We start from the raw sequence: 48,669 nt of genomic DNA, 5'->3' as shown, positions 1-48,669 counted from the left end.
CCCATTCAAAAACCCGCGCGGGGGGGGGGCGCGGGGTGCGCGGGGCGACGCCCGCGCCCGCTCCGGGCGCGGGCGTCGTTTTTCCAGGCACCCGCCTGGCAGCAGGGTCCATCGAGGCGTATAAGCGGTACCTGTCGGCGGTCGCGAACAGGGATGGCGATGGATCTGCAGGCAAGTGCTGGCGAAGCATCAGCTTCGACCGCACGCATCAACTATGTGCTGATCGATTACGAGAACGTGCAGCCGGAATCGCTGGCGCGGCTGGAACGCCCGGAGTTCCGGGTGATCGTGTTCGTCGGCGCCAATCAGGGGAAGATTCCGTTCGAGATCGCCGCGGCGCTGCAGCGGATGGGGCGGCATGCCGAGTACGTGAAGATCGCCGGCAACGGCCCGAACGCGGCCGACTTCCATATCGCCTGGTACATGGGGCGCCTGGCGGAAGCCGATCCGCGGGGGTTCTTCCATGTCATCTCCGGCGACACCGGCTTCGATCCGCTGATCCGGCACCTCAAGGAGAACCGGATACTTGCATGCCGCTCCACCGCCATTACGCGGATGCCGTGCTTCGCGCCGGCCGCGCCACCGCCCGAGCAGGAAGCGCGGCTGCAGCTTGTCCTGCAGCGGCTTGCGGCCATGACCCGGCCGACGCGGGTGAAGACCCTGGAAAGCGCGATGGATTCCATGTTCGGCAAGAAGCTGCCGCGTGTCGAGGTCCAGCGGCTCATCGCCGGGCTGCGCGAGCGGGGCTATGTGAAGGTATCGGGCACCGCCGTTTCCTATGCACTGCCCGGGGCATGAGCACTGCCGCATGGTCGTGGCCGCCGTTCCAGCCACCACAGCAGCGCCGCCGCCAGCACGAAGCCCAGCAGCCACGGCCAGCGCGGGCCGGGTACCGGCAACGCGGATGCTGCGGTAATTCCGGCGCTGCCGCGCAAGGCTGAAGTGGCCTCGCGCATGGCCTGTGCATGCAGGGCGCGCGCGTCGGCCGGGTCGATCACCCGCACGCCGGCGCTGAAGTCGCCGGCGACGGCACGGTGCCAGCCGGCCTGCCGCGGCCACCAGCCGCTGCAGTTGCCCGCGTGCGGATCGGCCACCAGGGTGGTGGTGCCGCGATCTGGCGCTTCGATCCGCGTACCGGCAGGCAGGCCGCACAGCGCGGTGCGTTCGCCGGCCCAGGCCCAGGCAGGCAGCGCGGCGAGCGGCGATGCCGGCAGCGGCCGCGCCAGCGTCGCCAGTACGCGGTTCCACAGTTCGGCGTGGGCGTCGGCATGGCCGGCGAGCACCAGGGTGTAGCTGTCGGCGACCGGCAGTACGCCGATGCGCCCACGACCCACGGCCCGCCAGCCGCCGATCGCGGCGCCGTCGGCGGCGCGCAGCAGCGGCACCACGCCGGTGTCGGCGAACGCCAGATCGAAGCGCTCGACGTCCAGCGTCGCCGCCGCGCCGCCATCGCCGGTATCGGTATCGGTATCGCGCAGCTGCACCGTGGCGGTCTGCCCGCCGCCGCGCGCGTCCAGCCCCCATTCGCGCAGGGCGCGGCGGGCATCGCCGCCGAGTGTGCCGCCCATGCGCACCAGCACGCCGAGACCGTCGCGCATGGCCGCGGCGATGGCCGTGCGCTGCGCCGACGACAGCGCGGCCAGGCGGCGTTCGTCGAGCAGCAGCAGGTCGAGCCTGGCGAGGCCGGCCGCGTCGATGGCCTGCGGCGCGTCGCCAAGCTGCACGCCGCCGCCGACGCTGATGCCGGTCTGCTGGGTCGCGCCGGTATCGGCGGCCCAGCGCTGCAGGTATTTCAGTTCCGGCCCGGGCGCGCCGGCGAGCAGGCGCAGCGCGGGCGCCGCTACCGCCTGCACGCGCACCGGCACCGGCAGCTGGTCGAGCACCTTGCCCTCGGCGTCGAGCGCGCGCAGGGTGAATTCGACATCGCCGGCATCGCGCGCGCTGGCGGCAAGGCGCACGCGGCCATCCTCGCCGGGCGTGGCGATGGCGACGCGATGCCCGGCTGGGTCGAGCAGTTCCACCCGTGCCTGCGGCAGGCCCTGCACGCGCGTGCCGACCTCGAAACGCGCGCCCGCGGCGAGCGGCGGCGGCGCCTGCAGTTCCACCAGCCCGTGCGGCGCGGCGGCGGGCAGGAAGCGCAGCGGCGGCAGCGCGGCATCGCGGTCGCGCGCCGGCAGGCCCTGGCCGACGACGACGAGCGCGCGCGTGCCCGGATGCTGGCGCAGCGCGGTGGCCAGATCCGGTACCCGGTCCACGTCCGTCAGTGCCGGTGCTTCCGGCAGGCGCAGCCGCACGGCGGCCGGGATGGACGCCATGTCCGCCGCGGTCGTGCCGGCGGTGGCGATCAGCAGCGTATCGGCGGGCACGGCATGCCGCGGCGGGAACAGGGCCAGCCCGAGCAGCAGCGCCGCCGCCAGCTGCAGCGCCAGCAGCAGGCCCAGGCGCGCAAGCGGCGGGCGCGGCGCCAGGCACAGGCGCAGGCTGCCGAGCAGCACGGCCAGGGCAATGAGGGCGAGGGGCAGCCAGCTCATCGCGCGGTCTCCTGCGGTGCGGTCAAGGCGTCGAGGTAGCGGCGGCCCATGGTGTCGGCGGCGTCGCGCCGCGCCGGCGGTCCCGGCGCGCGCGGCAGCGCCGGCCACAGCTGGTCGCGCAGGCGCTGCCGGCAGGTGCGGCAATCAGGTTGCTGGCGCAGTTCATCGATGGCGGCGGCGATGTCGAGCGGATCGGGCACGGCCTGCGGATGCGCATCGAGCCAGCGCGACAGCGTGTCCAGATCGACCGCCGCGTCCGCCGTGGCCAGCGCCCGCCAGGCGTTCACCGGTATGGCGTCGCCACTTTCGCGCGGTGCCGGTTGCAGGCCGCGACTGCCAAGCCCGTCGCGCTTGCCGCCCATGCGCCGCGCCATGTCGATCGGCGGCAGCTCGGGGCCGACCCGCGCCAGGTAGACGCGCTCGGCCTGCTGCACCTGCTTGATGAAGCCCAGCGCCTTGTAGGCGTAGGGCAGCGCCTTGTCGGGGTGGCCCTGGCGCAGGTGGCCTTCGGATTGCCACATCTGGTCGAGCGCGGCCTTGAGGATGGCGCGGGTCTGCGGATCGAGCAGGGTCGCCGCCTCGGCATGGTCGTGGGTGTGGCCGTACTCGGACAGCACGTCGGTGGCGCTGCCGAAGGCCGCCGTGGCGTCGTCGCCGCCCGCGTGATCGTGGTCGTGGCCATCGTCGTGCGCATGGTCGCTGGCCGCTGCGTCGGCGGTGGGCGGGCCGTCTCCGGTCGGCGGCGGTTTCGCACCGCCTTCGGCTTCCTCGCCCAGGAACTGGCCATAGCGCAGGCGCAGGATGCGCTGGTCCACGCCGATGGCGTCCGCGCGCTTGATGAAGGTGTCGGCGTCGAGCGCGCTGCGCTGCTTCAACAATGCCTCCGCGTCGATGATGATCTGGCGCTGGCTGCGGAAATAGGCCGGCATCACCTTCTTGATCGCCCCTTCCAGGTCGCTGGTCTGCACGTCCTGCTCGCTGGGCAGGCGCAGGATCAGGCTGGGGCTGCGCGCCTCCTGCGGTTGCGGCGCGCGGTTGTCGCGTACGCTCAGGCGCGCCACCACTTCGTCGCCCGGCCCGACGCCCAGTGCGGCCAGATCGACGTCATGGGCGAAGCGGCGTGAAGTGGCCGGGCCGCTGCCGGCCAGTTCGACGCGGCGCTGCTGGAAATCGATGTTCTCGCCGCTGCCCTTGGCGGTGGTGAGCTCCAGCACCGCGCCGGCGGCGACGCCGAAGTCGTCGCTGGCCTCGAAGCGCAGCGTCCAGCGGCGCTGGTGCGGCGCGGCCTGGGTGAGCGTCTGCGCCGGTTCGATCACCTTCACCTGCGGCGGACGGTCCGGCACCACTTCCAGCCGCCATGCGCGGCCGGCGTCGGCCAGCGCGGGCTCGGTGACGATGCGGTACAGGCCGGAGCGCTGCAGGGGTTCCTCGGCCTGCCAGCGGTCGCCGACAGGCTGCAACGGCAGGCGGCGGCCATCGTGGAACTGCAGCCATGCCTGCCGCGGCTGCGGCGCGAACCGCAGCTGCCAGCGCAGATGGCTGCCCTGCAGGGCGCGCGCGTCGAGCTTCTCGCCGGCGCTCGGCGGTTGGCCGGTGTAGGCCGGCGGCGTCACTTCGAGACGGGTGCCGCGCAAGGCGGGCGGCGTCGTCACCGCGGAATGTACGGCGCCTCCATCGCGGACATCCGTGGCAGCCATTCCCGCATCGCGCGGCCACAGCACGGCGGCGGTGGCGACCAGCAACGCGATGCCGAAGCAGGCGAGCAGGCGCGGCCACGGCCAGCGCGGGCGCAGGTCGGGCGGTGTCGCGTGCAGGCGCTGGTCGATGCGCGCGCGCTGGCGCTGCTGCAGCGGGTTCAGCGATTCCGGCGCGGCGAACAGCAGGTCGGCGCTGTCCTCGAAACGCGGCTGTGCGTCCAGGCGCGCGACCAGCCAGCGCGCATCCAGCCGCCGCGCGCGCCAGGTGGCGAAGGCGGCGACGGCGAGCAGGGCGAGCGTGAGTGCCACGCTGCCCGCATCGAAGCCGGCAGCGCGCAGGGCAAGCAGGCCGGTCGCCAGCGCGAGCGGCACGCCGCCGGCCAATACGATCAGCAGTACCCGGCGTCGCGCGACGCGCAGCAATGCCTGCGGGTTCATGGCTGCCCCCGGCGCCGGCGCGCGCTGGCCAGCCAGCGCTCCAGCAGGAACAGCAGGGCGATGGCGGCGGCCAGCCACGGCACGGGTTCGTACGCCGGCTGCGGCCATGCGGCGGCGCCGGCGTCCGGCTGCATCGCCGTGGCCAGCGCGCGGGTGGGAGCCGGTGGCGCCTGCAGCAGTCCACGCAGGCGCTGCGGAAAGCCGGCATCCAGCAGGACAGGCATCGTCGCCGGCTGCAGTGGCGCGGCCCAGCGCAGCCAATGCGCGTGCGCGCCATCCACCTGTTCGATCACCGGTGCGCCACCGTCGTCGCGCCACAGCGGCAGGCGCTGCGCGGTATCGGGCAAGGGCGCGCGCGCATCGACCAGCAGCCGGCCGCCGTCGCGCGCCCACCCCTGCAAGGCATCGGGAACCGGTTTGGCCGAGAGCCAGACGCGCACGTCGCCATCATCGGCGAAGGCATGGTTGTCGTCGGCGATGTCCACCGGCGTGTTCCACGCCTGACCGACCGCACGCAACCATGGCAGCGCGGCGGCGCCGGTTTCGTCATGGCGAATGTGCAGGCGTGGCGCGGCTGGCAGGGTGGCAGTGGCTGCCGGCGATGCGGTTTCGATCACCTGCCAGCGCACCGTACGCGACAGCTGCGGCCGCTGCGCATCCAGCCCATCCAGCGCCGTTGGCACGACCACGGTGAGCGGTGCCTTGGGCGGCAGCGCGGCATCCAACTCACGCAGCAGGCTGGCGAGCGGTTGCGGGGGCAAGGGAGCGGCTGGTGCATCCAACGCCGGAAAGCCCGGTGCCAGCCACAGCCATCGCGACTTGTCCGCATCGACAATCGCGCGTACAGCGGCAAGGTCCACGCCGGGGGCGACAGCGATGCGCGGCGTGTCGTCCTCGACGCCTTCCAGCGCCGGCCGTGCCAGCAGCACCGCCAGCAGCGCGAGCAGCAGCAGCCGCACCAGCAGCAGCGGCCATTCGTCGAAGCGGATGCGCCGGCGCGGCCGTGGCCTGGCCGCCAGCCAGCGCAGCGCGGCGAAGTCGATCAGCCGCTGCTCGTCGCGCCGCGCCAGATGGATCAGCAACGGCAGCAGCAACGCGGCCAGCGCGGCCAGGCCTGCCGGGAACAGCCACACCAGGCTCATGCGCCGCGGCCCCCGTGGCGTGCGGACAGCCGCTGCAGCGGCGCGTCGATGGCTTCGTCGAGGAACCCGGTCTCGTGGCGGATGCCGGCGGCCTGCAGGCGCGCATCCAGCGTGCGTCGCGCCTCGGCGAAACGGGCCAGGTACCCGGCGCGTACCGTCGCGCCGTCGCTGAGCAGTTCCTCGCCGGTTTCCGGGTCGCGGAAGCGGTGGCCGTCCCGGAACGGGAAGTCGCGCTCCTCGGCGGTCAGCAGCTGCAGGTGCACGACATCGCGGCCGGCCTTGGCCAGGCGCTCGGCCAGGGCGATGGCGGCTTCGTCGAAGCCGTCGCCGATCATCACCACCAGGTCGTTGCCGGCGATGCGTTCCCACACCGGCGCCAGCCGCTCCTGTGCCGGCCACTGGCCCTGCGCGCGCAGGGCGTGCAGCTGCAGGTGCAGGCGGTCGCGCTGGCGCAGGCCATGGCCGGCGGGCACCAGTTGCACGCCGTCGCCGCCGATGGCAGCCAGGCCGAAGGCATCGCCCTGCTGCAGCGCCAGTTCGGCCACGCAGGCGGCCAGGGCGCTGGCCGCCTGCAGGCGGGTCCAGTCGCGCCGCGCCTGGTCGGCCTGGGCCATCGAGGCGGTGGTGTCGAGCAGCAGCCACACCGTGAGCGGGCTTTCGCGCTCGGACTCGCGCACGAAGAAGCGGTCCGAACGCGCGTAGAGCTTCCAGTCGATCTGGCGCAGTTCGTCGCCGGGCTCATAGGCGCGGTACTGCGCGAACTCGAGCCCGGCACCGCGGCTGCGGCTGGCGTGCATGCCGATGCCGCGGCTGCCGCTGGCCCGTTGCGGCAACAGCCGCAGGCCGCGCAGGCGGCTGCGCACGTCGGCGGGAATCAGCGGTGGCGCGGTGGCGGCCAAGGCGAATGCAGAGGACGGGTCAGGCCGGGTACGGCACCGCGCGCAGCAGCGCGGCGATCACGTCGTCGGCGCTCTTCTGCTCGGCCTCGGCGGCGAAGGACAGCAGCAGGCGATGGCGCATCACCGGCGCGGCCAGCGCCTGCACGTCCTCGCGGGTGGCGGCGAAGCGGCCGTGCAGCAGGGCGCGGGCCTTCGACGCCAGCACCAGCGACTGCCCGGCGCGCGGGCCGGCGCCCCATTTGATCCAGTTGTTCACCTCGGCCGGTGCTCCATCGCCCGGGCGGCTGGCGCGCACCAGCCGGGTGATCCAGGTCAGCAGGTCGGCGCCGATGTGCACGTCGCGTACCGCGGCCTGCAGCGCCTTCACCGCCTCGGCATCCATCACCTTCGGCACGGCGCCACCGCTGCTGCCGGTGGTCTGCGCGAGGATGTCGCGCTCTTCGGCCTCGCTGGGGTAGTCCACGCGCACGTGCAGCAGGAAGCGGTCCAGCTGCGCTTCCGGCAACGGGTAGGTGCCGGCCTGCTCGATCGGGTTCTGCGTGGCCAGCACGAAGAACGGGGAGGGCAAGGTGTAGGTGGTGCCGGCGTAGCTGACGGTGCGCTCCTGCATCGCTTCCAGCAGCGCGGCCTGGGTTTTCGGCGGCGTGCGGTTGAGTTCGTCGGCCAGCAGCAGGTTGGTGAAGACCGGGCCCTGCTGGAAGCGGAACGCGCGCTTGCCGGTGCCGTGGTCCTCTTCCAGCAGCTCGGTGCCGAGGATGTCGCTGGGCATCAGGTCGGGGGTGAACTGCACGCGCCGGAACTGCAGTTCCAGCGCCTGGCCGAGCGAGCGCACCAGCAGCGTCTTGCCCAGGCCGGGCGCGCCTTCGAGCAGGCAGTGGCCGCCGGCGAGCAGGCCGATCAGCAGTTGCTCGACCACGTCCTGCTGGCCGACCACCGCCTGGGCCAGCGCGCCGCGCAGTTCGCCCAGGCGGGGCAGCAGGGAATCGAGATCGTGGGCGGGGGCGTTCATGCGGTCACCAGTGGGGTCAATGCGTCAGTGCGTACATCACGATGTTCACGCCGAACTTCGTGTTGTCCTCGGCCAGGAAGCGTTTGTTGCGCCAGTCGTAGTCCCATTCGCAGCCGTAGTCCTTGTTGCTGTAGAGCACGCCCAGGCGGCCGTCGATCTCGATGCCCTTCAGGTAGTCGTGCACCAGGTCGTCGCCCCAGCCGTTCAGTTCGAACGCGGTCGCCGGCGGGCCTTCGGGGAATTTGAAGAAGCTGTTGTACAGCGCGTGGGTGTTGGGCAGCTTCTTCAGTGCGTTGGCACCGAAGATGCTGCGCATCTGCGCCTCGAACGAGGTGGCGAACAGGCCGTCGATGTCGTGGTTGCAGTCGTCCACCAGCACGAAGCCGCCGTTGCGCACGTAGCGCTCGAAGTTGCGGCGTTCGTCGGGATTGAACTCGACCAGCTTGTGTCCGGCCAGGTAGCAGAACGGCGCGCGCAGCATCTTGGGGTCGGACAGGGCGAGGACGTGTTCGGTCGGATCCACGCGCAGCGTGGTGTAGTCGATCAGCGAGGTGATCAGGTTGGACGGCATGCGCGCGTCCACGTCCCAGTCGCCGGAGTCGTACTTGAGGCGGGTGAACCAGAAGTCGTAGCGGCTGGCCTGGGCGCCCGCCCGCCCGGGCAATGCGGCCGCCACCGCGCCGCCGAGCAGCAGGTGGAGGAATTGCGCGCGCGTTAGCCGGGACTGGGACAAGACAGGAGCGGTCTCTGGGGCACGGAACCCCCCCTCCCGTGGGAGAGGGGTCGCGGAGAGGGCCGGGGCTGCGCCCGGACCCTCATCCGCCCTTCGGGTCCCTTCTTCCGGAGGGAGAAGGGAAAGGCAGGGTCACACCGCGTCGGACAGCGAGGTGAAGGTGAAATCGCGCAGCTTCATCGGCGGGATCATCATCACGTAGCTGGATTCGTCGCCGGCCACGCGCACCGGCTTGCCCAGCTCGTCGATGTTGTTGAGCATGATCACCGGCGATTCGTTGAAGCGGAAGTTCTTCACCGGGTGCTTGATCTGGCCGTTCTCGATGTAGAAGGTGCCGTCGCGGGTCAGGCCGGTCAGCAGCACGGTCTGCGGATCGACCATGCGGATGTACCAGGTGCGGGTGAGCAGGATGCCCTTCTGCGTGCCCTTCACCAGCTCGGCGATGGACTTGCTGCCGCCGCTCATCAGCAGGTTGCCGGGCCGCGCGTTGGCGGTCTTGCCCTGCTTCTGCGCCCAGTAGCGCGAGTAGTTAAGGTTCATCACCTTGCCGTTCTCGATGATGGCGATGCGCTCGCGCGGCGTGCCCTCGCCGTCCCACGGCAGCACCGGCGCGTCCGGGTGCCACGGGTCGGCGAACATGTTCACCTGCGGGTCGTAGACCTGCTCGCCGAGCTTGTTGCCGCCGCCCTTCTTGGACAGGAAGCTGCGGCCTTCGTCGGCGGAGCGGGCATCGAAGAAGTTCATCATGAAGCTGATCAGGCCGGCGGCGGCGGCCGGTTCCAGGATCACCGTGTACTTGCCCGGCTCCAGCGCCTTGGCTTCGGCCGATTCGATCGCCTTGCGCTTGGCGATCTCGATTTCCTGCTCGGCATGGAAGTCGGACGCGTCCTTCAGGTTGCGGCCGACCCAGCCCGAACCGCGGCCGTCTTCGGTGCGCACGGTGCAGGTGTAATCGAAGGAGGTGTTCTGCTGGTAGCCGAAGTTGCCCTTGCTGTTGGCGATGGCGACGAAGCCGCGGCTGTCCTCGAGGAAGCCGGCGGCGATCAGCCCGTGGCCGCGGCACGGCGTGATCGAGTCGGCGGCGACCTTGGCGCGGAACTCCGGATCGATGGCGGCGGTGGAGGCGCTGAAGGTCGGGCTCGGCTTGTATTCCTGCTTGCCGATGATCGGCATGAACTCCGGGTTCTCCGGCGCCAGCCGGGCCAGGTCCTCGGCGCGGCGCACCACGCGCTCCAGCGAGGCGTCGTCGAACTCGTTGATCGAGGCGGTGCCCACGCGCTTGCCGAAGGCGACCTGCACCGCCAGCTCGGCGTTGTTGACCATGCCGCTGGTGGAGACGTTGTTCAGCGCGAAGCGGATGTTGCCGTCGATGGAGCCGGCCAGCGTCGCGGTGCATTCGTCGGCCTTGGACAGCGCGATGACCTTGTCCAGGATGGCCTTGGCTTCCTGTTCGGTGAAGATGCTCATTGCTCAAGAACTCCTTGGACGGTCAGCCGAGGCTGCGTGCGGTATTGATGACGTTGATGCCGTCGAAACGGGCGGTGGAAGAGCCGTGCGACACCGCCGAGACCTGGCCCGGCTGGCCCTTGCCGTCGAAGAACGAGCCGCCCAGGCGGTAGTCGCGTTCGTCGGCCACGGCGCTGCAGGCGTTCCAGAATTCCGGCGTGCGGATCTGGTAGGCCACGTCCTCCAGCATGCGGGTGATCTTGCCGTCCTTGATCTCGTAGAACAGCTGGCCGCCGAACTGGGCGTTGTAGCGCTGCTGGTCGATCGAGAACGAGCCGTCGCCGATGATGTAGATGCCGTTCTCCACGTCCTTGATCAGGTCGGCCACGCTCAGCGGGGTCTTGCCCGGCGCCATCGAGACGTTGGCCATGCGCTGGAACTGCACGCTCGACCACGAATCGGCATAGCAGCAGCCATCGGACTCGGTCTTGCCGAGGATGTGGGCCTGGTCGCGGATGGCCTGGTAGTCGACCAGCTTGCCGTCGGTGATCAGCGGCCAGCGCTTGGTCTTGACGCCTTCGTCGTCGTAGCCGACCGCGCCGAGGCTGCCCGGCTGGACCTTGTCGGCGAAGATGTTGACCTTGTCGCTGCCGTACTGGAAATGCTCTTCGCGCTTGTCCAGGGTGGCGAAGCTGGTGCCGGCGTAGTTGGCCTCGTAGCCGAGCACGCGGTCCAGTTCCAGCGGGTGGCCGACCGATTCGTGGATCGTCAGCCAGGTGTGCGAGGGGTCCAGCACCAGGTCGTACTTGCCCGGCTTGACCGACGGCGCCTTGAGCTTTTCCTGCGCCTGCTTGGCCGCGGCGATGGCGTCCTCGCGCATGTCGTAGGACAGGCCGTAGTTGACCACGCCGTTGGGCGAGACGAATTTCTGGCCGGCGTCGCCGTCCAGGTACTCGAAGCCCATGCCCATCGGCGAGGACAAGCCGTCGCGGGTGCGGAACTTGCCGCTGGCCTTGTCGATGGCGGTCACCGACATCGGCGCCCAGATGCGGTGCACGTCCTGGTCGATGTAGGAACCGTCGGTGGAGGCGAAGTACTTCTGCTCGTTGACCAGGAACAGCATCGAGTTGACGAAGCTGGCGCCGGCGGACAGCGCGGCGGCGTTCACGCCCAGCAGCAGGTCGGCCTTGTCCTTGATCGGCACTTCCATCGCGTTCTTCTTGATCGGCGTGCGCCAGCTGACCTCGCCGAAGCCCGGCGCCTTGGCGAACTGGACCGGCGCGGTCTGCACCTTGGCGTTGGCCTTGGCGATGGCGGCGGCCTGCTGCGCGGCCTTGACCACGCCGGCCGGGCTCAGATCGTTGGTCGCGGCGAAGCCCCAGGCACCACCCGCGATCACGCGGATGCCGGCACCGGTGGATTCGGTGTTGACCACGTTCTGCACCTTGTCTTCGCGGGTGATCACGAACTGGCGCAGGTAGCGGCCGATGCGCACATCGCAGTACGTGGCGCCTGCCGCGCGCGCGGCATTCATCGCATCGTCGGCCAGGCGCTTCTTCAACGCCGGGTCGATCGCGCTGAGCAACTGTTCGGCGGCGATGGCCTTGCCGAAGAACGACGGCACCATCAGGCCGCCCGCGGTAAGCCCGGTCAGGGCGAGGAAGTCACGTCTATGCAAGGCTGCTCTCCAAGGGCACGGCCCGCGCGGCGGGCGTTACGGCAACGAACGACGATGGCTTCGCGGTGCTCTGCGAACCGTTCGATTCTTGCGGGGAGGCGTTTGCAGCGGTAGTGACTTTAGACATAGAAACCGCGGGAAGCGCCGGTTCTGCGTTGCGCCCGGGCGCACTGCCCGGCTACCGGACGGCTTCGCCCAGCACCTCCTGCAACCAGGCCACGAACACCTGCAGCCGCTGCGACGGGTGCCGCCGGTGCGGATACAGCAGGTGCATCGGCAGCGGATCGGCGCGATGGCCGGGCATCACTTCGACCAGGGTGCCGTCGGCCAGTTCGCGGCGTACGTCGTATGCCGGAATCTGGATCAGGCCCATCCCGGCGATGCAGCAGGCGATGTAGGCCTCGGCGCTGTTGACGGTGACGCGCCCGCGCAGCGGCTGTTCGTGCAGCACGCCGTCCTCGCGCCACTCCCAGGGTTCGACCCGGCCGTTGCCGGGCGAGGCGTAGCGCACGCCCCAATGGTCGGGCAGTTGTCGGGGATGGGCGGGGGTGCCGTGCGCGGCGAGGTATCCGGCGCTGGCCACGTTGACCAGCGGCAGCTGGCCGAGGCCGCGCGCCACCAGCCGCGAATCCTGCAGCGGGCCGACCCGCAGCGCGCAGTCCACGCCATCCTCGACCAGATCGACGGTGCGGTCGGTCATGCCCAGCTCGACGTCGATCCCCGGATGCGCGTCGAGGAAGCGCGGCAGCGCCGGCGCCAGGATCAGGCGGCCGATGCGGCCGGGTACGTCCACCCGCAGGCGGCCGCTCAGCGCATGCGGCGCCTGCCGGAACAGCTGCTCGGCCTCGTCCATGTCGGCGATCAGCTGCTGGCAGCGGGCGTGGAACAGCAGCCCGTCCTGGGTCGGGGTGACCTGGCGGGTGGTGCGGTGGAGCAGGCGCGTGCCCAGCCGCTGCTCCAGCGTGCGGACCGCCTCGGAAACAGTGGAGCGCGGCAGGTTCAGCTGGTCGGCGGCGCGGGTGAAGCCGGCGCAGTCCACCACGCGGACGAAGATGCGGCACAGCTCGATGCGGTCCATGGCGATTGTCCGGGATATCCGACAAGTGAAGTCAGGATGGCTGGCTTTATCCGGAATTCCAAGCCGATAGCCTCTGTGGGCATTCCAGCCACGGGAGTTCGCCATGACCGACCACCGCATCCACGGCAAGACCGCCCTCATCGCCGGCGGCGCCAAGAACCTGGGCGGCCTGCTCGCCCACGACCTCGCCGCGCACGGCGCCAGCGGCATCGCCATCCACTACAACAGCCTGGCCACCCGCGGCCAGGCCGAGGCGACCGCGGCCGCGGTGCGTGCCGCCGGCAGCAACGCGCACCTGTTCCAGGCCGACCTGACCCGCGCCGGGGCGGTCGAGAAACTGTTCGCCGACGCCCGCCAGGCGCTGGGCCGCATCGACATCGCGGTCAATACCGTCGGCAAGGTGCTGAAGAAGCCGATGGCCGAGATCGGCGAAGCCGAGTTCGACGAGATGGACGCGGTGAACAACAAGGCCGCGTTCTTCTTCCTGAAGGAAGCCGGCCGCCAGCTCGCCGACAACGGCAGGATCTGCACGCTGGTGACCTCGCTGCTGGGCGCGTTCACCCCGTTCTATTCCAGCTACGCCGGCACCAAGGCGCCGGTGGAGCACTACACGCGCGCGGCGGCCAAGGAGTTCGGCGGGCGCGGCATCTCGGTGACCGCGATCGGCCCGGGACCGATGGATACCCCGTTCTTCTACCCGGCCGAGGGCGCCGACGCGGTGGCCTACCACAAGACCGCGGCGGCGCTGTCGCCGTTCTCGCGCACCGGCCTGACCGACATCGAGGACATCGTGCCGTGGATACGCTTCCTGGTATCCGAGGGCTGGTGGATGACCGGGCAGACCATCCTGGTCAACGGCGGGTATACGACGCGCTGAGGCCGTTGCCCGTTTCCCCGGGAAGCCGGCCGGGCAGGCATGCCCGGCTGCGCGGGAGGCAAGCGGCTCCTGTGCGCTGCGGTGGCAGCGCGCACGGGGCGATGAAGGCTCTTCCCGCCCTTATCCCAGCGACCGCGCCGTATTGATGATGTTCACCCCGTCGAAGCGCGTGGTCGCCGAGCCGTGCGACACCGCCGAAACCTGGCCCGGCTGGCCCTTGCCGTCGAAGAACGAGCCGCCGAGGCGGAAATCGCGTTCGTCGCAGATGGCCGAGCAGGCGTTCCAGAATTCCGGGGTGCGGATCTGGTAGGCGGCATCCTCGACCATGCCGGTGATCTCGCCGTTTTTGATCTGGTAGCAGAGCTGGCCGCCGAACTGCGCGTTGTAGCGCTGCTGGTCGATGGAGTACGAGCCGCGGCCGTGGATGTAGATGCCGTTCTCCACGTCCTTGACCATCTGCGCCGGGGTCAGCGGCGCCTTGCCCGGTGCCAGCGACACGTTGGCCATGCGCTGGAACTGCACGCTCTTCCACGAATCGGCGTAACTGCAGCCGTGCGAGGCGCTCTCGCCGAGGATATGCACCTCGTCGCGGGTGGCCTGGTAGTTGACCAGGACGCCGTCCTTCACCAGGTCCCAGCGCCGGCACTTCACGCCCTCGTCGTCGTAGCCCACCGCGCCCAGGCTGTAGGGCTGGGTCTTGTCGGCGGTGAAGTTGACGATGTCGCTGCCCCAGCGGAAGCCGGCATCGCGCTTGTCCAGCGTGGCGAAGCTGGTGCCGGCGTAGTTGGCCTCGTAGCCGAGCACGCGGTCCAGCTCCAGCGGGTGGCCGACGTTCTCGTGGATGGTCAGGAACAGGTTGGACGGGTCCAGCACCAGGTCGTACTTGCCCGGCTTCACCGACGGCGCCCTGAGCTTCTCCTGCGCCTGCTTCGCCGCGGCGATGGCGTCTTCCACCGGGTCGTAGGAGTGGCCGTAGCCGATCACTCCGCCGGGCAGGTGGTACTTGCCGGCGGCGTCGCCATCGAGGAATTCCCAGCCCATGCCGGCCGGCGCCGACAGCCCGTTGCGGGTGCGGAACTTGCTGCTGGCGGTGTCGATGGCGGTGGCGGTGAACGGCAGCCAGATGCGGTGCACGTCCTGGTCGATCCACGAACCGTCGCTGGAAGCGAAGTATTTCTGCTCGTTGACCAGGAATAGCTGCGAGTTGATGAAGCTGGCGCCGGCATTGAGCGCAGCAGCGTTTATCGACAGCAGCAGGTCCACCTTGTCCTTGACCGGCACCGCCATCGCGTTGCGCCGGATCGGCGTCTGCCAGCGCACCTCGCCCACGCCGGGCGTGGGCGCCAGCTGCACCGGCCTGGTCTGGATCTTCGCGTTCGCGCGGGCGATGGCCAGCGCCTGCGCCACCGCGGCGGCCACGCCCTGGTCGGTGGACTGGTTGCTGGCGGCGAAGCCCCAGGCGCCGTCGACGATCACGCGGATGCCGACACCGGCCGATTCGCTGTTGGTGACGTTCTGGACCTTGTCCTCGCGGGTGACGATGGCCTGGTTGAGGTAACGGCCGATGCGCACGTCGCAGTAGCTGGCGCCGCCCTTCCTGGCCAGCGCCAGCACGGTATCGGCCAACGCTTTCCTGCGCGCCACGTCGGCCGGCGCCAGCAGCTCTTCGGCGGCGATCAGGCGGGCATTGGGCAGCATCATGCCGGCGAGGCCGAGGCCGGAAAGCGCGAGGAACTGGCGGCGTTGCATGCGGGACTCCATGGGCGTGGCGATGCGGGCATCGCGCGGGACCCCCGAATCTCGGCCGTGGCGCGGTGCGGGCACAAGTGACCATGGTCATGCGTGGCGCGGACCGGCCCTGCGGCACAATCCCACCGCTCACGAAAGAAGCCCGCCGCGATGACCGCCAAGCCCCACGCCGAATCCTGCGACCGCAACCGCGAACCGATCCTGGCGGTGCTGCGGCGCCACCTCGGCGCTGCGCGCAATGTGCTGGAGATCGGCAGCGGCACCGGCCAGCACGCGGTGCATTTCGCCGCGGCGATGCCGTGGCTGCGCTGGCAGGCCAGCGACCACCGCGACCACCTGCCCGGCATCGGCCGATGGCTGGACGAGGCCGCGCTGCCCAACACGCCGCCGGCGCTGGAACTGCAGGCGGTCGTGGGCGAAGGACTGCAGCCCGCGCCACCGCTGCCGGTCGTCGACGGCGTGGCCGGCTTCGATGCGGTGTTCACCGCCAACACCCTGCACATCATGGGCTGGGAGGAGGTGCAGGCGCTGTTCGCCGGGCTGCCGTCGCTGATGGCGCCGGGGGCGCTGTTCATCGCCTATGGGCCATTCAACTACGACGGCGACTTCAGCAGCGACAGCAACCGCATCTTCGATGGCTGGCTGAAGGCGCGCGATCCGCGCTCGGGCATCCGTGGTTTCGAGGCGGTGGACGCCCTGGCCCGCGCGCAAGAGCTGGAGCTGCGCGAGGACGTGGCGATGCCGGCCAACAACCGCACCTTGGTCTGGCGGCGGACGCCGGTGCGGACCGGCTAGGATGCGGAAACTTCAACGCGGGGCAGGTGGACGGATGCAGGGGCGCAACTGGTTGTTGGCAATGGTGCTGGGCATGGCGCCGCTGGCGTGCGCGCAGGCGCAGGACGGCGCCGCGCGGCAGGCGGCGATGCAGGTGCAGGCCCGCTATCCGGGCGTGATCGAACTGGAGGTGGATGCCAGCGACATCGAGCGCCGCATCCAGCGCGTGCGCGAACGCATCCCGGTGGCGCCAGGCCCATTGACCCTGTGGTATCCGCAGTGGATCCCCGGCAACCACGCGCCGACCGGGCCGATCAACCAGATGGCCGGGCTGCTGATACGCGGCAATGGCCAGCCCCTGCATTGGACCCGCGATGCCGGCGACATGTACGCCTTCAACCTGCAGGTGCCCGAAGGCGTGGACATGCTGGACATCGAGTTCCAGTACCTCTCGCCGACCGCCGCCGACCAGGGCCGGGTGGCGATGACGCCCAACCTGCTCGACCTGCAGTGGCACCGCGTGGTGCTGTATCCGGCCGGTTTCGATGCGCGCGGCATCCAGGTGAAGCCGGCGCTGCGCCTGCCCGAGGGCTGGCGCAGCGGCACGGCGCTGGACGTCGCCCAGCGCAGCGGTGCCACCGAACACTACGCACCAGTGTCGCTGATGACGCTGATCGACTCGCCGGTCTATGCCGGGCGCTGGTTCAAGCGCTTCGCCCTCGACGACAAGGCCGCGCAGCCGGTATGGCTGGACGTGGTGGCCGAGAACCCGCAGGCGCTGCAGGCCGACCCGAAGGTGCTGGACGCGCACCGCGCGCTGGTGCATGAGGCCGACAAGGTGTTCGGTCCGCGCCCCTACACGCGCTACGACTTCCTGCTGGCGGTGTCGGACGTGTTCAGCGGCATCGGCCTGGAGCACGCGCAGTCCAGCGAGAACGGCATGCACGACGGCTACCTGCGCGGCGAGCGTCCCTACGCCGACAACGACCTGCTGCCGCACGAGTACACCCATGCGTGGATCGGCAAGGCCTGGCGCCCGCGCCCGACCTGGGTGCCGCACTACAACGCGCCGATGCACAACGACGAGTTGTGGATGTACGAGGGCCAGACCCAGTACTGGGCGGTGGTGCTGGCCGCGCGCTCGGGCCTGTGGAACCACGATTACGCGATGGCGATGCTGGCGCAGCTGCAGGCCAACTACGCCACCCAGCCGGGGCGGCAGTGGCGCGACCTGCACGACACCGTCCACCAGGGCATCCTCGATTTCAATTCGAAACCGCAGGCCTGGGCCGACTGGCAGCGCGCCTTCGAGTTCTACAACGAGAGCACCCTGCTGTGGCTGGGCGTGGACGCGCGGCTGCGCAGCCTGTCGAAGGGCAAGGTGACGCTGGACGATTTCGCCAAGCGTTTCCACCAGGGTGGCAAGCAGGGCGAGATCCGCCTGTACGACCGCGCTGACGTTATGCAGGGACTGGAAGCGGTGCAACCCGGCGGCTGGGACGCGTTCATCGGCAAGCGCCTGGATGCGCGCGACGGCGGCGCGCCGGACGGCCTGGAAGCCGCGGGCTGGGAGCTGTACTACAGCGAGGCGCCGAACCTGGTGGTCGCCGACGGCGAGGCCGACGGCCTGACCGACCTGCAGTACTCGCTGGGCCTGAAGGCCGGCAGCGATGGCGTGCTGCAGTCGGTCGGCTGGGACAGTCCCGCGTTCAAGGCGGGACTGGCCAAGGACGTCACCGTGGTGGCGGTCAACGGCCTGGCTTACAGCGGCGCGCGCCTGAAGCAGGCGGTGACCGACGCCAAGGGCGGCACGCCGGTCGAACTGATCGTGCGCCAGGCCGACAGCTTCCGCACCGTGCGCATCGACTACCGCGACGGCCTGCGCTACCCGCACCTGCGCCGCATCGCCGGCCGCGCGGATCTGCTGACGAAGATTCTTGCGCCGCGGCGTTGAGGTTGCCGTGGCATGAAGCGCCCCGCAGTGCAGTGCGGGGCGCCTGTATGCCGTCAGCTGGCCTGGAACTTTGCCAGGCAGCGTTCGCAGGACAGCTGGATTTCGTGCAGCAACCGGTCGATTACCGGATGGACGATTCCTTCGTCCTGCAGTTGCCTGCGTACCTGCTGCGCCGCTTCGGGAAGCAGCAGGCACATGGCGGCAAGCGCATCCAATGCCCATACCGGTTCCAGCCGCAAGCGGGCGGCAGTCGCCTGCCAGTCTTCCGGGCGGATATCCCACCAGCGGTAGTGGTTGCCAACCTTCATCGCCATCTTGATCTTGCGTTTCTGCAGTTGCGGGTAGGGCAGGGCACTGGAAATGTCGTACAGCGGAGCAAGACGGACGTTGCCGCCGGCGCCGAACAGCAGCGAGTAGTTCTTGGCATGGGCATCCGTGCCGCCGATGAGGTAGTTGAAGGCCACTGCCTGGAACAAGGTCGCCACGTCGTTGCGCGGCTGCGATGAGTGATCCCACAGTACCTTTGCCAGATCGGCCGGCCCCGGCCCACCCTGGCTCTGGTATTTGATCTGGGGCATCACGCCCAGGGCCTGGCAGAAATCCTCCTGATGCACGCGCACCAGATTGCCGTTCATGCGGGCGCGGTCGTAGCGGCTGATGCAGATGGCGGTTTCCCCGTCGATCTCGATCTTCTCTGCCGTGGCGGCCGGCAGGCCGAGTGCCCGTGCCAGCCGTAGACAGAACATCTCGTTCTCGACGAAGCCGTCGTAGTCGCCGCCCGGTGGTTTCAGGATATGGGTGGTGGGGATACGCCCAGCGGGAATGGCCCAACTGCCGTCGTCCTGCTTCAACAGGGCAATCTTGGATTGCGCGCCCGCGAGACTGAATTGCCCGACGTCGTCCACATTGCGCGCCATGCCACCGTCCTGGCGAAGGCGCCGCAGCCGGCCTGCCAGTTCGGCGTTGCTCAGTGGTTCAATCCGGTCGCCGGCGCCTGCCAGGATGCTTTCAAGCCGTTCATCGCCTACGAACTGCACCGCGCCGGCGCAGTCTTCGCCGACGTGGGAGAGCAAGGCCATGGGATTGCGCGGGGAAACATGGAAATGCGAACCCCAGCGCTGCAGCAGGCTCTCGTTGTCGGGAAGCAATCCCCACAGGACGGCGGAGACCGTCTGCGGTGGGAAATCCCGTTGCGTCAGCGGCAGGCTGAGCGAGACGGGGTAGGCGCCGGCGGTGTCGAGCCAGGTATCGGCATAGCGCAGCCTCGGGTTGCCGTCGCCATCGGCTTCCAGCCGTCCGGCGACGCGCCCGGACAACAGGAGCGCCAGCGCCACTATTTCTTCCCCTTCCGGCCGCCGCTCGGCGGTGCCTTGGGGTCGGGTGGCAACCTCTGTTGTTCTTCAGGCGCGGAGTTGAGCCGTGCGCTGTACTTCTTTTGCTGCTTCTCCAATACGGAGAGAGCGGAGGCAGGCTTGCGCAGGGCTTGGAGCCATGAGCCAAATGCATTGTCCGGCCCGGTCCGGCTGTATTCGACGATATGGTCGACGTCTGCAAGGTCCAGCGTCGGGCCTCCGGAGGCTTTGGGGGCTTCGCGGGGGAGGGCATCGAGTTCGATGCCGAGAACATTGAGCGCCCTCAGTACCAGTTGCAGTTCCGCCCTGGGTTTGCCTTTCTCGATTTCGATGATCCATTGCCGGCTGACGCCGGCCTCATGGGCCAGGCGTGCCTGGTCCCAGCCCAGCGCCTTGCGGCGCTGCAGGATCACATTGCCCAGGTCGGCAGGAGTCTTGAGGGCGGCCATGCGGTCCAATGTAAGCGAGTGCTTACATTGAGGCAAATGTAAGCACTCGCTTACATTGGGCGTGCCCAACCCAGCTGAAGCAAGCGTTCGCTGACATTCATGAGTATGTCAGCGAACACATACATCAGGCCGCCTGCACGATATGCAGCGCCTTCGGGTTGCGCCACGTCGCCAGCAGCGCCGCTTCGCGGGCCTTGGCTTCGTGCAGGTGCGCTTCCTTGACGTGGCCGTAGCCGCGGATGTGCTCGGGGATGCTGGCGATGTCCACCGCCAGCGCCAGCCGGCCGGCATCGAGCGTGCCCAGCAGTTCCTGCAGGGTGCGCTCGTAGTCGGCGATCAGCTGGCGCTCGCCACGCCGCTCGGCGGTGTAGCCGAAGACGTCGAAGCGGCCGCCGCGCAGGCCCTTGAGCCTGGCCAGCAGGCCGAAGGCCTTGAACATCCACGGGCCGTATTCCTTCTTCTGCAACCGGCCCTGTTCGTCGCGCTTGGCGAACAACGGCGGCGCCAGGTGGAAACGCACCTGGTAGTCGCCCTCGAACTGCTGCGCCACGCGCTTGATGAAGTCGCCGCTGGTGTACAGGCGGGCCACCTCGTACTCGTCCTTGTAGGCCATCAGCTTGAAGAAATAGCGCGCCACCGCCTCGGTCAGCGCGGTGCTGTCCGGCGCCACGCGCTGCTCGGCCCTGCGCACCGCATCGACCAGCTGCCGGTAGCGGGTGGCGTAGGCGGCATCCTGGTAGTCGATGAGGAAGCCGCTGCGGCGGGCGATCAGTTCGTCCAGCGAACGCGACAGGCGCGCGTCGTCCAGGGTCGGGAAGGTGATGTCGCCCGGGCGCGGGTCGCTGGAGGGCAGGCCGCGCACTTCCGGTTCGTTGCCCGGATTGCGCGGCGCCGACGGCGCGCCGGCCTCGCTGCCTTCCCATTCGCCCGGCGGCAGCTCGCGCAGCGTGCCCGGGGTGCGCTCGGCCTCGGTGGGCGCGTTGCGCACCAGCCCGGCGGCCTGCTGCACCGCCTGCGGGTCGATCGCGGCCAGGCGGCCCCAGGCGAAAGCGCGCTGGTTCATCTCGATGGCGGCGCCGTTGAGTTCGACCGCGCGCATCAGCGCTTCCAGCGACAGCGGCACCAGCCCCTGCTGCCAGGCGAAGCCGAGGATGAACAGGTTCGCGGCGATCGCATCGCCCAGCAGCGCGGTGGCCAGCTGGGTGGCGTCGAGCAGGATCGGGTCGCGCCCGCCCAGCGCCACCTTGACCCCGGCGATGATGTCGGCGGCCGGGAACTGCATGTCCGGGTGCGTGGTGAAGGTGCCCGGCATCGCTTCGTAGGTGTTGAGCACCACCTGCGAACGCTCGCCGCGCACCTTGGACAGAGCCCAGTAGTCGTTGACCACCACCATGTCGCAGCCCAGCACCAGGTCGGCCTCGCCGGCGGCGATGCGCACGGCATGGATGTCGGCCGGGGTGTTGGCGATGCGGATGTGGGTGGTGACCGCGCCGCCCTTCTGCGCCAGACCGGTCTGGTCGAGCACGGTCGCGCCCTTGCCCTCCAGGTGCCCGGCCATGCCCAGCAGCGCGCCGATGGTGACCACGCCGGTGCCGCCGACGCCGGTGATCAGGATGTTCCAGGGCTGGGACAGGTCGCTGCGGAACACCGGGTCGGGCAGGTTGTCGAGCAGGCTGGCGGCACTGCTCTTCTGCCCCTTGCGCAGCTGGCCGCCGTGCACGGTGACGAAGCTCGGGCAGAAGCCGGTGGTGCAGGAGAAGTCCTTGTTGCAGTTGGACTGGTCGATGTCGCGCTTGCGCCCGAACTCGGTTTCCTTCGGCAGCACGGAGACGCAGAAGCTCTTTTCGCCGCAATCGCCGCAGCCTTCGCAGACCAGCGAGTTGATCATGGTGCGCTTGGGCGGATCGACCAGCTTGCCGCGCTTGCGGCGGCGCCGCTTCTCGGTGGCGCAGGTCTGGTCAAAGATCAGGATGCTGGTGCCCTTCACCGTGCGCAGGTGCTGCTGCACCGCGTCCAGCTCGGCGCGGTCGTGGAACTCGACCTCGTGCGGGAACTCGTGGCGGCGCAGCTTCCACTTGGCGATGTCGTCGGACAGCAGCACGATGGTGTGCACGCCCTCCGAATGCATCTGCTGAGCGATCTGCGGCACGGTCAGAGTGCCGTCCACCGGCTGGCCGCCGGTCATCGCCACCGCATCGTTGTAGAGGATCTTGTAGGTGATGTTGACGCCGGCGGCGATCGCCTGGCGGATCGCCAGCGAACCGCTGTGGAAATAGGTGCCGTCGCCGAGGTTCTGGAACACGTGCTCGGTGTCGGTGAACGCCGCCTGCCCGGCCCAGGTGACGCCTTCGCCGCCCATGTGGGTGAAGGTGTCGGTGGCGCGGTCCATCCACGTCACCATGTAGTGGCAGCCGATGCCGGCCAGCGCACGCGAGCCTTCCGGCACCTTGGTGGAGGTGTTGTGCGGGCAGCCGGAGCAGTAATGCGGCACGCGCGGGAACTGCGCGCGCGGCAGCGCCATCTCGGCTTCCTTGACGTCCATCCAGCGCAGGCGTTCTTCAATCGATTCGGTATTGAAGAACCGCTGGATGCGGCGGCCGATCACGCCGGCAATCGTCGCCGGGGTCAGCTCGCCGGTGGACGGCAGGATCCACTCGCCCTGTTCGTCGTACTTGCCGACGATGGACGGGCGCGCACCCCAATTGGCCGGCCAGTTGTAGAAGTATTCCTTCATCTGCCGCTCGATGAAGGCCTTCTTCTCCTCCACCACGACGATGTCTTGCAGGCCGCGGGAGAATTCACCGATGCCCTGCGGCTCCAGCGGCCAGGTCATGCCCACCTTGTAGACGCGGATGCCGATGTCGGCGCAGGCCTTCTCGTCCAGGCCCAGGTATTCCAGCGCCTGCAGCACGTCCAGGTAGCTCTTGCCGGTGGTGACGATGCCCAGCCGCGCCTGCGGCGAATCCATCACCACCTTGTCGATGCCGTTGGCGCGGGCAAACGCCTGCGCGGCCTTCACCGCATAGCGGTGCAGGCGCATTTCCTGCTCCAGCGGCGGGTCCGGCCAGCGGATGTTGAGGCCGGCGGCCGGCATGTCGAAATCTTCCGGCAGGATGATCTGGCGGGCGAACGGGTTGACGTCCACCGAGGCCGAGGACTCCACCGTCTCGGCAATCGTCTTGAAGCCGATCCAGCGGCCGGTGTAGCGGCTCATCGCCCAGCCGACCAGGCCCATGTCGAGGATGTCCTGCACGCCGGCCGGGTTCAGCACCGGCATCATCGCGCTGACGAACTCCTCCTCGCTGCCGTGCGGCAGGGTGGAGCTGCGGCAGGCATGGTCGTCGGCGGCCAGCGCCAGCACGCCGCCGTGTTTCGAGGTACCGGCGGCATTGGCGTGCTTGAACACGTCGCCGCAGCGGTCCACGCCCGGGCCCTTGCCATACCACATGCCGAACACGCCATCGACGTTGGCACCGGGAAACAGGTTGGCCTGCTGCGTACCCCACACCATGGTCGCGCCCAGGTCCTCGTTGAGGCCCGGCACGAACTTCACCCTGGCCGCTTCCAGGTGCCTGCGTGCGCGCCACAGCTCCAGGTCGAAACCACCCAGCGGCGAGCCGCGGTAGCCGCTGACGAAGCCGCCGGTGTTCAACCCGGCCGCCATGTCGCGCTGCTGCTGCATCAGCGGCAGGCGCACCAGGGCCTGCACGCCGCTCAGGTAGATGCGGCCGTCGGTGCGGGTGTATTTGTGCTCCAGCGTGTAATCGGCATCGCGCACGCCGATCAGCGGTGTGTTGGCGGAGGCGGGGGAGGTGAGTTCGGCGGTACTGGTCATGGCTGGCCCATTGCAGGAACGGCTGGCATCGCGGCCGCGCCAGGGCGGCGCGCACGCGGCCGGCGATTGTACCAGCGCGGGTTTTGGCGCCTGCCGCCGCTCCGGCGGGATGGACTCGCGGCCGGCGGGCCGAGCGGTTAGGATCGGATCCTTGCTGGGCGCTGAACGATGGGGATTGCAACATGCAGGTGATAAAGGGCGTGGCTGGCGGCCTGTTGCTGTTGGCCGGCTTGTTCTGTTCGACGGCGTGGGCACAGGGGATGCCGAAGATCGCCGAGTTCTATTTCGATGAAGACACCGCGGCCAAGCCCATCCAGGCGCTGCCGCCGGAACAGGCGGGGCTGGTCGATCAGTTGATGAAACTGCGCGAACGCGGGCGCAGGAGCGTGGACGCCACCGTCCAGCTGGCCGGCATCGCCTACACCGAGGGCCGCACGGATCTGGCGGCCAAGCTCTACCAGGAAGCGCTGGCGGCGGTTTCGGAAAACTCGCTGCAGTCGCGCGGCATCCGCTGGAACCAGGCCTGGGACCTGTATCGCCATGGCGATGCCGAGGGCGCACTGGCGCTGTGGACGCAGGCAGCCAGCGGCACGCGCGGCAACGCCAGCTGGGCGCCGCCGACCCTGGCCCTGGCGCTGTGGACGCTGGATCGCAGGGGCGAGGCGCTGGAATGGTATGCGGCAGCGGTGCGCACCGAGCCGGAGCAGTGGAACACCCCGGCACGCTTCCCGCAGCTGCTGCCGTTGTGGAGCGACGCCGAGCGCGCGCGCCTGGCCGAGGTGCAGCAGGCCTGGGCCGAGAACCCGCCGGCCTGGCCCTGAGCCCTGCGCGATGCCGGCGGGCTCTGGTCCTGCCGGCCGATCATGCCAACTGGGGGCGTCGGCCGCTGTCCGCCTTGGCCGGGAATGCTCCAGCGGGGCTTTGCCCGCTCAACGCGAAGGAGGAGAGCCATGCTCCCGCGGCGTCTGCCGGGGCGTTCGCCGGTGACGCTGCTGTGCGGGACTGTCCCGCGTGACGGACTGGTTGGCTGCGCCTCCGCAGTTCAATCGGCCGACACCGTGCGTCCGTGCGCCCACTCGCGCAGCGCCTGCACCTGCTCGGCCATCAGCACCGACAGCGGCCGCGTATTGCGGATTTCGGCCATCAGCAGGTCGGTGTCCAGCGGCGCGCGCGCCGCATGCGCGGCGTACAGCCCGGCCACCACCGCCTGTTCGATCTCGGCGCCGGAAAAGCCGTCGGCCGCGGCCGCCAGTGCGGGCAGGGCGAAGCCCCCGGCGTCCAGCCCGCGCCTGCCCAGGTGCAGGCGCAGCAGTTCCACGCGGGTGTCGGGCGTGGGCAGGTCGACGAAGAAGATTTCGTCGAAGCGGCCCTTGCGCAGCAGTTCGGCAGGCAGTTCCTGTACCTGGTTGGCGGTGGCGACGATGAACACCGGCCCCTTGCGCTCGGCCATCCAGGTCAGCAGGTAGCCCAGCACCCTGCGCGAGACGCCGCCGTCCTCGCCGCTGCTGGCCAGGCCCTTCTCGATCTCGTCGATCCACAGCACGCACGGCGCCAGCTGCTCGGCCGAGGCCAGCGCATCGCGCAGGTTCTTCTCGGTCTCGCCGTGGTACTTGTTGTAGAGCATGCCGAAATCCAGCCGCAGCAGCGGTACGCCGAAGCCGGCGGCGGTGGCTTTGGCCAGCATCGACTTGCCGCAGCCCTGCACGCCGAGCAGCAGCATGCCGCGCGGCGGATCCAGCCCGGGCGGCGCGTCGCCGGCGACGAACACCGCGCGGCGCTGTTCGATCCAGCGCTTGAGCCGCGCGGCGCCGGCCACGTCGCCGAAGCGCGCGCTGTCGTACTCGTAGTGCAGGTGGCCGCTGCGGTTGAGCAGTTCGAACTTCAGCTTCGCCAGCTGCGGCAGGTCGTCGGCGCGCAGCGCGCCGTCGCTGTAGATCAGCTGGCGGCCGATGCGCCGCGCGTCGGTCAGGCTCAGGCCCTGCAGGTTGCGCAGGATCTGCCGCACCGCCTCCTGGTCCACTTCCACTCTGCGGCCGCCGTTCTCGCCGGCGTAGGCGGCCGCTTCCTCGCGCAGCATCTTCAGCAGCGCGTTGGCGTCGGGCAGGCGCGGGTTGAAGCGGGTGGCCAGCGCTTCCAGTTCGGCCGGCAGCTCCACCTTGGTGCCGACCAGCACCAGCACGTGCGGCTGGCTGTGGCGGCGCTGCACGAGGTCGCGCAGCAGGCGCTGGTGGCTGGCATAGCCCAGGTAGGGGTGGAAATCGAGCAGCAGGTAGATGCCGCGCTGTCCGGCTTCCTGGATCATCCGCAGCGCCGAACTGGCATCGGGCGGGCCGACCGCCTCGTCCTCGCGGTCCATGTCGATGCGGCGCAGGCCTTCGGTGATCGACCAGCGGTACAGCGCACGCCACACGTGCATCAGCGCCTGCCGGAACAGGTCCACGATCCGCGCCTCGTCCGGGGTTTCGATGACGATCAGCGGCGTGTTGGCGCGGATCAGCGCGGTCAGGTCCTGCAGTTCGCTCATGGAGACTCCGGCACGGGCGGTAAAGATAGCAAAGCGCGCCATGCCCGCAGGCGCGCGCCGGCGTTCCCGGCAGAGTCCCTTCGCGCACCACGGGGCGCACGGGCGGCTGCCGTCCTCACGCACCGACTACCGCGGCCGTCGCGCGCCGGTGTACGCTGCGGTCAGTCCCGCGCAAAACGAGGCGTGCATGAAGACGATCCTGGTGGCCGGCTCCAAGGGCGGTGTCGGCAAGACCACCATCGCCACCCATCTGGCCGCGCATTCGGCGCTGGCCGGGCAGGCCACTGTGATCGCCGACGCCGACCCGCAGGGGTCCAGCACGCGCTGGGCGCAACGCCGCGCGGTACTGGACAGCGCCGTGCTGCCGGTGGACGTGCACCGCAAGAAGAACTGGGAAAAGCTCATTCCCGACGACACCGGGCAACTGATCATCGATGCGCCGGCCGGCGCCTATGCCGAGGATCTGGAGCGCTTCCTCGACGCGGCCGACGCCGTCGTGGTGCCGGTGCTGCCCTCGGCGTTGGACATCGAGGCGATAGTCGGCTTCCTGAACAGTCTGGCCAAGGTCAAGCGCGTGCACAGCCGCGCGCTGCCGGTGGGCCTGGTGCTCAACCGCACCAAGCCGTGGACGCAGACGTCGCAGCAGGCGCGGCAGATGCTGGCGCAATGGCCGTACGAGGTCGTCGCGCAGCTGCGCGACAGCCAGAGCTACGTGGTCATGGTCGGCCTGGGCCGCAGCCTGTTCGATTACCACTCCGCCCAGGTCCGCGAACACCAGCAGGACTGGGAGCCGCTTCTGAAATGGTTGAACAAGGTCTGACCCGGAGCTAATGAACCCTCATGCGTGAACTGATTCTGCTGCGACATGCCCACGCCGAGCCGGCCGACAATGGCCTGGCCGACATCGACCGTCCGCTTTCCCCGCATGGCCTGGCCGAGGCCGAGGCAGCCGGCCGCTGGCTGCAGGAGCAGCGGCTGGTGCCGGACCGGGTGCTGTGCTCGCCGGCGCGGCGCGCGCGCGAAACGCTGGAGGCGGTGCTGTCGCTGACCGGCTACGTCGAGCAGCGGCTGGAAGAGCGGATCTACGACGCCACGCCCGGCACCCTCGCCGCGCTGGTGGACGAGCACCGGGAGGTCGAGCGCCTGCTGCTGGTCGGCCACAACCCGGGCATGGAGCGGCTGGTGGCGCTGATGCACAGCGGCCAGTCCGGCGACTACCGTGGCATGCCCACCGCCTCGGTGGCGGTGCTGTCGCTGCCGATGGCGGCGGCCATCGAACCGGGCATCGCCCGCCTGGCCGCGTTCTGGTGGCCCTGAGCACATGGTCGCGGCCCGTCGCGAGCCCCGGCCCGCGGCCCTTGGCCGAGCGCGGGGCGTGCCGGCCGGCATGACCCGGGTGCCCGGACATGCGGAGCGGAGAGTGACCGGGCGTGCTTCCGGGGGCGTGGCGGTACGCCGCCCCAAGGCCGTGGACAGGGGCTGAGCGCATGCGGTGGGTGCGTTGTGGACTGCTGCTGACATGGCTGGCGGCGACGGGCGCGGCATCCGCGGCGCAGCCGCTGCAGTTCGATACCACCCATTCGCGCTTCGGTTTCGAAATACGCACCCGCTTCGGGCAGAAGATCGAGGGCGAGTTTCCGCGCTTCGACGGCTGGATCACGGTGCTGCCCGATGGCCGCCACCAGGTGCGCCTGCGCATGTTCACCCAGTACGTCGAGATTCCGGGAAAGCCGCGCTACACCGGCTGGATGCGCGGCGAGGAATTCTTCGACGCGCAGCGGCACCCGCTGGTCGAGTTCGAGTCCGACCCCTATGAACCGGACATCGTCGAGCGCGGGGGCGACGTGCAGGGGCGATTGACCATCCGCGGCATCAGCCGGCGCGAGGTCCTGCACCTGGAGGAGCCTGAATGCGCACGCCCCGGCTATGATTGCGATCTTGTCAGCCGGGGTACCGTCCTGCGCGGTCGTTACGGCATGGACAGCTGGCAGATCGCCCTGAGTGACCGAGTGACTTTCATACTGCGTACGCGCCTGGTCGGCGCCCCCGAATCGTGAACCTGCTGCTCCGTCTCCTGTTGCTGGGCTCGGCCCTGCTGGCCGGCGGCTGCGTGTCGCTGTCGCCGCAGCAGCGCGAGCGCGCGCAGGGCATCGCCGTGGCCGCCCGCTCCACCGCGCTGGACTGCGACCGCGCCAACCGCTGCGCGCTGGATTCGCCGCTGCGCGCGCTGGGCGCACGGGCCATCGCCGATTCCACTGCCGCCGGCGCGCCGCGGCACTACGCGACGCTGGTGGACGAGGGCGAGCTGTCGCTGGTGGCGCGCCTGAACCTGATCCGCAGCGCCAGCCGCAGCGTCGACCTGCAGACCTACATCTTCGATACCGACGACAGCGCGCGCATGATCATCGATGCGCTGCTGGACGCGGCCCGGCGCGGGGTCAAGGTACGGGTGCTGATCGACCAGCTCTCGGCTATCTCCGACCTGCAGATGCTCGGCGCGCTGTCCGGCGCGCACGCCAACTTCGAGCTGCGCGTCTACAACCCCACCTTCGGCAAGGCCAAGCTCAACTATTTCGACTATGCCGGCAGCGTGCTGTGCTGCTTCCGGCGCTTCAACCAGCGCATGCACAACAAGCTGCTGGTGGTGGACGACGTCATCGGCGTGGTTGGCGGCCGCAATTACCAGGACGACTATTACGACTGGGACAGCGAGTACAACTTCCGCGACCGCGACGTGGTCGTCGCCGGCCCCGAGGCGCGCGCGATGGCGGCCAACTTCCAGGCTTTCTGGGAGGCGCGCCGCAGCGTACCGGCCGAACGCCTCAACGACGTCGGCCGGACCCTGCTGAAGCAGGGTGTGCCGCCACTGCCGGAAGCGCACTTCCGGCGTCCGGAGCGGGTGGCGCGCGCCGCCGCCGAGGCCGCCGACGCGGCGTTCGTCGCCGAGGCCTTCGTCGATGCCGCGCTGCCGGTACGGTCGGTGGCCTATGTCGCCGACCTGCCGCGCAAGCACCGCCGCGAGCAGCCGGTGCAGGCGACCGAGCCGCGGCTGGACGCACTCATCTCCGGCGCGAAGTCCGAAGTGCTGCTGCAGACGCCCTATCTGGTGCTGTCCAAGCCGGCGCAGAAACTGTTCAAGGACCTGCGCGCGCGGCAGGCGCCGCCGCGGGTGGTGGTGTCCACCAACAGCCTGGCGGCGACGGACAACCCGATCGTCTATGCCATGGCCTACAAGTACAAGCGCCGCAACCTGCGCGTGCTGGGCTTCGATGTCTACGAATACAAGCCGTTCCCGCTGGACGCGCCGGTAGCGCCGGCCAACCTGCTGTCCGCGGCGCTGGACGAGGCGCCTGCGCCTGCGCCGGATCGCGTGATCGGCGAGAGCGCGGCCGGCAGCAACGTGCGCGGCAGCGGCTTCGGGCGCCGCGCGGGCGCGGACGGCAGCGAGGTCGAGCGCGAAGTGCTGCGTACCGAGACGCGGCCCTCGTTCCTCGGCAGCAAGGCGGCGAACCGGCCGCTGCCGGTGACCCGGCGCGGCGCGCGCATGGGCCTGCACGCCAAGTCGCTGGTGGTGGACCGCCGCATCGGCGTGGTCGGCACCCACAACTTCGATCCGCGCAGCGAGAACTACAACACCGAAGGCGCGGTGATCATCGACGATCCGGTTTTCGCCGAGCGGCTGGCGCAGAGCATCCTGCGCGACATCGAGCCGGCCAACGCCTGGGTCGTGGCGTCGCGGGAGAAGGCGCCGGTGTTCTCGGGCCTGAACTACAGCCTGGGCAAGGCGTCCGAAGCCCTGCCCATCCTCGATGTCTGGCCGTGGCGCTACGCTACCAACTACGAATTCCAGCCGGGGCCGGAGTGTCCGCTCCCGCTGTCGCGGCACGATCCGGACTTCCGCCGCTGCTATGCGCCGGTGGGCGATTTCCCCGAGGTCGACGTCGGCCCGAAATGGCTGCTGGTGCGCATGCTGACCGCGTTCGGCGCCGGGCTGGTGCCGATCCTGTAGCGCGCATGCACACGGGACGTGGACGCGGCTTCGGCTGCAATGACGACACTTTCCCGCACGGAGACCCGGCATGAGCCACGCTTTCAAAGTCGGCGACCACGTCCGCTGGAATTCCGAGGCCGGCCGCGTCAGCGGCCACGTCATCAAGGTCCATGTCCGCGATACGCCGTACAAGGGCCACATGCACCGCTGCAGCGAGGACGACCCGCAGTACGAGATCCGCAGCGACCGCACCGAGCACATCGCCCTGCATCGCGGCGCGGTGCTGGAGAAGATCGGCTGACATGGCCGGTGTCGCCACGATCTGGACCATCGGCCACTCCACCCGCGACTGGGACGGGTTCCTCGCCCTGCTGGCCGGGTACGGCATCCAGGCCGTGGCCGACGTGCGCCGCTTTCCCGGCTCGCGGCGCTATCCCTGGTTCGCCGGCGAGGCGATGGCCAACACGCTGCCGGTCGCGGGCTTGGATTACCTCTGGCTGCCGCAACTGGGCGGACGCCGCCGCGCGCTGCCGGGCTCGCCCAACCGCGCCTGGCGCAACGCCGCCTTCCAGGGCTATGCCAGACCACCTGGACAGCGTCGAGTTCGCCGAAGGCCTGGCGCTGCTGCTGGAACTGGCCGCGCGCCGCCGCACCGCGCTGATGTGCGCCGAAGCGGTGTGGTGGCGCTGCCACCGCCGCCTGATCGCCGATGTGCTCACCGTGCGCGGCATCGACGTGCTGCACATCCTCGACGCCAGCCATGCGCAGGCACACATGCTGACCGACACCGCGCGCCTGCTCGATGGCCGGCTGGTCTATCCGCCGCCGCAGGACGATCTGTTCGCTTGAACCCGGCCGCGGCGCCGCGCTTTAAACTGACGCCGATTCCACAATGGTCATCGACATGGCTTTCCGCGCACCCGTTTCACTGGACGAACTCAACCGCCTCAGCCGGGGCACCCTGATCGACCACCTCGGCATCGTCTTCACCGGCGCCGGCGAGGACTGGCTGCAGGCGACCATGCCGGTGGACGAGCGTACCCGCCAGCCATATGGCCTGCTTCATGGCGGTGCCTCGGTCGTGCTGGCCGAGACGCTGGGCAGCAGTGCCGGCAACCTGTGCGTGGATACCGCCAGCCAGGTCTGCGTGGGCCTGGAAATCAACGCCAACCATCTGCGCGCGGTCCGCTCCGGCATGGTCACCGGCACCGCCCGTGCGCTGCATGTCGGGCGCACCACCCAGGTCTGGGAAATCCGCATCGAGAACGAGGCCGGCAAGCCGGTATGCATTTCGCGCCTGACCCTGGCGGTGGTGCCGGCCTGAGCGGATGGTGGCGACGGCGCATGGCCGGTGGGAAGTCCGCAGCGGGGCGTCGCCCCGCTCTACACGAAGGCCGGCCACGCGAGCCCTGTAGCGCCGGGCAGCGCCCGGCGGGGCTTTGCCGGTAGGGCTTCAGCGGGGCGTTGCCCCGCGTTACGCCTGTGCGGTGCGGATCGCCGGCATGCGCCCGCGTATCCAGGATTCCAGTTCGGGCGCCGGCAGGGCCGGCGTGAAATGGTAGCCCTGCGCGATGCAGTAGCCCTGTTCGCCGAGCAGGCGCAGCTGTTCGGCGCTTTCCACGCCCTCGGCAACCACCGTCAGCCGCAGGCTCTGGCCGATATGGGCGATGGCCCGGGTCAGGGCGCTGGCCACTTCGTCGCTCTCGATGCCGCGGACGAAGCTGCGGTCCAGCTTGAGTTCGCTGATCGGCAGCAGGCGCAGGTAGCTCAGGCTGGAGTAGCCGGTGCCGAAGTCGTCCATCGACAGGCGCACGCCCAGCGCGTGCACCGCATGCAGCGTGCGCAGGGTGCTGGGGTCGGTGTCCAGCAGCACGTCCTCGGTGATCTCCACGGTCAGGTCGCCCGGCGCCAGCGCTTCGCGCCGCAGCACCTGTTCGATCCGCAGCGGCAGTTCCAGGTCGTGGAAGTTGGTGGGCGACAGGTTCACCGCCACCGACGGTACCTCCAGCCCGGCGCGCCGCCACCGCGCCAGCTGCGCGCAGGCTTCCTCCAATACCCAGTGGCCGATGTCGCCGATCAGGCCGCATTCCTCGGCCAGCGGAATGAACCGCATCGGCGATACATCGCCCAGGTGCGGGTGCCGCCAGCGTGCCAGCGCCTCCACGCCGCGCAGGCAGCCATCGCCGATGCCGACCTGCGGCTGGTAATGCAGGTGCAGCTGGCGCCGTTCGACCGCTTCGCGCAGCGCCGTCTCCAGCGCCAGCCGTTCCTGCGCGTTGTGGTCCATTTCCCGGGAATAGAAGCGCGCGCCGTTGCGGCCGCTGTTCTTGGCCTGGTACATGGCCATGTCGGCATGGTGCAGCAGGGTCTCGGTGTCATGGCCGTCGTGCGGGAACATGCTGATGCCGACGCTGGCCGACGGCCGGATCTGCACATCGTCCAACTGCAGCGGCAGCGACAGCCGGCGCAGGATGCGCTCGGCGCGTTCGCCGGCCACTTGCGCATCGCAGGAGCTGAGCACCATCACGAACTCGTCGCCGGACAGGCGGCCGACGATGTCGGCCGTGCCGGCCTCGTCCTGCAGGCGGCGCGAGACCGCGCGCAGCAGCTGGTCGCCGCCCGGATGGCCGAACGAGTCGTTGATCTGCTTGAACCGGTCCAGGTCGATGAACAGCACCGCCAGCGCCTGGCCGGCAGCACCTGCCGTGGCGATCGCCTGGTCGGTCTGGGCGTGCAGCAGGTTGCGGTTGGGCAGGCCGGTCAGGTCGTCGTAGAAGGCCAGCCGGCGGATGCGGTTGCGCGCTTCCTCGCGCTCCAGCGCCAGCGCGCACAGGTGCACTATCACTTCGACCAGGCGGCGATGGAAGGCGTCGGGTTCGTGCGGGTGGCGGTAATAGAAGGCGAAGGTGCCCAGCACGCGGCCGTCGCTGGCCTTGATCGGCGTGGACCAGCACGCCGCCAGCCCATGTTCCAGCGCCAGGTGGCTGATGCCCTGCCAGTTCGGATCCAGCGCGATGTCGCGCGCCACCACCATCTGTCCGGTATGCGCGGCCGTGCCGCAGCTGCCCACGCCGGGGCCGACCGGTATGCCGTCCACCTGCCGCGTATAGGCTTCGGGCAGGCTGGGCGCGGCCAGGGTGCGCAGCCGCCCGTCCTCCACCCGCAACACCGAGCACAGCACCTGCGGCGCGGTCTGCTCCACGTCGCGGCACATCATCTGCATCACCTCGCTGGTGGGCACCTCGCGCACCAGCGCGTCCAGCATCCGGTGCTGCAGTACCTCGTGCACCTTGGTGTGGGTGATGTCCATCAGCACGATGACCAGGTTGGCCAGCGTGCCGTAGTCGTCGAAGATCGGGTTGATGCTGATCGAGCACCATAGCGGGCGGCCGTCGCGGCAGGCCACGCGCTCGTCGCAGCACACCGGGTCGCCGGCCAGCAGGCGCTTGGCATGGGCCAGTACCGCGCGGCGGCGCGGGCGGTCCGGCACCAGCAGCCTTGCGACATGGCGGCGCAGGGCCTGGCTGGCATCGAAACCGAACAGCCGGCAGAAGCCCTTGTTCAGATGCACGACACGGCCGCGCGCGTCGGCGATGAGGACCGCGCTCTGGGTCTCGTCGAAGCCGAGCGAAAGCAGCCGCTCGCGTTCCTGGCGCTGGCGCCGGGCGGTCACGTCGCGGATGAAAGCCATGTGCAGCTGGCCGTCCGCGCCGGGCGTCTGTGCCAGCGACACGCTGATCCAGCGCATCTGCCCGTCCTTGCGCACCAGCTGCACGTCGCGCGGTTGGCTGGCCAGTTCCCGCACGCGGTTGGCCGAGCCCGGATGCAGGTCGCTGTCATAGCGTTCGCGCATGGCCGCAGGCGCGAGGATGCCCAGGTTGCGGCCCACCGCCTCGGCGCACGGCCAGCCGGACAGGACTTCCATGGCCTTGTTGAAATGCACGATGCGGTTCTGGGCATCGAACAGGATCACGCCGCTGTCGACCTGTTCCAGCGCCGCCGAGAACAGGGGCAGCATGTCCCCGGCCAGCGACCGCGATAACCGCTCCATGTTTCCGCTCCCCTGAAGGCGTGAACGGATTTATACCGCGTTGCCTGCGTGTGCGGGTGACAGCGCGCAGGCGCTGTCGGTCCGCTGGCGGAAGCCGGACCGCATCCGGTATCGTGCGCGGATGACTTCCCCCCGTCCCGCCCGCCCGGGCAGCGTGGCGCGTGCGTTCCGCTATCTGTACCGCGTGCCGCTGCTGCTGGTCCACGTCGTGGTCTTCCTGCCGCTGATCCTGCTGCTGATGGCGCCGCCGTTCGGCCGCCTCGGCACGGCTGCCGACCCGCTGGAACACAAGGTGGTGCGCTGGTGGTCGGGCGGGCTGATGTGGATCTTCGGCTTCCGCCTGCGCCGCCGCGGCCAGCCGCTGCCGGGGGCGGTGCTGTTCGTCGCCAACCATGTCGGCTGGGTCGACATCAGCATGATCCACAGCCAGAAGATGGTCGGCTTCGTCGCCAAGCGCGAGATCGCCGGCTGGCCGCTGGTCGGCTGGCTGGCCAGCCGCGGCCACACCATCTACCACCAGCGCGGCAACACCGAGTCGCTGGGCGGGGTGATGGAGGAAATGGCCAACCGGCTGCGCGAGGGCCGGCCGGTGGCGGTATTCCCGGAAGGCCGCACCCGTGGCGGACACGAGGTCGGCCCGTTCCATGCGCGCATCTTCCAGGCCGCAGTCGAGACCGGCGTGCCGGTGCAGCCGGTGGCGCTGCGTTACGGCGTGCGCGGCGACGCGCAGACGCGGGTCGCGTTCGCGCCGGGCGAGAGCTTCTTCGGCAACTTCCTGCGCCTGCTGGGCGAGCCGGCGCGGCGTGCCGAGGTGCATTTCCTCGAGCCGGTCGGCAGCCACGACCTGGAAGGGCGCCGGCGCATCGCCGAGACTTCGCGCGCGCGCATCGTGGCGGCGATGGAAGGTCCGTAACGGCGTGTTTCCGTGGCGTTCGTCCTGCAAGCCGCATGCGATGCCCGGAACGCCCTCGTGTCCCGCGTGCGCGCGGCTGCCGGGCGGCGCTGCAGGCCGCTCGTGAGGGGCTGCCGGCCGACGCTGGCGGTTCACGCCTTCTCCCGCCGGGAGCGCGCAGCATGAGCGCCATGTTGAGCGCCGCCCAGTACCAGCCGCCGCGTTGGCTGCGCAATCCGCACCTGCAGTCGATGCTGGCGTCCAGCGGCGTGCGCCTGCGCCATGGCCAGCGGTTGCTTGCGTCCAGCGGCGCGGTTACCCGCGAACTGATCCTCGACGGTGGCGACGGCGTGCGCCTGCAGGCCTGGCACAGCCGCCTGCCGGGCAATGCCCCGGTCGGCCTGGCGCTGCTGCTGCATGGCTGGGAGGGCAGCGCCGAATCCAGCTACATGCGCATGACCGCCGCGCGCATGCTCGAACGGGGCTTCGACGTGGTGCGGCTGAATTTCCGCGACCACGGCAATACCCATCACCTCAATCCGGGCATCTTCCATTCCTGCCGCATCGGCGAAGTGGTGCAGGCCGCCGGCGACGTGGCGAGCCGTTTCCCCGGCCTGCCGCTGGTGGCGGCGGGCTATTCGCTGGGCGGCAACTTCGTGCTGCGCCTGGCCCTGCACGCGCCCGCCGCCGGCGTGCCGCTGCGGCACGTGGCGGCGGTATGCCCGGTGCTGGACCCGGCGCTGACCATGGACAGCATCGAGCGCGGCCCGGCGATGTACGACTGGTATTTCCGCCGCAAATGGACCGGCTCGCTGCGGCGCAAGCGCGAACTGTTCCCCGAACTGGCCGACTGCGACGACGCGGTGCTGAAGCTGGACATCCGCGCGCTGACCGGCTGGCTGGTCCAGAGGCATACCGCCTTCGCCACGCTGCAGGACTATTTCGACGGTTATTCGATCGCCGGGCAGCGCCTGTCCGCGCTGCAGGTGCCGGCGGACATCCTGATGGCGCGCGACGATCCGGTGATCCCGTTCACCACTTTCCGCCACTGGCGCCTGCCGGCGCACGCGCGGCTGGAGATCGCACGCTGGGGCGGGCACTGCGGCTTCATCGAGAACCTGCGCGGCGACGGCTTCTCCGAACGCTGGGTGGCGCAGCGCCTGTCCGCCGCGGTGGGCATGGAGCGGGCGGCGCAAGCCATGGCGGTTCCGGTCGGCTCCTGAGCATTCCGGTTCCGGCGCAGGACGGCGGCGCGCGGACGCCGGCTACAATGGCTTTTTGCGCCTACGCCGGACCGCCATGCAAGACACGATCATCCAAGCCCTGCGCCGCAACGCCACCGACGAAGCCGTAGCCGCGGCCCGGCAATGGGTCGGCGCCGAACCACAGCAGCCGCAGGCCCATCGCTGGCTGGCGCTGGCCCTGCAGCAGCAGGGCGACGCCGCTGCCGCCCAGGCCAGCCTCGAACAGGCGCTGGCGCTGGCCCCGGACGATGCCGCCCTGCACCTGCAGCACGCCGGCCTGCTGCTGGCCCAGCGCCGCATCGACGACGCCGGGCAGGCGCTGGAGCGCACCACCGCGCTCAATCCCAACGAATTCTCCGCCTACCTGATGCAGGCGCACCTGGCGCTGGCCCGCGAGGACATCGAGGAGGCCGAGCGCCTGGGCCGCATGGCCGCGCGCGTGGAGCCGGACAGCCCGGAACTGGGTGCCATCGAAGGCATGGTCGCGCTGCGCCGCGGCGACGCCGACCGCGCGCTGGCGGTGCTGTCGGCGGCCAGCCGGCGCCTGCCCGACGATCCGCGCGTGCTCTACGCGCTGGGCTTCGCCTATCTGGCCAAGGATCTTCTGGCCTTCGCCGAGCAGGCGTTCCGCCGCGTGGTCGAGCTGAATCCCTCCAACCGTGCGCTGCAGGGCCTGCTGGTGCAGCTGGCGTTGCGCCAGGGCCATCCCGACCGCGCCGCCGAAGTGATGCGCCAGGTGCTGTCCACGCCGGAAGGCGACACCCTGGGCATGCGCCGGCTGGCCGGCGAGCTGGAACTGGCCTCGGGCCAGCCGCTGCAGGCGCTGGAATACCTGCGTCCGCTGCTGGCGGAACTGCCCGGCGACCGCGCCACCCTGCAGATGTTGCTGGTCGCCTGGCAGCGCCTGGGCCGCGAGGAAGAGGCGCGCGCCGACCTGGACGCGGCACTGGCCGCCCAGCCTCAGCTGCACGACCTGTGGCTGGCGCGACTGGCGGTGGAGCCGGTCGGCAGCCCGGAAGCGGTGGAGGTGGTCGAACGCTGGCTGGCGGCGATGCCCGACCACCTGCCGGCGCTGGAAGCGCGCCTGAGCCTGCACGACATGAGCGGGGAAGCCGACGCTGCCGAAGCGGTGGCGCGGCGCATCGTCGCGCTGGAACCGGGACGGGTCAGTGGCGAGCAGCGCATCGTCGAAGCCCTGCTTGCACGCGAGCCGGCGGCTGCCATCGCCCATGTGCAGGCCCTGATCGACAGCGCCCCGGAAGCCGCGCATCCGGAACTGCGGGTGTGGCTGGGCGTGGTGCAGGACCGTGCCGACGAACCGGCCGCGGCGCTGGCCACCTGGCTGCGCCTGCATGGCGACCTGGCGCCGTCGCGGCTGCCGTTGCCGCCGCAGGCCAGGGCTCCGGCCGAATGGCCGCCGCTGGGCCAGGTCGCGCAGGACAACCCGGTGCGGCCGCTGTTCGTGTGGGGCGCGCCGGGCTCGGGCGTGGAGCGGGTGGTGACGGTGCTGGCTGCCAGCAGCCAGGTGCTGCGCGGCGACCGCTTCGGGGCCAATCCGCCGGACGATGCCTTCCAGAATTTCCACACCCTGCAGCGCCTGGCCGACGACGCGCTGAGCCCGGCGCAGTTCGTGCAGCAATGGCGCGATGCCCTGCCGGCGCGCGGCATCGCCGACGGCAACGTGATCGACTGGCTGCTGTGGTGGGACAACGCCCTGCTGTGGGCGCTGCGCCCGCAGCTGCCGGAAGGCCGCCTGGTGATCGCCGTGCGCGACCCGCGCGACATGCTGGTCGAATGGCTGGCGCTGGGCGCGCCGGCGCCGATGGCGTTGACCTCGGCCGACGAGGCCGCGCGCTGGTTGGCGCGCGCGCTGGAACAGGTGGCCGATCTGCACGAACAAGACCTCTACACCCACCTGATCCTGCGCATCGACGGTGCGGTCAACGACCCGGTGGCGATGGGCGATCTGCTGGAACAGGCCTTCGGCCTGCGCTTCCCGCAGGTGCCCAGCCTCGGCCCGGCCACCATCGAGGGCGGCCATTGGCGCAGGTACGCGCAGGTGCTGGCGGCCGAATTCGCGCACCTGGCCCCGGTCGCCGTGCGGCTGGGCTATCCCGAAGCCTGAGTACAGGATCCACGCGGGTGCCGGCCATGGGCCGGCGCCCCCATCAGGAGAAGGCAGATGAAACTGAGCAGCCAGAGTTTCGGCAACGGCCAGCCGATCCCGGCCGGATTCGCCGCCGGCGACGCCAGCGGCTTCGCCGCGAACCGCAACCCGCAGCTGGCCTGGAGCGATGTGCCGGACGGCACCCGCTCGTTCGCGCTGGTCTGCGTGGACCCGGATGTCCCGACCGTGCCGGAAATGGTCGGCCGCGACGACGTCGCCATCCCGCTGGAGCAGCCGCGCGGTGACTTCATCCACTGGGTGATGGTGGACATTCCCGCGTCGCTGCGCGAGATCGCCGCCGGCAGCTGCAGCGAGGGCTTCAGCGCACGCGGCAAGCAGCCGCCGATGGGCCCGGCGGGCGCGCGCCAGGGCATGAACGACTACACCGGCTGGTTCGCCGGCAACCCGGACATGGCTGGCCTGTACCGCGGCTACGATGGCCCGTATCCGCCGTTCAACGACGAGCGCGTGCACCGGTATTTCTTCCGGCTGTTCGCGCTGGACGTGGACCGCCTGCAGGTCGAAGGCGATTTCACCGCTGCCGATGCGTACCGCGCCATGCACGGCCATGTGCTGGCCGAAGCCACGGTGCATGGCACCTACACGCTCAATCCGGCTTTGGGTTGAGCGGTGCCGTACGTGCGGGGCTTGCCCCGCACGGAAGCTCGAATCCGCGCGCGTGGATGTACGTGCCGTCGCAGGAATACCTGCACGACGCCCATCGTGCTCCTGCCGGATGGAAAGAAGGGCGCCGCATGGCGCCCTTCATCGTTTTCAACCACTGGCGATGCCGGTTACTTCTTCACCACTTCCGAGCCGACCACCATGTCCAGCACATAGGCGCGCGAGGAGGCGTCGGCCGGCGGGTTCTTCACCTCGTAGCGCTTGACCCGCAGCACGTTGCGCACGCCGTCCTCGTGGGCATAGCCCTCGATGCTGTCGTAGAAATTGTAGAACTCGCCGCGCTTGCCCTGTTCCAGGCCCTTGTCGTCGTAGTGCACTTCGCGCACCTGCAGGCACTGCATGTTGCGGATCAGCGGATGCGAACAGGGCTTGGTCCGCGAGTCGACTTCAAGGAACACGGTTTCGCCCGGACCGCCGTAGCGGGTCTCGGCGGTCGGTTCGCCGCGGAAGGCCAGCACGTCGCCGGTGGCGCTGGTCAGCTTGAGCGTGGCAGCGTCGAGCTGGTCGATCTTCAGCGTGCCTTCCAGGCGGCTGCCCACGGCCTGGTCCAGCGCCATCAGCGCCTGGTCGGTACAGGCCATCATCGTCGAGGCCATGCGCGAGACGGTCATCTCGTTGCCGGCCAGGGTGTAGCCGCCGCCCATGTGGTTGCAGGCGTTGTCCACGGAAAGGCGGCCATCGGCGAAATCCAGCGTGACCGGCTTGTCGGCGCGTGCGAACAGCGCGTCGATGCGCTTGCCGCTGCTGTCGGTGGCGGCATCCAGTACCCAGTGGTTGGCGCCGAGCAGCTTGCCGTCGATGGGCGCCGCCGCCGCGGCCGCTGGCGCCTTCGCGGGCGCGGCATTGCCCTCGGCGGCGGACGGGGCGTTGTTGCAGGCGGTCATCAGGGCAATGGGCAGGGCCAGCAGCAGGATGCGCTTCATGTGGTACTCCTTGGGACGCAGTTGGAAAGAACGGATGCAGAAACGTAGGACGCCGGCTGCAGGGGTTGCCGGCTGTCTGCTGCATTCAGTTTCCAGCAGGCAGGAACAGCAGGAGCGCGGCGCCAAGGGCGAGCCTGTATATCGCGAACCACGTGAAGCGATGGTGCTTGATATAGCCCAGCAACCACTTCACCACCACGAAACCGGTGATCACCGCGGCGGCGAAGGCGATGCCGACATCGCCCCAGTCCTGGTGGCCCAGCTGGCCGTGCCGGGCCAGTTCCAGGAAGGCATAGGCGCTGGCCGCGAACATGGTCGGGATGCCGACCAGGAACACGAACTCGGCCGCGGCCGCGCGCCGGCTCAGGCCCAGCAGCATGGCCAGGAAAATCGCCGCGGCCGAGCGCGAGGTGCCCGGGAACACGCCGGCCACCACCTGCGCCAGGCCCACGCCGACGGCGATCTTCCAGGTGACCGTGTCGCGTTCGGGCATGCGTTCGGCCCAGCGTTCGGCCAGCAGCATCCACACGCCGCCGATGACCAGCGCCCAGGCCACCGGCGTCACCGTCTCGGGCAATTGCCAGCCGGCCAGGCGCACCGGCAGGCCGACCAGCGCGGTCACCAGGAACGCGGTGCCCAGCTTGAGCACGTAGTCGCGGTTCTCGCGTTCGCCCAGTCCGGTGGCCAGCGACCACAGGCGCTGCCGGAACACCAGGACGACGGCGATGATGGCGCCGGCCTGGATGACGATGTTGAAGAAGTCCGAGCGGGCGCCGAGCCAGCGTTCGGCGATCAGCAGGTGGCCGGTGCTGGAAACGGGCAGGAATTCGGTGAGGCCTTCGAGGATGCCAAGCAGCAGGGCGGAAATCGGGTCGGACATGGGTGTGGGCCGGGAAAGGACCGGCAGAGGATAGAGCATCAAGCTTTCTGCACCCATGCAGTGCGTCTTTTCATGAAATGCACCTATTTGGTGCATTTTGGGGCTGAAGGATTCGTCGGATTCCTTTGGAAACAATGGCTTGCGAATCACCGAAAGTTGGCACGCGAGTTGCTCTTATCAAGGCACGCCACTTCCATCCGAGGTTTTGCCCGATGTCCCTGGAAAATATCGAGAAGCTGATCAAGGACAACCAGATCGAGTTCGTCGATCTGCGTTTCGTCGACATGCGCGGCATCGAGCAGCACGTGACCTTCCCGGTCTCCATCGTCGAGCCGGCGTTGTTCGAGGAAGGCAAGATGTTCGATGGCAGCTCCATGGCCGGCTGGAAGGGCATCGCCGAATCGGACATGGTGCTGTTGCCCGACGCCGACACCGCCTACATCGACCCGTTCTACAACGACCCGACGCTGGTGCTGACCTGCGACGTGCTCGACCCGGCCACCATGCAGGGCTACGGCCGCTGCCCGCGCGGCATCGCCAAGCGCGCCGAGGCCTACCTGAAGTCCTCCGGCATCGCCGACCTGGCCTTCTTCGGTCCGGAACCGGAATTCTTCATCTTCGATTCGGTGCAGTTCGGCAACGAGATGGGCCACACCTTCTTCAAGATCAACTCCGAGGAAGGCGCCTGGAACACCGGCAAGAGCTACGACGGCACCAACACCGGCTATCGCCCGGCGGTGAAGGGCGGTTACTTCCCGGTGCCGCCGACCGATTCGCTGCACGACATCCGCGCCGAGATGTGCAAGGTGCTGACGCAGGTCGGCATCGAGGTCGAAGTGCACCACCACGAAGTGGCCAATGCCGGCCAGTGCGAGATCGGCGCCAAGTTCAACACGCTGGTCAGCAAGGCCGACGAACTGCTGCGCATGAAGCACGTGATCCGCAACGTCGCTCACCGCAACGGCAAGACCGCCAGCTTCATGCCCAAGCCGATCGTCGGCGACAACGGCAGCGGCATGCACGTGCACCAGTCGCTGGCCAAGGAAGGCAAGAACCTGTTCTCCGGCGACGGCTACGGCGGCCTGTCGCAGATGGCGCTGTGGTACATCGGCGGCATCTTCAAGCACGCCCGCGCCATCAACGCCTTCGCCAACGCCGGCACCAACAGCTACAAGCGCCTGGTGCCGGGTTTCGAGGCGCCGGTGATGCTGGCCTACTCGGCGCGCAACCGCTCGGCGTCGTGCCGCATCCCGTGGGTGTCCAACCCGAAGGCGCGCCGCATCGAGATGCGCTTCCCGGATCCGATCCAGTCCGGCTACCTGACCTTCACCGCGCTGATGATGGCCGGCCTGGACGGCATCAAGAACCAGATCGACCCCGGCGCTCCTTCGGACAAGGACCTGTACGACCTGCCGCCGGAAGAAGAGAAGCTGATCCCGCAGGTGTGCTCCTCGCTCGACCAGGCGCTGGAAGCCCTGGACAAGGACCGCGAGTTCCTCAAGGCCGGCGGCGTGATGAGCGATGATTTCATCGACGGCTACATCGCGCTGAAGATGAAGGAAGTCACCGCGTTCCGCGCGGCGACCCATCCGCTGGAATACCAGCTGTACTACGGCTGCTGATCGAGGCGGCCGCCGTCGCGCGGCCGTCCCTCCCTTGCCGCCGGCAACGGCGGCGATGGCAAAGTCCCTCCCTCCCGCTTTCGCCATCGCCGCCACCCGGCGGCAAACCCCGGCAACATCCAGGCAGTGGCAAGAGAACCCGGAAACGCGCCGCGTGGGCCAAGCTTCGTCCCCGCGTCACCGGCCCGCAGCGCCTCCGGAGCAACGCCAGCGGCCGTTCCCTGGCCGATGGACGACACGATGCCGGCCCGCGTCGGCCGGCCTCCTCCACATCGGGAACCGCGCATGAAACTGATCTCCGCCATCATCCGCCCGTTCAAGCTCGACGAAGTGCGCGAAGCCCTGGGCGCAGCCGGCGTATCCGGCATCACCGTCACCGAGGTCAAGGGCTTCGGCCGGCAGAAGGGCCACACCGAGCTGTACCGCGGCGCCGAGTACGTGGTCGATTTCCTGCCCAAGATCCGCATCGAGACCGCCGTCACCGACGACAACGTGGATGTGGTGATCGAAACCCTGCAGGCCGCAGCCGGCACCGGCAAGATCGGCGACGGCAAGATCTTCGTCACCCCGCTCGAGCAGGTGGTGCGCATCCGCACCGGCGAAACAGGCGCCGACGCGCTCTGAGTACCCGCTGACGCCCCGTCCTCCGGTGGCGGCCGCCGCCGGGCAGCGGCAGGTCGCCGGCAGCTTTCCCCCAACCGGAGTCGACAATGCGAACGGAAATTTTCACCGGGCCCAGGGCCCGGGTCGGTGGTCTGTGCCTGTCATCCGCGCCCGCTGGCCTTGCGCTGGCGATGCTTCCCCTGGCTGCATCGGCGCAGGAAGCCGCGCCCGCGTTCGACCGCGGTGACGTGGCCTGGATGCTGACCTCCACGCTGCTGGTGCTGATGATGGTGGTACCCGGGCTGGCGCTGTTCTACGGCGGCCTGGTGCGCGCCAAGAACGTGCTGTCGGTGCTCAGCCAGGTGCTGGTGGCGTTCTCGCTGGTGCTGCTGCTGTGGGTGGCCTACGGCTACAGCGTGGTGTTCAGCGCGGGCAATGCGCTGTTCGGCTCGTTCACGCAGTTCGCCTTCCTCCGCGGCTTCGGCCCGGGATCGGTGGGCAACACGCCCGTCGCCGGCCTGCCGGATTACCTGTTCGTGGCCTTCCAGTCCACGTTCGCCGGCATCACCACCGCCCTGATCGTCGGCGCCTTCGCCGAGCGCATCCGCTTCCGCGCGGTGCTGCTGTTCTCGGCGCTGTGGTTCACCCTGGGCTACCTGCCGGTGGCGCACACCGTCTGGGGCGGCGGCTGGCTGGGCGAGATGGGCGCCATCGACTTCGCCGGCGGCACCGTGGTGCACATCAACGCGGGCGTGGCGGGACTGGTGGCGGCATGGTTCGCCGGCAAGCGCCTGGGCTACGGACAGGTGGCCTTGAAGCCGCACAACCTGCCGTTGACCTGGCTGGGCGCGATGCTGCTGTGGGTCGGCTGGTTCGGCTTCAACGCCGGTTCGGCGGCCGCCGCCGACACCGTGGCGGCGCTGGCCTTCCTCAATACCCTGCTGGCCACCGCGGCGGCGGTGCTGGGCTGGACGCTGGTGGAAGCGGCGACCAAGGGCCATCCCTCGGCGCTGGGCGCGGCCTCGGGCGCGGTCGCCGGCCTGGTCGGGGTGACGCCCGCCTGCGGCACGGTGGGGCCGCTGGGTGCCATCGTGATCGGCTTCGTCACCGGCATGCTCTGCGTATGGGGCGTCACCGGGCTCAAGCGCCTGCTGCGGGCCGACGACACCGCCGACGTGTTCGGCGTGCATGGTGTCGGCGGCATCGTCGGCGCGATCCTCACCGGCGTGTTCAGCGCGCAGTCGCTCGGCGGTACCCGGGCCGGGCTGGATATCGCGCAGCAGCTGTGGGTGCAGGTGGTCGGCGTCGGCTTCACCGTGCTGTGGAGCGCGCTGGCCACCGCGCTGGCGCTGCTGGTGGTGCGCGCGCTGGTCGGCCTGCGCGTGGGCGAAGAGGCCGAGCGTACCGGCCTGGACATCAGCAGCCATGGCGAATCGGCCTACGAGACGTGAGCCGGATGGGCGGCGCAACCGGTGGGCGCCGGCCCTGCAGGAATCGGCAGGGCGGCCGTCTTTGCACTACATTGGTGCAATGCGCGATTCCGGATTCCCGCCCACCCCAGACATGATGGCCACGCCCCTGGTGTGGGCCGCGCCGGACGGCCGCATCGCCGGGGCGAATCCGGCGTTCTGCCGCTGGCTGGGGGTCAGCGTGCGGCGCCTGCTGGGGCAGCCGCTGGCCTCGCTGGAAAGCCAGGGAGAGGATCTGGCGGAACGACTGGGCCAGCGGGAAGGCACCGACGCCGAGCGCCTACCGCGGCTGGCGCTGGCGCTGCCGGGCGAGCGCGCCCGTTTCGCCGAGGGCTGGCTGACGCCGCTGGATGCCGGCGGCTGGCTGCTGGAGGCGCACCCGGTGGATGAGTTCGCCGCGCCCGATCCGGCGCAGGTGCTGCCCGGCGCCTTCGCCGCCGCGCTCAAGGGGCTGGCCCATGAACTGCGCAATCCGCTGGCCGGGCTGAAGGGCGCGGCGCAGCTGCTGGCGCGCCGCGCGGGCAACCGCGATGCCGCCGAAAGCGAACTGATCGAACTGATCGGCGCGGAGATCGAACGCCTCAACACCCTGCTCGAACAGCTGCTGTCGCCGGCGCCGCAGCGGCCGCACGCACCGCTCAACATCCACGCCGCGCTCGAGCGGGTGCTGCGCCTGGCCGAGAACGAGGCCGGCTGGGCATTACAGCTGCAGCGCGACTACGACCCGAGCATCCCGGAATTTTCCGGCGACGCCGACCGCCTGACCCAGGCGCTGCTCAACCTGGTGCGCAACGCGATCCAGGCCGGCGCCACCCGCATCGTGCTGCGCACCCGCGTCGAGCATGGGGTGCGCGTCACCGAGCATGCCCCGCCGCTGGCGCTGCGCCTGGAAGTGGCCGACGACGGCCGCGGCGTGCCCGACGATCTGGCCGAGCACCTGTTCCTGCCGCTGGTCAGCGGCCGCGCCGAAGGCACCGGCCTCGGCCTGGCGCTGGCGCAGCAGGTGGCGCGCGAACACCGCGGCACGCTGAGTTTCCGCTCGCGCCCCGGGCATACCGTGTTCACCCTGCTGCTGCCGTTGCCGGCTGTCGGCGAGGACAGGGAGATGGCCGATGCCTGACGTTCCCACGCCGGCAGCCACGATCTGGGTGGTGGACGACGACCGTTCGGTGCGTTTCGTCCTGACCACCGCGCTGCGCGATGCCGGCTACACCGTGGAGGGTTTCGACAGCGCCGCGGCGGCGCTCGACGCATCAGCGCGGCAGCCGCTGCCCGACCTGCTGTTCACCGACGTGCGCATGCCCGGCGACGACGGGCTGGTCCTGCTGGAAAAACTCAAGGCCGCGCATCCGCAGCTGCCGGTGATCGTGATGTCGGCCTACACCGACGTGGCCAGCACCGCCGGTGCGTTCCGCGGCGGCGCGCACGAATTCCTGTCCAAGCCGTTCGACCTGGACGACGCGGTGGAACTGGCGCGTCGCGCGCTGCCCGAACCCGAGGCCCGCGTGGAAACGCCGCGCGCCCCAGCGGAGGGCGGCCAGGCGCCGCAGCTGATCGGCGACACCCCGGCCATGCGCGCGCTGTTCCGCGCCATCGGGCGGTTGGCGCAGGCGCCGCTGTCGGTGCTGATCAACGGCGAGACCGGTACCGGCAAGGAACTGGTGGCCAATGCGCTGCACCGCGAATCGCCGCGCGCGCGCGGCCCGTTCGTCGCGCTCAACACCGCCGCCATTCCCGCCGAACTGCTGGAAAGCGAACTGTTCGGCCACGAAGCCGGCGCCTTCACCGGCGCGGCCAGGCGCCACATCGGCCGCTTCGAGCAGGCCCACGGCGGCACCCTGTTCCTGGACGAGATCGGCGACATGCCGCTGCCGCTGCAGACCCGGCTGCTGCGGGTGCTGGCCGAAGGCGAGTTCTTCCGCGTTGGCGGGCGCGAGCTGATCCACGTCGACGTGCGCGTGGTCGCCGCTACCCACCAGGACCTGGAGGCGCTGGTCGAGCAGGGCCGCTTCCGCGCCGACCTGCTGCACCGGCTGGACATGGTGCGGTTGTGGCTGCCGCCGTTGCGCGAACGGCTGGACGATGTGGCGAGGCTGGCCGCGACTTTCCTCGCCGGCGCGTCGCGCCGCCTCGACATGCCGCCCAAGCGCCTGTCCTCCGCCGCCGTACAGGCGCTGCGCCAGCACGATTGGCCCGGCAACGTACGCGAGCTGGAGAACGTGTGCTGGCGCCTGGCCGCGCTGGCGGTGGCCGACACCATTTCCGCGGACGATGTGCATGCGGCGCTGGCCCGTGGCGGCCGCGCGCGCGTGGGCGGAACCGCGACCGCACCCGCGCAATGGGACCAGGCACTGGCGCAGTGGGCGCGCCAGCGCCTGGCCGAAGGCGCCAGCGGACTGCATGCCGAAGTGCGCGAACGCATGGAGGCGGTGCTGCTGGAGGCGGCGCTGGCCGCCACCGATGGTCATCGCGGCGACGCCGCGGCGCGCCTTGGCCTTGGCCGCAACACCGTCACCCGCAAGCTGGGAGCGGGGCGCAGGCGCTGACCGGATCCATCCTTGTCCATCCCGGACTCCTGCCGGCCGGGCGGAATCGGGGGCGGGGCGGCCGTGTATGATCGGCTCCCGATGGAGAAGCCGCTGCCACCTTCGGACATGGCCGGCCAGGCGCGGGGCGTGGCGGATGGCCGGCCGCAGAGGCGCGCGGCACCGGCGCATGGCCCGCGCCCCCTGCATGCCTGGCCTGTACCCCGCATACCATGCTGAACGCCGATGCCTGGAACCGTCTGACCGACCTGTTCCACCGCGCCACCGAACTGCCCGAATCCGAGCGGATCACCTTCATCCATTCGCATGCCGGCGACGACCCGGAGCTGCAGCGCGAGCTGCTGGCGCTGATCGTCGCCGACACCGACGCCACGCGGCTGCGCGCTCCGTTGCGGCAGGCGGTCAAAGCCGTGGTGCAGGCCCGCGATGCGGAGGTGGCGTCCGGGACGCGCTTCGGCCCGTGGGCGGTGGAGCGGCTGATCGGCTCGGGGGGCATGGGGCGCGTCTACCTGGCCCGGCGCGCGGACGGCGCCTATGAGCGCGAGGTCGCGCTCAAGCTCGTGCACACGTCTGCGCTGGACGAGCGCCGCCACGGTCGTTTCGAGTACGAGTGCCGATTGCTGGCGCAGATGCAGCACCCCGCCATCGCGCAGATCCATGACGCCGGCGTCGACGCGGACGGCCACGCATGGCTGGTGATGGAGTACATCCACGGGCAGCCGCTCTCCGCATGGTGCGACCAGGACGCGTCGAGCCTGCGCCAGCGCGTCGAGCTGCTGGCCAGGGCCGCCGAAGGCGTGCAGCACGCGCACCAGAAGGGCGTCATCCATCGCGATCTGAAACCGGGCAACATCCTGGTCGCCACGGTCGATGGACAACCCCTGCCGAAGATCATCGACTTCGGCATCGCCATCGAGACCGAAGGCGCGGCCGACGCGGTGGGCGGCGGCACGCCCGGCTACATGAGCCCGGAACAGGCGGCGCCGGGCGGCGACATCGATGCGCGCAGCGATGTGTACTCGCTTGGCGCGCTGCTGTACGAGCTCGCCTGCGGCGTGCGTCCGGAACCCGGCTCCGGCATTCCCCCGTCGGGATGCCTGCGGGCACTGCCGGATGGACGGCAACGGGAAGCCGCGGCGCTGCGCAGGACCACGCCGCGGCGGTTGCTGCGCGAACTGCGCGACGGACTGGATGCGATCGCGCTCAAGGCGCTGCAGGCCGAGCCCGCCGCGCGCTACGACTCGGTATCGTCGCTGCTGGACGACCTGCGGCGCTGGCTCGCCCACTATCCGCCGCGCGCGGCGGGGACCGCGCGGCTGTTGGCGATGCGCTCGTTCGTACGCCGGAACCGGCTGATGGTGGCCGCCCCCCCCCCCCGGGGGGGGGGGCGGGGTTTCGGGCCGGGCCACACCCCCCGGGGGCGGGGCCGCGC

At 70.0% G+C, this 48,669-nt stretch carries 38 protein-coding genes and 1 pseudogene; 22 read left to right on the top strand and 17 right to left on the bottom strand.

Annotated features, from left to right (window positions below; all coding sequences use genetic code 11):
* On the top strand, window positions 1-798 hold a 798-nt coding region (locus tag QMX80_RS05965), incomplete at its 5' end, for a PIN domain-containing protein (protein ID WP_282275879.1).
* On the opposite strand, the gene QMX80_RS05960 is transcribed toward QMX80_RS05965, so the two are convergent.
* The 9 genes from QMX80_RS05960 to QMX80_RS05920 form a co-directional block, all read right to left on the bottom strand.
* Window positions 777-2,531 (bottom strand): carboxypeptidase regulatory-like domain-containing protein, encoded by a 1,755-nt coding sequence (locus QMX80_RS05960; RefSeq protein ID WP_282275878.1) that lies wholly within the window; start codon window positions 2,529-2,531, stop codon window positions 777-779. The two genes, QMX80_RS05965 and QMX80_RS05960, sit on opposite strands and share 22 nt — an antisense overlap.
* Window positions 2,528-4,666 (bottom strand): hypothetical protein, encoded by a 2,139-nt coding sequence (locus QMX80_RS05955; RefSeq protein WP_282275877.1) that lies wholly within the window; start codon window positions 4,664-4,666, stop codon window positions 2,528-2,530. Before QMX80_RS05955 ends, QMX80_RS05960 begins: the two co-directional genes overlap by 4 nt.
* Window positions 4,663-5,808: a BatA domain-containing protein gene (locus tag QMX80_RS05950; RefSeq protein WP_282275875.1), complete on the bottom strand. Its 1,146-nt coding sequence runs from the start codon at window positions 5,806-5,808 to the stop codon at window positions 4,663-4,665. The genes QMX80_RS05955 and QMX80_RS05950 overlap by 4 nt, the downstream gene beginning before the upstream one ends.
* Window positions 5,805-6,707, bottom strand: coding sequence for a DUF58 domain-containing protein (locus QMX80_RS05945; RefSeq protein ID WP_055772737.1), 903 nt, complete (start codon window positions 6,705-6,707; stop codon window positions 5,805-5,807). Before QMX80_RS05945 ends, QMX80_RS05950 begins: the two co-directional genes overlap by 4 nt.
* A gap of 19 nt (window positions 6,708-6,726) precedes the next feature.
* On the bottom strand, window positions 6,727-7,716 hold the full coding sequence (locus QMX80_RS05940) for a MoxR family ATPase (RefSeq protein WP_055772740.1): 990 nt from the start codon (window positions 7,714-7,716) through the stop codon (window positions 6,727-6,729).
* A gap of 16 nt (window positions 7,717-7,732) precedes the next feature.
* Window positions 7,733-8,407: a DUF4159 domain-containing protein gene (locus tag QMX80_RS05935; RefSeq protein WP_327083315.1), complete on the bottom strand. Its 675-nt coding sequence runs from the start codon at window positions 8,405-8,407 to the stop codon at window positions 7,733-7,735.
* 174 nt (window positions 8,408-8,581) lie between these two features.
* On the bottom strand, window positions 8,582-9,916 hold the full coding sequence (locus QMX80_RS05930; protein ID WP_055772743.1) for a TldD/PmbA family protein: 1,335 nt from the start codon (window positions 9,914-9,916) through the stop codon (window positions 8,582-8,584).
* Window positions 9,917-9,938: 22 nt separating this feature from the next.
* Entirely contained in the window at window positions 9,939-11,573 is a 1,635-nt protein-coding gene (locus QMX80_RS05925; protein ID WP_273084711.1) for a TldD/PmbA family protein, read from the bottom strand.
* Window positions 11,574-11,751: 178 nt separating this feature from the next.
* The gene (locus tag QMX80_RS05920; RefSeq protein WP_282275866.1) at window positions 11,752-12,651 is read right to left on the bottom strand and encodes a LysR family transcriptional regulator; all 900 of its coding nucleotides are present in this window, start codon (window positions 12,649-12,651) and stop codon (window positions 11,752-11,754) included.
* A 103-nt stretch (window positions 12,652-12,754) separates the two neighbouring features.
* Here QMX80_RS05920 and QMX80_RS05915 point away from each other — a divergent pair, with 103 nt between their 5' ends.
* Entirely contained in the window at window positions 12,755-13,528 is a 774-nt protein-coding gene (locus QMX80_RS05915; protein ID WP_055772750.1) for an SDR family oxidoreductase, read from the top strand.
* A 120-nt stretch (window positions 13,529-13,648) separates the two neighbouring features.
* On the opposite strand, the gene QMX80_RS05910 is transcribed toward QMX80_RS05915, so the two are convergent.
* The gene (locus QMX80_RS05910) at window positions 13,649-15,277 is read right to left on the bottom strand and encodes a TldD/PmbA family protein (protein WP_282275865.1); all 1,629 of its coding nucleotides are present in this window, start codon (window positions 15,275-15,277) and stop codon (window positions 13,649-13,651) included.
* Between the two features lie 150 nt (window positions 15,278-15,427).
* Here QMX80_RS05910 and QMX80_RS05905 point away from each other — a divergent pair, with 150 nt between their 5' ends.
* Window positions 15,428-16,072 carry a DUF938 domain-containing protein gene (locus QMX80_RS05905; RefSeq protein WP_282275864.1) on the top strand — a complete coding sequence of 215 codons (645 nt, stop codon included), beginning with the start codon at window positions 15,428-15,430 and terminating at the stop codon, window positions 16,070-16,072.
* A 34-nt stretch (window positions 16,073-16,106) separates the two neighbouring features.
* Window positions 16,107-18,005: a peptidase M61 gene (locus tag QMX80_RS05900; protein ID WP_282275863.1), complete on the top strand. Its 1,899-nt coding sequence runs from the start codon at window positions 16,107-16,109 to the stop codon at window positions 18,003-18,005.
* Window positions 18,006-18,058: 53 nt separating this feature from the next.
* On the opposite strand, the gene QMX80_RS05895 is transcribed toward QMX80_RS05900, so the two are convergent.
* The 3 genes from QMX80_RS05895 to QMX80_RS05885 form a co-directional block, all read right to left on the bottom strand.
* The gene (locus QMX80_RS05895; RefSeq protein ID WP_282275861.1) at window positions 18,059-19,339 is read right to left on the bottom strand and encodes a type II toxin-antitoxin system HipA family toxin; all 1,281 of its coding nucleotides are present in this window, start codon (window positions 19,337-19,339) and stop codon (window positions 18,059-18,061) included.
* Window positions 19,339-19,806, bottom strand: a complete 468-nt coding sequence (locus QMX80_RS05890; RefSeq protein ID WP_282275859.1) for a type II toxin-antitoxin system Y4mF family antitoxin — start codon at window positions 19,804-19,806, stop codon at window positions 19,339-19,341. The genes QMX80_RS05895 and QMX80_RS05890 overlap by 1 nt, the downstream gene beginning before the upstream one ends.
* A 124-nt stretch (window positions 19,807-19,930) precedes the next feature.
* Window positions 19,931-23,641 (bottom strand): indolepyruvate ferredoxin oxidoreductase family protein, encoded by a 3,711-nt coding sequence (locus tag QMX80_RS05885; protein ID WP_282275858.1) that lies wholly within the window; start codon window positions 23,639-23,641, stop codon window positions 19,931-19,933.
* 182 nt (window positions 23,642-23,823) lie between these two features.
* Here QMX80_RS05885 and QMX80_RS05880 point away from each other — a divergent pair, with 182 nt between their 5' ends.
* Window positions 23,824-24,462, top strand: coding sequence for a tetratricopeptide repeat protein (locus tag QMX80_RS05880; RefSeq protein ID WP_273084729.1), 639 nt, complete (start codon window positions 23,824-23,826; stop codon window positions 24,460-24,462).
* 221 nt (window positions 24,463-24,683) lie between these two features.
* Here the strand turns inward: QMX80_RS05880 and QMX80_RS05875 are convergent, their stop codons facing one another.
* Window positions 24,684-26,165, bottom strand: a complete 1,482-nt coding sequence (locus tag QMX80_RS05875) for an AAA family ATPase (RefSeq protein ID WP_282275856.1) — start codon at window positions 26,163-26,165, stop codon at window positions 24,684-24,686.
* A 187-nt stretch (window positions 26,166-26,352) separates the two neighbouring features.
* Between QMX80_RS05875 and QMX80_RS05870 the strand changes: the two genes are divergently transcribed.
* The 7 genes and pseudogenes from QMX80_RS05870 to QMX80_RS05840 all read left to right on the top strand — a co-directional run bounded on the left by QMX80_RS05870 (window position 26,353) and on the right by QMX80_RS05840 (window position 31,480).
* The gene (locus QMX80_RS05870) at window positions 26,353-26,985 is read left to right on the top strand and encodes a ParA family protein (RefSeq protein WP_282275854.1); all 633 of its coding nucleotides are present in this window, start codon (window positions 26,353-26,355) and stop codon (window positions 26,983-26,985) included.
* 20 nt (window positions 26,986-27,005) lie between these two features.
* Window positions 27,006-27,482: a histidine phosphatase family protein gene (locus tag QMX80_RS05865; RefSeq protein WP_055772772.1), complete on the top strand. Its 477-nt coding sequence runs from the start codon at window positions 27,006-27,008 to the stop codon at window positions 27,480-27,482.
* 170 nt (window positions 27,483-27,652) lie between these two features.
* The gene (locus tag QMX80_RS05860; protein ID WP_055772775.1) at window positions 27,653-28,222 is read left to right on the top strand and encodes a YceI family protein; all 570 of its coding nucleotides are present in this window, start codon (window positions 27,653-27,655) and stop codon (window positions 28,220-28,222) included.
* Window positions 28,219-30,174, top strand: coding sequence for a phospholipase D family protein (locus QMX80_RS05855; protein WP_282275848.1), 1,956 nt, complete (start codon window positions 28,219-28,221; stop codon window positions 30,172-30,174). Before QMX80_RS05860 ends, QMX80_RS05855 begins: the two co-directional genes overlap by 4 nt.
* Before the next feature lie 70 nt (window positions 30,175-30,244).
* Window positions 30,245-30,457: a DUF2945 domain-containing protein gene (locus QMX80_RS05850; RefSeq protein WP_055772782.1), complete on the top strand. Its 213-nt coding sequence runs from the start codon at window positions 30,245-30,247 to the stop codon at window positions 30,455-30,457.
* A gap of 1 nt (window position 30,458) precedes the next feature.
* A pseudogene (locus QMX80_RS05845) lies at window positions 30,459-31,005 on the top strand (DUF488 domain-containing protein).
* Window positions 31,006-31,060: 55 nt separating this feature from the next.
* Window positions 31,061-31,480 (top strand): hotdog fold thioesterase, encoded by a 420-nt coding sequence (locus QMX80_RS05840; protein WP_055773101.1) that lies wholly within the window; start codon window positions 31,061-31,063, stop codon window positions 31,478-31,480.
* 150 nt (window positions 31,481-31,630) lie between these two features.
* Here the strand turns inward: QMX80_RS05840 and QMX80_RS05835 are convergent, their stop codons facing one another.
* Entirely contained in the window at window positions 31,631-34,207 is a 2,577-nt protein-coding gene (locus QMX80_RS05835; RefSeq protein ID WP_282275841.1) for an EAL domain-containing protein, read from the bottom strand.
* A 121-nt stretch (window positions 34,208-34,328) separates the two neighbouring features.
* Here QMX80_RS05835 and QMX80_RS05830 point away from each other — a divergent pair, with 121 nt between their 5' ends.
* From QMX80_RS05830 to QMX80_RS05815, 4 genes are all read left to right on the top strand, one after another.
* On the top strand, window positions 34,329-35,120 hold the full coding sequence (locus tag QMX80_RS05830; RefSeq protein ID WP_055772790.1) for a lysophospholipid acyltransferase family protein: 792 nt from the start codon (window positions 34,329-34,331) through the stop codon (window positions 35,118-35,120).
* 173 nt (window positions 35,121-35,293) lie between these two features.
* Window positions 35,294-36,322 (top strand): alpha/beta fold hydrolase, encoded by a 1,029-nt coding sequence (locus tag QMX80_RS05825; protein WP_200911413.1) that lies wholly within the window; start codon window positions 35,294-35,296, stop codon window positions 36,320-36,322.
* Between the two features lie 76 nt (window positions 36,323-36,398).
* The gene (locus tag QMX80_RS05820; protein WP_055772793.1) at window positions 36,399-38,468 is read left to right on the top strand and encodes a tetratricopeptide repeat protein; all 2,070 of its coding nucleotides are present in this window, start codon (window positions 36,399-36,401) and stop codon (window positions 38,466-38,468) included.
* A 57-nt stretch (window positions 38,469-38,525) separates the two neighbouring features.
* Complete coding sequence (locus tag QMX80_RS05815; protein WP_273084753.1) at window positions 38,526-39,137, top strand: YbhB/YbcL family Raf kinase inhibitor-like protein; 612 nt, start codon at window positions 38,526-38,528, stop codon at window positions 39,135-39,137.
* 167 nt (window positions 39,138-39,304) lie between these two features.
* Here the strand turns inward: QMX80_RS05815 and QMX80_RS05810 are convergent, their stop codons facing one another.
* Together QMX80_RS05810 and QMX80_RS05805 are read right to left on the bottom strand one after the other, a co-directional pair.
* The gene (locus tag QMX80_RS05810) at window positions 39,305-40,117 is read right to left on the bottom strand and encodes an META and DUF4377 domain-containing protein (RefSeq protein WP_282275836.1); all 813 of its coding nucleotides are present in this window, start codon (window positions 40,115-40,117) and stop codon (window positions 39,305-39,307) included.
* An 85-nt stretch (window positions 40,118-40,202) separates the two neighbouring features.
* Entirely contained in the window at window positions 40,203-40,997 is a 795-nt protein-coding gene (locus QMX80_RS05805; RefSeq protein ID WP_055772802.1) for an undecaprenyl-diphosphate phosphatase, read from the bottom strand.
* 212 nt (window positions 40,998-41,209) lie between these two features.
* Here QMX80_RS05805 and glnA point away from each other — a divergent pair, with 212 nt between their 5' ends.
* From glnA to QMX80_RS05775, 6 genes are all read left to right on the top strand, one after another.
* Window positions 41,210-42,619: a type I glutamate--ammonia ligase gene (glnA, locus tag QMX80_RS05800; RefSeq protein WP_055772805.1), complete on the top strand. Its 1,410-nt coding sequence runs from the start codon at window positions 41,210-41,212 to the stop codon at window positions 42,617-42,619.
* Window positions 42,620-42,904: 285 nt separating this feature from the next.
* Window positions 42,905-43,243 (top strand): P-II family nitrogen regulator, encoded by a 339-nt coding sequence (locus QMX80_RS05795; RefSeq protein ID WP_282275834.1) that lies wholly within the window; start codon window positions 42,905-42,907, stop codon window positions 43,241-43,243.
* A gap of 86 nt (window positions 43,244-43,329) precedes the next feature.
* A complete protein-coding gene (gene amt, locus QMX80_RS05790; RefSeq protein ID WP_282275833.1) occupies window positions 43,330-44,673 on the top strand; it encodes an ammonium transporter in 1,344 nt (447 codons plus the stop codon).
* A 79-nt stretch (window positions 44,674-44,752) separates the two neighbouring features.
* The gene (locus QMX80_RS05785; RefSeq protein ID WP_282275831.1) at window positions 44,753-45,811 is read left to right on the top strand and encodes an ATP-binding protein; all 1,059 of its coding nucleotides are present in this window, start codon (window positions 44,753-44,755) and stop codon (window positions 45,809-45,811) included.
* On the top strand, window positions 45,804-47,237 hold the full coding sequence (ntrC, locus tag QMX80_RS05780) for a nitrogen regulation protein NR(I) (protein ID WP_282275829.1): 1,434 nt from the start codon (window positions 45,804-45,806) through the stop codon (window positions 47,235-47,237). The genes QMX80_RS05785 and ntrC overlap by 8 nt, the downstream gene beginning before the upstream one ends.
* Window positions 47,238-47,449: 212 nt before the next feature.
* The coding region (locus QMX80_RS05775) for a serine/threonine-protein kinase (RefSeq protein WP_282275828.1) at window positions 47,450-48,669 on the top strand (1,220 nt) is incomplete at its 3' end.

Source organism: Stenotrophomonas sp. PS02297, from assembly GCF_029959705.1.
In the GTDB taxonomy this organism is placed as follows: Bacteria; Pseudomonadota; Gammaproteobacteria; order Xanthomonadales; family Xanthomonadaceae; genus Stenotrophomonas; species Stenotrophomonas nitritireducens.
This window is presented reverse-complemented; position numbering and strand designations above follow the sequence as displayed.

Excerpts from the sequence above, each read along its gene's own strand:
- QMX80_RS05960 (WP_282275878.1), bottom strand. The coding sequence starts at position 2,531 with ATGAGCTGGCTGCCCCTCGCCCTCATTGCCCTGGCCGTGCTGCTCGGC.
- QMX80_RS05955 (WP_282275877.1), bottom strand. The coding sequence starts at position 4,666 with ATGAACCCGCAGGCATTGCTGCGCGTCGCGCGACGCCGGGTACTGCTG.
- QMX80_RS05950 (WP_282275875.1), bottom strand. The coding sequence starts at position 5,808 with ATGAGCCTGGTGTGGCTGTTCCCGGCAGGCCTGGCCGCGCTGGCCGCG.
- QMX80_RS05940 (WP_055772740.1), bottom strand. The coding sequence starts at position 7,716 with ATGAACGCCCCCGCCCACGATCTCGATTCCCTGCTGCCCCGCCTGGGC.
- QMX80_RS05930 (WP_055772743.1), bottom strand. The coding sequence starts at position 9,916 with ATGAGCATCTTCACCGAACAGGAAGCCAAGGCCATCCTGGACAAGGTC.
- QMX80_RS05920 (WP_282275866.1), bottom strand. The coding sequence starts at position 12,651 with ATGGACCGCATCGAGCTGTGCCGCATCTTCGTCCGCGTGGTGGACTGC.
- QMX80_RS05915 (WP_055772750.1), top strand. The coding sequence starts at position 12,755 with ATGACCGACCACCGCATCCACGGCAAGACCGCCCTCATCGCCGGCGGC.
- QMX80_RS05910 (WP_282275865.1), bottom strand. The coding sequence starts at position 15,277 with ATGCAACGCCGCCAGTTCCTCGCGCTTTCCGGCCTCGGCCTCGCCGGC.
- QMX80_RS05905 (WP_282275864.1), top strand. The coding sequence starts at position 15,428 with ATGACCGCCAAGCCCCACGCCGAATCCTGCGACCGCAACCGCGAACCG.
- QMX80_RS05900 (WP_282275863.1), top strand. The coding sequence starts at position 16,107 with ATGCAGGGGCGCAACTGGTTGTTGGCAATGGTGCTGGGCATGGCGCCG.
- QMX80_RS05890 (WP_282275859.1), bottom strand. The coding sequence starts at position 19,806 with ATGGCCGCCCTCAAGACTCCTGCCGACCTGGGCAATGTGATCCTGCAG.
- QMX80_RS05885 (WP_282275858.1), bottom strand. The coding sequence starts at position 23,641 with ATGACCAGTACCGCCGAACTCACCTCCCCCGCCTCCGCCAACACACCG.
- QMX80_RS05880 (WP_273084729.1), top strand. The coding sequence starts at position 23,824 with ATGCAGGTGATAAAGGGCGTGGCTGGCGGCCTGTTGCTGTTGGCCGGC.
- QMX80_RS05875 (WP_282275856.1), bottom strand. The coding sequence starts at position 26,165 with ATGAGCGAACTGCAGGACCTGACCGCGCTGATCCGCGCCAACACGCCG.
- QMX80_RS05870 (WP_282275854.1), top strand. The coding sequence starts at position 26,353 with ATGAAGACGATCCTGGTGGCCGGCTCCAAGGGCGGTGTCGGCAAGACC.
- QMX80_RS05865 (WP_055772772.1), top strand. The coding sequence starts at position 27,006 with ATGCGTGAACTGATTCTGCTGCGACATGCCCACGCCGAGCCGGCCGAC.
- QMX80_RS05860 (WP_055772775.1), top strand. The coding sequence starts at position 27,653 with ATGCGGTGGGTGCGTTGTGGACTGCTGCTGACATGGCTGGCGGCGACG.
- QMX80_RS05850 (WP_055772782.1), top strand. The coding sequence starts at position 30,245 with ATGAGCCACGCTTTCAAAGTCGGCGACCACGTCCGCTGGAATTCCGAG.
- QMX80_RS05840 (WP_055773101.1), top strand. The coding sequence starts at position 31,061 with ATGGCTTTCCGCGCACCCGTTTCACTGGACGAACTCAACCGCCTCAGC.
- QMX80_RS05835 (WP_282275841.1), bottom strand. The coding sequence starts at position 34,207 with ATGGAGCGGTTATCGCGGTCGCTGGCCGGGGACATGCTGCCCCTGTTC.
- QMX80_RS05830 (WP_055772790.1), top strand. The coding sequence starts at position 34,329 with ATGACTTCCCCCCGTCCCGCCCGCCCGGGCAGCGTGGCGCGTGCGTTC.
- QMX80_RS05820 (WP_055772793.1), top strand. The coding sequence starts at position 36,399 with ATGCAAGACACGATCATCCAAGCCCTGCGCCGCAACGCCACCGACGAA.
- QMX80_RS05815 (WP_273084753.1), top strand. The coding sequence starts at position 38,526 with ATGAAACTGAGCAGCCAGAGTTTCGGCAACGGCCAGCCGATCCCGGCC.
- QMX80_RS05810 (WP_282275836.1), bottom strand. The coding sequence starts at position 40,117 with ATGAAGCGCATCCTGCTGCTGGCCCTGCCCATTGCCCTGATGACCGCC.
- QMX80_RS05805 (WP_055772802.1), bottom strand. The coding sequence starts at position 40,997 with ATGTCCGACCCGATTTCCGCCCTGCTGCTTGGCATCCTCGAAGGCCTC.
- glnA (WP_055772805.1), top strand. The coding sequence starts at position 41,210 with ATGTCCCTGGAAAATATCGAGAAGCTGATCAAGGACAACCAGATCGAG.
- QMX80_RS05795 (WP_282275834.1), top strand. The coding sequence starts at position 42,905 with ATGAAACTGATCTCCGCCATCATCCGCCCGTTCAAGCTCGACGAAGTG.
- amt (WP_282275833.1), top strand. The coding sequence starts at position 43,330 with ATGCGAACGGAAATTTTCACCGGGCCCAGGGCCCGGGTCGGTGGTCTG.
- QMX80_RS05785 (WP_282275831.1), top strand. The coding sequence starts at position 44,753 with ATGCGCGATTCCGGATTCCCGCCCACCCCAGACATGATGGCCACGCCC.
- ntrC (WP_282275829.1), top strand. The coding sequence starts at position 45,804 with ATGCCTGACGTTCCCACGCCGGCAGCCACGATCTGGGTGGTGGACGAC.